Raw genomic sequence first — 54,088 nt, forward strand, 5'->3', positions numbered from 1 at the left:
TCGAAAAATCTTCTCCTGCTTGCCGGCGACGGCATCGGCCCCGAGGCGATGGCCGAGGTGAAGAAATTGATCGCCGCCATGAACGACAGGTTCGGCAGCGATTTCGTCACCGATGAGGGCCTTGTCGGCGGTTGCGCTTACGACGCACATGGCGCGGCGATTTCCGATGCCGACATGGCCAAGGCAATGGCCGCGGACGCGGTGTTGTTCGGCGCCGTCGGCGGACCGAAATGGGATGCCGTGCCTTACGAGGTGCGCCCGGAAGCCGGGTTGCTGCGGCTGCGCAAGGACATGGAACTGTTCGCTAATCTTCGACCCGCCATCTGCTATCCCGCGCTGGCGGCGTCCTCCTCGCTCAAGCAGGAGGTGGTCGAGGGGCTCGATATCCTCATCGTGCGCGAGCTCACCGGCGGCGTCTATTTCGGCGAGCCGAAGCAGATCATCGATCTCGGCAACGGTCAGAAGCGCGGCATCGACACCCAAGTTTACGATACGTTCGAGATCGAGCGCATTTCGGGCGTTGCCTTCGAATTGGCGCGCACGCGCAAGAACCACGTCACCTCGATGGAAAAGCGCAATGTGATGAAATCAGGCGTGTTGTGGAACGAGGTCGTCACCCAGACGCACAAGGCCAGGTATGCCGACGTCAAGCTCGATCACATGTTGGCCGATGCCGGCGGCATGCAGCTGGTGCGCAGGCCGAAGCAGTTCGACGTCATCGTCACCGACAATCTGTTCGGCGACATGCTGTCCGACATCGCCGCCATGCTGACCGGCTCGATCGGCATGCTGCCGTCGGCCTCGCTCGGCGCGCCGGATGCGAAGACAAAAAAGCGCAAGGCGCTCTACGAGCCGGTGCACGGCTCGGCGCCCGACATCGCCGGCAAGGGCATCGCCAATCCGATCGCCATGATCGCCTCCTTCGCCATGTGCATGCGCTATTCCTTCGGCATGGTTGAAGAGGCCGACCGGCTGGAAGGCGCGATCGCCGCCGTTCTCGATCAGGGCTTGCGCACCAGGGATATTCATTCACCGGGGATGACCGAGGTCGGCACCGCTGAGATGGGCGACGCGATCATCGCCAAGTTCCTGGGCTGATCCCATGTCGGTCGACGTCCGCTGGGCGACGACCGGGGATGCCGGGGCACTCGCCACCATGCTTTGCGAAATGGCGGTGCATTACCGGCAGCCGCCACTCGACGCCAGCCAGGCTTTGTCGGCGGCGCAGAAATGGCTTGGCGACGAAAGCCCGGCCTATCCGCATTTTGCGCTCGCCTTCGTCGATGGCGAAGTTTGCGGGTTGGCTTCGGTTGCGATCGCGCATCCCGGCATCGATCTCGAGCGGCTGCTGTTCCTCAAGGACCTGTTCGTGCGCGATGATGCCCGCAATGGCGGTGTCGGTCGAGCGCTGATGGCATTCCTCGCCGGCCATTGCCTGCGCGAGGGCATCGGCCGCATCGACCTGACCACCGAGGACTGGAACGCGGGTGCGCTGCGCTTCTACGACGGACTCGGCGCCGAGCGGCATGGCCAGAAAGTCTTCCTCAGGCTTTCGAGCGAGGCGCTGAAGGCGGTCGCTAAACCGTGACGCCGGCCGGCATCGCGCCCCAGCGATTTTCGCCAACTTGAGACGGAACCAATCCGAGGATGAGAAAGGTCACGCCAGCCGGAGTGAAGCAAAGCAAGGCAAGCCATCCGGTTAGCCCAATGTCGTGCAGACGGCGCACGATAAGCGCGATTAACGGCAGCATCATTGCCAGTACGAAAAACAAAGCAGGAAGGTAGCCGAGCGACGTCCTTGGGCCGTCACCGAAACCGCTTATCGCCAGGTTGAGGAGAATGCCGAACCCGGACAGCGCGACGAGCACGACGATCGAGCAGATATAGAACCCCCAGAACTCCTTGCGGCGGGCGCGGCCGGTGAAATTGCGATAGTCGTCAACTAGCGCGCGCCGGAAATAGGCCCATAAGCCCATGGATTGGGCCGGCTGATTTTCGGCGGCACGGCCAGGCCGTTGCGGTTGTGCCGCGCGTGACGGCGAGGTATCGCTCGCTGCTGCCGTTATGGCGACGATATCGTGCGCCGTCCTGTCATCCGCTCGGAACTCGACAAGCGCGCCCCTAGCAAGCGACACTCCCTGGCTCACATCCTCACGCGCGAAGATATAGCGCTTGCCGTCCGCTCCGTTGATGTAGCCGTAGTCCTGATCCTCGTCGTAGTGAAACACTGCGCCGCGCATTGCCTGCCCCCCTGGATTGCGTCGCAGCTATGCTATTTAAAGTTGCATACAATTGCAAGATGCGCGTTAAAGTTAAACCCCGACACCCGCCGGCACCGAACCCCATTGGTTTTCGCGCGACTGGGTCGGGATCAGCGCAAAGATCAGGATGATCAGGCCGCCGAAGGTCGGGATCAGGAAAAGCAGGAAGAGCCAGCCGGTCAGGCCGATATCGTGCAGGCGACGCACGTTGAGCCCGAACCACGGCAGGGCTGTCGCCAGCAGGAAGAGGCCGCAGAGGCCGACCGTCACTGCCGGCAATTCACTGTTGTCGAGATTGCCCATGGCGTCGTCGATGAAGACGCCGAGCCCTATGACCACGATCAGCGCAATCGTCCAGAACAGGCAATAGCCCCAATATTCCTTGCGGCGGGCACGGCCGGCGAAGTTGAAGTAATTCTCGGTCAGACCCAGCCGGAAATAGTTCCACAGCCCGGCGGATTCGGCCGGACTTTGTTCAGCGGAACGGCCGAAATGTTGCGGCTGACCTGCCGCTGGCGCATTGCCGGCCTGAGACGGCGCGGCGGTTGCAGCGGAGGCGTCGGCGGGCGCACTGGCAGGTTGGGCGCGGATCAAAAAAACATCGCGGGCCCGTCCGCCAGCCGGCTGGAATTCGACAGTCGTGCCTCCGGCAACCGATGCTTCGCGGCGCAAATCTTCGCGCGCCAAAGTGTAGCGGTTGCCGTCGGCTCCGGTGATGAAACCGAAACCCTGGTCTTCGTCGTAATGAAGAACTTCGCCGCGCATGCCTTGCCCCCGATTGCCCCGACCCAGACTGTGCAAAGTTCGGGCAGACCGCAAGGGGCGTGCGGAAATGGAGAGTGCCGGCTATTTACCCCGGCCGTTTCTTCGATTTCTTGTGTTTCGCCGGTCCGCCTTCGAACTTCGCCTTGGCCGGTTTCCCGGCCCAGGGCTTTGCCTCGAATGCCGGGCGCTGGTCGGCCGGTGCGCGCTTCTCGAATTTGGGCGCGTTCTGATCGAAGGTGCGCTTGCCGCGGTGCGGCTTCTTGTCGGGCCGTGGTTCCTGATAGCCGGCCCGCGACAAATCCGGCGTGCCGTCCAGCCGCTTGACCGCAATGTTGCCCTGCAGCTTGTGGTCGGGACCGATCGCAGCAAGGAAGCGCTCGGCCCAGTCCGCCGCGATCTGCACGAAGGTTTCCTCCGGCTGCATCTTGATGGCGCCGATCTCACGCTTGGAAATGCCGCCTGTCCGGCACAGCATCGGGATCAGCCAGCGCGGCTCGGCATTCTGTCGGCGTCCGACAGACAGCGAGAACCAGACGCTGTCGCCGAAATCGTCGCGGCGGCTCGGCGCCTCGTCCCGGCGCGCAAATTTTTCGCCCGACGGCGTGAACGGCGCCACGTCGAGAAGGTCCTCCGGCGCCGAGCGGCTGGAGCGGCACATCCGCACGAAGGCGGCGGCGACCTGGTCGGGTCCGTGCTGATCGAGAAGCGCCTGGACGAAGCCGCGCTCCTCATCCTTCACAGGCTCGCTGAAGACCGGATCAGCGAGAATGCGCTCGTCGTCGCGCCGTATCACGTCGTCTGCCGACGGCGGGCTCGCCCAGGTTGCCGCCAGGCCAGCACTTTGCAGCAGCCGCTCGGTGCGCCTGCGGGCATTATTGGGCACGATCAGCGCGCTGACGCCTTTGCGTCCCGCCCGTCCTGTCCGCCCGCTTCGGTGCAGGAGCGTCTCCGGGTTGGTCGGCAGGTCGGCATGGATCACCAGCTCGAGATTGGGCAGGTCGATGCCGCGCGCCGCGACGTCGGTGGCGATGCAGACCTTGGCGCGTCCGTCGCGCATCGCCTGCAGCGCATGACTGCGCTCGTTCTGGCTAAGCTCGCCGGACAGCGCCACGACGGAAAAGTTGCGGTTGTTGAAGCGCGCCGTCAAATGGTTGACGGCGGCGCGCGTGTTGCAGAACACCAGCGCGTTCTTGGCTTCGTAAAAGCGCAGCACGTTGATGATGGCGTTTTCGCGGTCCGCCTGGGCGACGCTCAGCGCCCGGTATTCGATGTCGAGATGCTGCTTTTCCTCGCCGGAGGCCGAGATGCGCACGGCATCGCGCTGGTAGCCCTTGGCCAGCGTGGCGATGGAGCGCGGCACAGTGGCGGAAAACATCAGCGTGCGGCGATCGGCGGGTGCCGCGTCGAGGATGAATTCCAGGTCCTCGCGAAAGCCGAGATCGAGCATCTCGTCGGCCTCGTCGAGCACCACTGCCTTGAGCGCCGACATGTCGAGCGAATTGCGGGTGATGTGGTCGCGCAGGCGGCCGGGCGTGCCGACGACGATATGAGCGCCGCGCTCCAGCGCGCGCCGCTCGGTGCGCATGTCCATGCCGCCGACGCAGGACGCTATCGCTGCCCCGGTCAGCTCATAGAGCCATTCCAGCTCGCGCGTCACCTGCAAGGCTAGTTCCCGCGTCGGCGCCACAGCCAGCGCCAGGGGTGCCGCGGCATGGGAAAAGCGCTCGGCACCATCGAGAAGCGTCGGCGCCAAAGCCAGACCGAAGGCGACGGTCTTGCCGGAGCCGGTCTGGGCCGAAACCAGCGCATCGGCCTGGCCAAGCTCGAGAACGGCCTGTTGCACCGGCGTCAGCTCGACGTAGCCGCGTTTTTCCAGCGCCTTTGCCAGCGCGGGGACAATAGCTTCGAAATTGGACATCTTACTCTTTCGAAATTCGGATTCTGAATACCCGGCGACGGGTCAAATGTCGGCAAACGCCACGGACGGGCGCCACGAGCCAGACGATGCTCGTTCGTACTTGGTGCCGCCGTCATTGTACAGGGCGGGCGGGTCGGCCTGGTTGCGATTGACTCTGGACGCAAACCGCGTAAAAGCCGGCACCGAACGGGATAGTTTTCGATGCGCGGCCTTTTGATGGCGCTTCTTGCCTTCGACATTCCCGGCCCCAATGCGAACCATTGGGCCGGATGCTTCGGCGCGTCTTTCCGTTCCAGCAAAATCACGTTCAAAAAAACCGGCAAAACGACCACCAAAACGGTCTGATTCCCTTGGCCTAACCACCCTCTCCCGGGTCCGGCCCGGGGGTTGAAACCCGCATCGGCCGGCGGGTTTTCTCCAGAAAACGAGCGGAGAGGGACAGGAGATTTCGATGAGTTTCAAGGTTGCGATCGTCGGCGCCACGGGCAATGTGGGCCGGGAAATGCTCAACATACTGGAAGAGCGCGGCTTTCCGGTGAGCGAGGTGGTGGCGCTGGCCTCGCGGCGCAGCCAGGGCACCGAAGTGTCGTTCGGCGACCGCACGCTGAAGATCAGGGCGCTCGACCAATATGATTTTTCCGACACCGACATCTGCATTATGTCGGCCGGCGGCAACGTCTCCAAGGAATGGTCGCCGAAGATCGGCAAGCAGGGCTGCGTCGTCATCGATAATTCGTCGGCCTTCCGCTACGACCAGGACGTGCCGCTGATCGTTCCGGAAGTGAACCCGGATGCGATTTCGCTGTTCACGCGCAAGAACATCATTGCCAACCCGAACTGCTCGACGGCGCAGCTTGTCGTGGCGCTGAAGCCGCTGCATGACGCCGCCACCATCAAGCGCGTCGTCGTCGCCACCTACCAGTCGGTCTCCGGCGCCGGCAAGGAAGGCATGGACGAATTGTTCACGCAGACGCGCGCGGTGTTCGTCGCCGACCAGGTCGACGTCAAGAAGTTCACCAAGCGTATCGCCTTCAACGTCATCCCGCATATCGACGTCTTCCTCGACGACGGCTTCACCAAGGAAGAGTGGAAGATGGTGGCCGAGACCAAGAAGATGCTCGACCCCAAAATCAAGCTGACGGCGACCTGCGTGCGCGTACCGGTGTTCATCGGCCATTCGGAAGCAGTCAACATCGAGTTCGAAAAGCCGATCACCGCCGATGAGGCGCGCGAGATCCTGCGCGAGGCGCCGGGCTGCCAGGTCATCGACAAGCGCGAGGACGGCGGCTACATCACGCCGCTGGAATCGGCCGGCGAGGACGCCACCTTCATCTCGCGCATCCGCGAGGATTCGACCATCGACAACGGCCTGTCGATGTGGATCGTCTCCGACAATCTGCGCAAGGGCGCGGCACTCAATGCGGTGCAGATCGCCGAGCTGCTGGTCGAGCGCGGGCTGATCCAGCCGAAGAAGAAAGCGGCATAACTTTTTCGCTCACGGCCGTATCGCCGCTACACGGCTGGCCTCCGCAGGGGCGCCGGATAACCGGCGGCCCGCAGTCGCGGGCTCGGCCTTCGGCCGTTGTTTCGCTCACGGGCCGCATCGCCGCTTCGCGGCTGGCCCTCCGCGGGGCGCCGGACGGCCGGCGGCCCGCAGTCGCAGGCTCGGCCTTCGGCCGTTAGCTCCCTTCTCCCCGTTCACGGGGAGAAGGTGCCGGCAGGCGGAAGAGGGGCAGCACAGGCGTCTCAAATAGGCAGCAAGGCGACGGCGTCACAGCCGGTTCTCCTCCGCTAGGTCCATCAGCAACTTCAGCGCCTCCTCCGCCCGGTCGGCGGGCACGAACAGGTGATCGTGGTAGAAGGCCGAGACCGGATTGACGCCGATGCCGGCCGCGGCCAGTCGTGCGGTGATGGCGGCGAGGAAGCCGACCGCTTCCAGCGACGAATGGATGTTCAGCGTCAGCATCCGGCAGCGGAACACGGTTTTCAGTCCAGCGGCCTTGGCATGGTCTTCAAGCACGATTAGCGTCATGCCCTCGCGCTCGCGAAACAGCATCACCAGGTGGAGCCTGTCGGGAACGGGCGCATCGGGTGGCAACGTGGTGAAGACATGAACGCCGGCAAGCAATTCCGGCGTCATTGCCGCCAGCAACTGTTTCAGGTCGGTCTCTCCGGCCATCGGTTGCTTTCGTTGTGCGATGTGGCGGCGGCTGCCGTCGAGCCCTCGGAAGACATCCCTACGGATTTTCAATAACGCCCTCCACCTCACCCCGCAAGGTGGACTTGGCCAGGCTCGTTGCCGGCTGAACTTGCACATCCGAGGTCGCCGTCCCCCGGAGTGAAAAAGAACTGGAGGCATGTCGGATCGCCGTCATGGGCCGCGTCCTTGGTTCGAGCTGGCGAAGGAGCCAGTGCTCACAACGACCGGAGGGAACATCGATGACCATGTCTCAGGCAGTACCCGTCTCACCGCGCGCCCTGTGGGCCGGTCGCATGCTCAGCGCCGTCATCGTGCTGTTCATGATCTTCGACGGCGTCATCAAGCTACCACCGCTCGAAATCGTCACCCAGACCATGGTGGAGCTCGGCTGGCCGGCCGATGCCAATGTCTCGCGCATGCTCGGCATCATTGGATTGGTCTCGACAGCGCTTTACGCGCTGCCGCGCACCTCGGTGCTCGGCGCCATCCTGCTCACCGCCTATCTCGGCGGCGCCGTCGCCACGCATGTGCGTATAGGCAGCCCTTTGTTCTCGCACATACTGTTCGGCGTCTATCTCGCCGCCATCCTCTGGGGCGGCCTGTATCTGCGCGATCCAAGGGTGCGCGCGTTATTCCCGTTCAGCCAATAGCGGCGACTTCGAAAGCCGTTCGATGGTGGCCACGCCGCCAGAGAGGGCGCGGTCTGCCGCAGCCTTTCTACTCTTTGGATCAAATCGAGCGCCGCCGGGTGGCAGACGATCTTCTTCTTTGGATCAAATCGCCTGGTTGCGAGTTAGGGGGTGCAGCGGCGAGGACGGCACCCTGTTGGAGAGGAACGACAATGAAAAAGGTGATGATCTTGATGGCCTTGCTGGTGCCGCTCGGTGCCTGCTCCCGTACCGAGCAAGGCGCGGCAGTTGGTGGCCTGGGCGGTGCGGCGGTCGGCGCTGCGGTGGCCGGCAACCCGACCCAGGGCGCGGTGATCGGCGGTGCGGCCGGCGCCTTGGCCGGTGCGCTGATCGGCCGTGCCAGCGAAAGTGGCCAATGCCGTTATCGCGATCGCAACGGTCGTGTCTACGTTGCGAGCTGCCCGGAAGGCTATTGATCGGGCCGCATCATATGGATGCAATAGCAAAACGGCGGGCAAGGCCCGCCGTTTCGTGGTTGTGGAGATGATTTATTCGGCGCTGGCGGCTTCCGCCTCGGCCGGCGCGGCTGCAGCGGCGGCAACGGCCGCGGCGGCATCTTCCTGCGCCTTCTTCAGCAAGGCTGCGCGCTCCTGCGCCTTCTTGCCGGGCTCGGCCTTCTTCGGGTTGGAGCGGGCTTCGCGCTTGGCGATGCCGGCTTCATCGAGGAAGCGCAGCACGCGGTCGGTCGGCTGGGCGCCATGCGACAGCCAATGCTTGACGCGCTCGGCGTCGACCTTGACGCGTTCGCCGTCCTTGGGCAGCAGCGGATTCCACGAGCCGAGCGACTCGATGAAACGACCGTCGCGCGGCGAACGCGCGTCGGCGACGACGACATGGTAATAGGGACGCTTCTTCGAGCCCGCACGGGCCAATCGGATTTTCAGTGGCATTTCTTTTCTCCTAAAAGCTCTGATTTGGTTGATCGGTTGGCGGCTGGTCCTCAGCCGGTTTTCGTCACGCCGTTGGATGCGGCGATCTGCTCGTGATGGCGGATCACTTCGCGGACGACGAAGTTCAGGAATTTCTCCGCGAAATCCGGGTCGAGATGGGCGTCCTTCGCCAGCTGGCGAAGACGGGCGATCTGCTCCTGCTCGCGCGCCGGGTCGGCAGGCGGCAGGCCATGTTCCGCCTTCAGCACGCCGACTGCCTTGGTGCAGCGGAAGCGCTCGGCCAGCATGTGGATCAGCGCCGCGTCGATGTTGTCGATCGAGGCGCGATAATTGGCCAGCGCCGCACGCGCGTCCGCCATGTCTTTCTCTTCGTTCATGGCGCCCTCACTTCTTCTTGCCGAGGCCAGGCAGCCCGCCACCGCCCGGCAGGCCGGGAAGTTTCATGCCACCGGGCAGCCCAGGCAGGCCACCGCCACCGGGAAGACCACCGGGCAGGCCCTTCATGCCACCGAGCCCGGCCGCCTGCGCCTGCTTCTGCAAGGCTTCGAGCTGCCTGGGGTCCATCTTGGAGAGGTCCGGCATGCCGCCGCCCATCATGCCGCCTGCGCCGCCAGGCATCATGCCGCCGAGCCCCATCTTGGAAGCAAGCCCGCCCATCATGCCGCGCATCAGGCCGCCGCCTTTGCCCTTGCCGCCCATCGCCTTCATCATGTCGGCCATGCCGCGATGCATCTTCAACAGTTTGTTGATTTCGGCGGCGTCGGTACCCGAGCCGGCGGCGATGCGCTTCTTACGCGAGTGCTTCAGAATATCGGGGTTGGCGCGCTCGGCCTTGGTCATCGACGAGATGATGGCAAGCTGGCGGCCGAACATCTTGTCGTCGAGACCGGCGGCGGCCATCTGGTCCTTCATCTTGCCCATGCCGGGCATCATGCTCATGATGCCGCCCATGCCGCCCATTTTCGACATTTGCTGAAGCTGGCCGGCGAGGTCGTTCAGGTCGAACTTGCCCGACTGCATCTTCTTGGCCATCGCCGCCGCCTGCTCGGCGTCGATGTTCTCGGCCGCCTTTTCGACGAGGCTGACGATGTCGCCCATGCCGAGGATGCGGTCGGCGATGCGCTTGGGGTGGAATTCCTCCAGCGCGTCCATTTTTTCGCCGGTGCCGATCAGCTTGATCGGCTTGCCGGTGACCGCGCGCATCGAGAGCGCTGCACCACCGCGACCGTCGCCGTCCATACGGGTCAGCACGAGGCCGGTGATGCCGACGCGCTCGTCGAAGCTTTTTGCCAGATTGACGGCGTCCTGGCCGGTCAGCGAATCGGCGACCAGCAGGATCTCGTGCGGCGACGACATCTTCTTGATGTCGGCCATCTCGACCATCAACGGCTCGTCGATATGGGTGCGGCCGGCAGTGTCGAGGATGACGACGTCATGGCCGCCGAGCTTGGCCGCCTGCACGGCGCGGCGGGCGATATCGACCGGCGTCTGGCCGGCGACGATCGGCAATGTTGCGACCTTGACCTGCTCGCCGAGCTGGCGGAGCTGCTCTTGCGCGGCGGGACGCCGCGTGTCGAGCGAGGCCATCAAGACCTTCTTGTTTTGACGGTCGGTGAGGCGCCTGGCGATCTTGGCTGAGGTCGTCGTCTTGCCGGAACCCTGCAGGCCGACCGTCATGATGACGACCGGAGCCGGTGCGTTGAGGTCGATGGCGACGCCCTCGGCGCCGAGCATCTCGACCAGCTCGTCATGGACGATCTTGACGACCATCTGGCCGGGCTTGATCGACTTGACCACGGCGGCGCCGACGGCCTTCTCGCGGACCTTGTCGGTGAAGGAACGCACCACTTCCAGCGCCACGTCGGCCTCGAGCAACGCACGGCGCACCTCGCGCAGCGCCGCCGAGACATCAGCCTCCGACAAGGCGCCGCGGCCGGTGAGGCCGTTCAGGATCGAACCAAGGCGCTCTTGCAGGGACTCAAACATTGGTCAACCCACCGCGCGACAGCGCCTTGGATTCATTTTGATCCCTGTCGGGCCGATGGCCCTCCACGCCTCTTGTGCGTTCCTGTAGCGATTCAAACATTCTTTTTCCTTTTCCCTGGCACCCGGATGATGCCCGAGAGGTAATGCGTTCGCGCCAACCGTCCAAGCAAAAGCCGGTCCGGGCAAAGCCCAAAGCCAAAAAGCACCCGGGGGCGCACAGCGCTGCCGGGTGTTGGCCTCCGGGATCGATTTACAGCACTTCACCTCAAAGAGGTTTCGGCGTCCCGGTCGGTTTGCTCGGAGGAATACTCGTCGCGGAATTCGCGGCGTGTAGACAGGAAATCGGCCGCAGAGTCAAGCTTTGGTCAAGCTTTGCGCCAAATATGCTCAGGACGACCAGGCAAGGCGCATCAGCGCACGCTGCCGGCGCGCGCCACATCCGGCTCGACCTTCAGCGGCGAGCGCGGATGCAAAAGCAGCAGAACGGTCAACAGGCTGCTGACGATGCCGATCGCAGCGATGAGGGCGGCATCCAAAGTCGTCCAGCCGGCGGCTTCGAGCGGCTTGGCGTTGAACAGGGCGAAAGAATTATAGCTTTGCTGATGCGAAATCAGCAGGAAGCCGGTCAGATTGTTGCCGAGATGGGCGCCAAAGCCGGCACCGAGATTGCCGGTTGCGTAGACCAGAAGCGTCAGCAACAGCGCAAAGGCGGCGATCGAGGCCAGCACGCAGGCATTGATCGCTACGCTCGAGCCTGGGCTCCAGTGCAGCGAGGTGAACAGCAATCCCGGCAGCAGCGCCCAGATGAATGGGTTCTGGAATCGGCTTGCCAGACCTCTGAGCAGGTAACCGCGAAACAGCATCTCCTCCGACGAGGTCTGCAGAAAGGTCAGGGCGGCGATCGGGATCAGGAACAAAAGCCACGAGGACAGGCCGATCGCGCCGCGCGCGATGTCGGGCTGCAGGCCATAGAGCAGGATCTCGGAAAGCAGCGAGGTGATCAGCACCGCGGCCAACCCTTTCAGGAACCCCGACCATGAAATGCGCCGGCTGACGCCGATCAGGACCGTCAGCTTCTCGCGATGGATCCAGCGCATGGCAGCCCAAAGGCCGAGCCAGATTCCGGCAAATGAAGCCAGCGTCGCGAGGATGCCCGCGGGAGAGGCCATGAAATCCTGCACCACCCCTGGCGGGGCGGTGCCTGACGACGCCTGCCACACGGCAAAGGCATAGGTGCCGCCGAACAGCACGGCGGCAGTGGTTCCGAGCCAGAACAGGACGACGACCACAGTTCCAAGCACAAGGCGCGGCAAGGTGGTCTTGTCGTTGGCGGTGTGCCGGTACTGTTGGAAGGCGGTGGGGTCGATGATCACGCGGGGTCGCTGGCTGGTGCTTCGGCTCGCAAGGTCTAGAACATCGGCCCCAATGTGGAAACCGGTATTGCAGCAGCAATACGGGTTTGCGGCAATGTCAGTAGTGCGAGCGGCCGCCGTTACAGGGCGACCGCCCTGTTTTGCGACGTCAGCGCACGACGTACACGATACGCCGGCTGCTCGGATCGACCAGCGCCGGCTGGCCGTTCACATAGACGTAGCGATAATCATAATCGGGTATCTCGCGCAGCTCGACGGTGTCGGGCAAAGTCGCGCCGGTCACCACCTCGCCTTCGAGATAAACCGGATCGAGCCGGTTCGTTTCGACATAGGTGCGGATTTCCGCCGGCGGCCGCCGGATGGGCTCGATCGCCTCGCCGGCAACGATCGCTCCGGTATAGGTGTCGGAATATTCGGCGCTATCGGCCGGCGGTGTCACCACGGCAATGTCGGCGCTGGCCGGACGCTGTGTCAGAACCACACGGCTGCCGCCGAAATCGGCCGTCACATAGTCGGAATAGACCCAGCCCTGGCCGTTGGCCTCGGCGATGGTGCACCATTTGCTATTGGCGATGCAGCCGTCGAGCGTCGCCGACTGGCCGGCGGCGAGCACGCCGATGACCGGATACTGCGGCCCGGGGCCGGCGCGTACATTGAGATCGGTGATGGCCGAGACGGCGGTGTCGGCCAAAGCAGAGCCCGACATCGCTATGAGCGCTCCGGCCACCGCCGGAAACAATATGCGTTTCATGGTTTTCTCTCCGTTTCACAGTCCCTTGGGACGGAAAACGAAGCAAAGCCGCATGCGTTCCGGCTAAAAGGCTGCGGCCGGCTCACGATTTGTTCCAGTAGTTTTCGGCAGGTCGGTCAAAAGCTCGTGAACAAAAGCAAGTTTTTGCGCCGCCACGTCCGAGATGACGAAGGGATAGAGATCGGGCAGGCCCATGCAGCGGTTGATCGAGTTGGACGCCTCCGACAGCACCAGCCAGCGGTCGAGAATCCTTTCGAAAGGCTCCGGCCTGGCGGCGGGTTCCGATGGTGCCGGCTGCAGCTCGCCGCCGGTATCGGCGCGCGGCAACTCGTTGGCTTCAACGGTCTCCAGCCGGCCGAGCGGGAAATTCAGTGCATGCACCATCTCCAGTGTGTCGGTGATGTGCATGTGATGCGCCCATGTCTCGGCCCAGTCCTCCCATGGGTGCGACGTCGCATAGGCCGAAATATGCTGCTGCTGCCAGTCGGGCGGCGCGCCATCGGCATAATAGGTTTTCAGCGCTTGTTCGTAGTCGGCGCGTTCGTCGCCGAACAAGGCGCGAAAACCGGCAAGCTTCTGCGGATCGTCACGGATCAGGCGGTCCCAGTAATAATGGCCGAGCTCATGGCGGAAATGGCCGAGCAGCGTGCGGTAGTTCTCGCCCATCTCGACGCGCCGCCTTTCGCGCTCGGCCGAATCCGCCTCGGCGACGTTGAGCGTGATCCGCCCGTTGTCATGACCGGTCAGGATACGCTCGCCGCCGGGACCGCCACCGATCGGATCGGCAAGAAAATCGAACGCAAGGCCGATCTCGTCGCTAGGGTTCTGCTTGGGTGCGACCGGCAGGCCGAAGGCGAGCAGCGAATAGACGGCACGCTTCTTTGCCGCCTCGACACGGATCCAGCGGCGGCGATTGCCGTCGACCGACAGATCCGGGATCAACTGGTTCAGCGCACAGGCGCGGCAGAAGGCGTGGCCGGGCTCCGCCATCCAGTTGCAGGCGGATTCGTCGGCGTTGGTGCAGTGAAAGGCATCGGCGCCGGACAGCGCGAAGCGCGCATGCTCGGGATCGTAGAGCACGAGGCTGGCGCAGTTCAGGCATTGCGCGTTCTCGAAATAGAGACGGTGGCCACAATGCGGGCAGTCGAAAAGCTTCATTGGCGTCTCAAATCATTCGAAATGCGGAGGACGATGCGAGCAGGAGAACGCCAAACGCCTGTCGGCTGCCCGCGTTCCTGCCGGCCGATGCTATTTTGCCGCAAGCTGGGCGACGACCTCCTTGGCCACTGCCTCGCCCGACAATCTGGCGCCGCCGCAGGTCTGCATCAGCGGACCGGCCAAATGCTCGCCGGCGAAGAAGATCTTTTCCGCCACCGGCTGCATCAGCGTGGCGCGCGCTTGCGAGCGGCCGGGCCGCGCCGCCGCATAGGCGCCGCGCACGAACCGCTCAGCGCCCCAATTGGTCATCATTGCGCGTCCGACATGTGTTCGCACGTCGCCGCCGAAGATGCCGCAGAGCCGGTCGACGACGAAGTCGATGCCGGCCGCCTCGCCCGCCGCAGACATCTCCCAGGCGAAATCGCCGCCGACGAAACCGACCATCAGATCGAGGTCGAAGGGAAAGCAGAGGAAGTAGATGTCGTGCCTGGCCAGCCGCTCGATCAGCAAATCGTCGAACGGCTCCAGGCCGAGCCTTGTACCGGATATTTCGACCGGCAGCTTGGTCAGCATGCCCATCGGCAGGTCGAAGAAGGCGGCGAAATGCGCATCGGGGAGTGCAGGCGAGAACGCAATCTCCTCGAAGGCGAGCACTGCCGGCGAGGCGGTGACGACGATAGCCTTGGCGCGGATGGTACCGCGATCGGTGACGCAGGCTACGCCCGGCCCATCCCAGACGATCTTGCGCACCGGCGTCGACAGTTCCACCGGCACATCGGCACCGAAGCGGGCAACCAGCGTACCGAAGCCTTCCCTGGTGAAATAGTTCGGATCGAGATCGGCGGCGGCCTGAAAGTCGCGGATCGATATCTCGTCCTCGTCGGCGCCGAAATCCATCGGCCCGGCGAAGGTTGCGGCGGCGCGCGGCGCGTGTCCCTTGGCGAGCAATGCCGAAAGGCGGTCGTCGTCGCCTTCCCTCACCTGATGTGCCGCCACCAGTTCGAACAGCCTTGCGTCGGCCACCTTCATCGCCGCCTCCTCGGCTTCGCTTGCCTTTCGCTCGCGGTAATAGAGATGATCGACATTCATGTCGTGGTGATGAAGCGTCCAGGCAGCGGCTTTCGCCTCGGGAAAGTAAGGGTTGCGGTCCGCGGCATGCAGCCAGGCGCAGCCGATGTCGAACGGCACGCCGAAATGCTGGTCGCTGGTCCAGGCGCGGCCGCCGATGCGGTTCATCGCTTCCAACAATTTGAAGGAAAAACCGGCGGCGCGCAGGGTCTTGGCAGCCGAAAGTCCGGCCGAACCGGCGCCGATGATCACGACATCAACGTCTTCCATGCTTATTCTGTCCCCGCCACAATAATTACTTGATCGTAGGCAAATTCCCGGACATCCGCCAGTGTGGTGGATTTGAAGTTCCTGCTGTATTGAGTGCATCGGCGCAGCGCCGGGACAGTGACAAGCAGGTGTTTCGCTGGCAAATTCGCAATTGGGAACGTGATTCAGGCAACCAGGAGAGCAGCATGGCATTTCTTGCCAAGGGGAAGATGTTTGTAGTGGCCACGGTGGTGGCGGTGCTTGCGCTGGCGACGGGCGCGCAGGCGGCGGCCAGTTGTGGCAAAAACGGCGCCGGCTTCGAGGCGTGGAAACCGGAGTTTGCCGCGGAGGCCAAGGCCGACGGTGTCGGCTCGAAGGGTCTGGCCGCTCTGGCTCGCGCAACCTACGCGACAAAGACGATCTCCGTCGACCGCGCCATCCATAAGGCTTTCAGCGGCTCGGTGGAAGCTTTCATGAAGCGCCGTGGCGCGTCCGCGATCATTGCCAGGGGCCGTGCGCTGAAGAAGGCCAATGCTGCGCTGTTCGACAAGATCGAAGGGACCTACGGCGTGTCGCCGGGTGTGTTGCTCGCCATCTGGGGTATGGAGACGGGCTTCGGTTCCGCCATGGGCAACCAGAATACGGTCTCTGCCATTTTAACGCTTGCCTATGATTGCCGCCGTCCGGAGTTCTTCTATCCGCATGCCATTGCAGCCCTGAAGCTGGTTGATCGCGGAGCGCTGAGCGCCTCGTCGGTCGGTGCCGCGCATGGCGAGATTGGCCACACGCAGTTCCTGCCCGGAAATGTGTTGACGTATGGCGTAGGCAACAAAAATCTGCGCGACAAGAGCACTGCGTTGGCTTCCACCGCCAACTTCCTCAAGGGTCATGGTTGGCGGCCGGGCGCCAGCGCGCAGGCGAATATCGGCGCAATTGCTGGCTGGAATTCGGCGAGCGTCTATCAACAGGCCATCGCCCGCATGGCCACGGCGATCGATGCCGACTGACAGAAAACTCTAGAGCTCTGTTTTAACGCAATTCCGGACGGAAAACCGTTTCACACTTTCCCTGGAATTGCTCTATTCGACCGAAAGTCCGGCCACGCGCCGGGCTTTCTATTTCACGTCGAGCGCGTAGGAGCAGCCGGCGAGCACCTTGCCGGGATGTGATTTAACGGTTGAGACATTGAGCGCAATGCGCGTGGAAAATGTCATGCCGTCCGCTTCCTCGCTGCTTTCGACGACGATTTTCTCGCCGAGGAATTTTTCCGGCGTCGAGATTTGCGCTGTGACGCCGAGCTCTCGGGCGAGATCGGGCGCGGAAACATCGTCAACACCGCTATCGGCCCGGTCGCGGTAAGGACGACGGATGCCGTTTCGCGCCCGAACACGGGAAGCGGGGCCGGCAATTTCATATTGCTTGAGGAAAGGATTGCCGGCAGGAACGTCCTTCCAGCCGAGTTTTGCGGGCGCATCGGGGCGGTCGCTCAGCCAAAGGGCAAAACCAGCATACGTCGAAACGTCAGCCCTGCACTTGATCAGCGCGGCGAGGTCGAGCGAGGCGGGGTCATAGTCGGTGGCTTTTGGCGACAGCCAAGTTCGCGAGAACAGCCAACGCGGGCAGGAAACCGGCTCCAAGAGTGGCCAAGCGCCTGGGCATATCACGCTCAATAATGCGCGTAGCCGCTCGAGGGGCATTTCTGTGAAACGGGAGCCTGGAAGGTGCCATCAACACCGTGTTCAGGTGCGAAACTTGAGCGTCATGGCGCCGGGGTGGCCGCTTTTGGCTTGCCCTCGATGACTACCGGGACTCCGGAATCCTGCGCGTAGCCGCTCAACGGGCATTGCTGGGAAACGGGAATCTGGAAGGGGCCGTTAAAACTTTTGCAGGTACGGAATTTGGAGTTCAGCGGGGCCGGGGTAGCCGCCTTTGGCTTGCCCCCGATGACTGTCGGGACTCGGGGACCCTGCGCGTAGCCGCTCAACGGGCATTGCTGGGAAGCGGGAATCTGGAAGGGGCCGTCAAAACTTTTGCAGGTATGGAATTTGGATGTTTGCCCCGACGGGGGTGGCGTGGATTGACACCCGGTAAAGACGGCCACGGCCGCAAGCAGAAGAAAAATTCTATTTTTCACTTGTCAAAACCCTCCGACCCGCAAGACAAGTAAGGTTAAACCATCGAAAGGTCAAACAGGAAACGATCTGAGAGCGCGGCCTCGATATATTAGGGACGCCAAATAAAACCCGGTGTATTCGCCGGTTCCTAATTCGTCTAAGCATATGGCCTGTTAGAATATCAGCCCTTGCGGTTGCGCGCTGCCAGCGTCCGCAGCCTGAGCGCATTGAGGCGGATGAAGCCTTCGGCGTCCTTCTGATCGTAGGCGCCGCGGTCGTCCTCGAAGGTGACCAGCGCATCGGAATAGAGCGTCTTCCTCGACTTGCGGCCGGTGATCATGACGTTGCCCTTGTAGAGTTTTAGCCGCACGGTGCCTTCGACGTCTTCCTGGCTCTTGTCGATCATCGCCTGCAGCATCAGCCGCTCGGGCGCGAACCAGAAGCCGTTGTAAATGAGCTCGGCGTAGCGCGGCATGAACTCGTCCTTGAGATGGGCGGCTCCGCGGTCGAGCGTGATCGATTCGATCGCCCGGTGGGCCGATATCAGGATGGTGCCGCCGGGGGTCTCGTAGACGCCGCGCGATTTCATGCCGACGAAACGGTTCTCGACCAGGTCGAGCCGGCCGATGCCGTTGTCGCGGCCGAGATCGTTCAGCGCCGCCAGCATCGTTGCCGGCGACAGTTTCTTGCCGTTGAGCGCAACCGGGTCGCCCTTGAGGAATTCGATCTCGATCTCGGTGACCTCATCGGGCGCATCCATAGGCGAGATGGTGCGCTGGTGGACGAATTCCGGCGGCTCGCTCCAAGGGTCCTCCAGCACCTTGCCCTCGGAGGAGGAATGCAGCAGGTTAGCGTCGACCGAGAAGGGTGCGTCGCCCTTTTTATCCTTCGGCACCGGGATCTGGTGCTGCTCGGCGAAATTGATGAGGTCCGTGCGCGACTTGAACGACCAGTCGCGCCAGGGCGCGATGACCTTGATGTCGGGGTTGAGCGCATAGGCCGAGAGCTCGAAACGCACCTGGTCGTTGCCCTTGCCGGTGGCGCCATGGGCGATCGCATCGGCGCCGGTCTCCCTGGCGATCTCGACAAGATGTTTCGAGATCAGTGGCCGGGCGATCGAGGTGCCGAGCAGATACGTGCCTTCATAAACAGCGTTGGCGCGGAACATCGGGAAGACGAAATCGGATACGAACTCCTCGCGGACATCGACGATGCGGATATCCTTGATGCCCATCATCTCGGCCTTGCGCCTGGCCGGCTCGAGTTCGCCACCCTGGCCTAGATCGGCCGTGAAGGTCACGACCTCGGCACCGAGCTCGGTCTGCAGCCATTTCAGGATGATCGAGGTGTCAAGGCCGCCGGAATAGGCGAGCACGACTTTCTTGACGGCTTTTGCTTTCGACATGGTGGGCGGTTCCGCGACAGGGGTTCTTTCGCGGGCGAGGTATCACGCCGTTTTAGGCCAGCGCAAGGGACGAACGATGCCTGGACCAGATGCTGTATCGCCCAGAGGCTGGCGAGGACACGGCTCTTGCGCTATGGCTGCGCCGTCTTTGCCGCACCGAGACGAACCATGTCCTTCATCCCCGACAGTACGACGCTTATCCAGTTCTCCATCGCCACCTTCATCCTGGCGATCACGCCTGGGCCTGATATGACGCTGTTCGTGTCGCGCACGCTGAGCCAGGGCCGCGCCACCGGCTTTGCCTCAATGGCCGGCGCCTTGTGCGGCACGCTGATCCACACCACGCTGGTGGTGGTCGGCGTCTCGGCGCTGATCGTCGCTTCGCCGATGGCGTTCTTCGTGCTGAAGATTTTCGGCGCCGGGTACCTGGTCTTCCTGGCATGGCAGGCGATCACAAAAGGGTCGGCGTTTTCACCGGAGAACGCGAAGAGCGGGCCGCAGATCTCGCTGTTCCGCAGCTGGGCGGCGGGGCTCGGGGTCAATCTGCTCAACCCGAAGATCATCCTGTTTTTCATGACCTTCCTGCCGCAATTCGTCTCCGCGCATGATCCCAACGCACCGGGAAAGCTGTTCTTCCTCGGCGCGATGTTCGTCGTGCTGGCGATCCCGGTGACGGCGCCGATGGTGCTGGCGGCGGAAAAGTTCTCGGCCGCGATGAAATCCAGCCCGCGCGTGACGCGCGTCGTCGACTATCTCTTTGCCGGAGTTTTTTCGGCCTTCGCGCTCAAGATCCTGACGGCCCAGGCGAAATAGGTACTTTCATTTTGCGCATGATCCTTTCCGAACCTTTGGTTCGGGGTCATGCGCTGATCTGGCGCCAGCTTCCGGCCGTGCGCCCGGCGCTCAGCCAGTAGAAAATACCGCCGACCATGCCGCAGCCGATCACCGCCAGCATGACGCTGGTATTGGTAACCTCGAAATTGGCATCGGCCGTCTGGTGGACGAAGCCAAGGAAGACCGCCGAGACCACAGCACCCGCCAGCGCATAGAACAGCCAGTCACGCCGGCCAAGGATCTCGGAGACGAGGATGGCGATGGCGGCCGGCATGAAGGCGAAATAGGCGACGAACAGCGCGACGAAGGGGATTGAAAACCACAGCGACGCCTGCGCCGCCGGTTGCGTTTCGTCCGTCATCAGCCCAAGCGATGCCAGGAACATGACGTTAAGGAAGGCGCTTGCCGCCAGCGAAGCAACACCATAGCCGATCAGGATGACGGCGAAGCGGATCAGATAGGCGACCAGGCGATTCACGCCTCGCCGTGCCCCGCGATCATCATCGCTTCCAGCGCCAGCCGGTCGACCTTGCGCATGCGCTCGGAGTCCGACTTGAGCTGGCCGCAGGCGGCGAGGATGTCGCGGCCGCGCGGCGTGCGGATCGGCGAGGCGTAGCCGGCATTGTTGATGTAGTCGGCGAATTTCTCGATCGTCTCCCAGTCCGAGCACTGGTAATTGGTGCCCGGCCACGGATTGAACGGGATCAGATTGATCTTGGCCGGAATGCCCTTGAGCAGCTTGACCAGCGCCTTGGCGTCCTCGATCGAATCGTTGACGTCCTTCAGCATGACATATTCGAAGGTGATCCGCTTGGCGTTGGACAGGCCGGGATAGGCGCGGCAGGCTGCGATCAGCTCGTTGAGCGGATACTTCTTGTTGATCGGCACCAAAAGGTCGCGCAGATCGTCATTGGTGGCGTGCAGCGAGATCGCCAGCATGACGCCGATCTCCTCACCGGTGCGGAAGATCTCGGGCACGACGCCCGATGTCGAGAGCGTGATGCGCCTCTTCGACAGGGAAAGCCCGTCGCCGTCGGATGCGATCAGCAGCGCCTTCTTCACCGCCTCGAAATTGTAGAGCGGCTCGCCCATGCCCATCATGACGACGTTGGACACTTTCCGGCCCTCGGCCGGCACGATGGCGCCGTCGGGCGTGTCGCGGTCGGGGAAATCGCCGAGCCGATCCCGGGCGGTCAAAAGTTGGGCGAGGATTTCCTCCGCCGTCAGGTTGCGCACCAGTTTCTGCGTGCCGGTGTGGCAGAAGGAGCAGGTCAGGGTGCAGCCGACCTGCGAAGAGATGCAGAGCGTGCCGCGGCCTTCTTCGGGAATGTAGACGGTCTCGATCTCGACCGGCCGGCCGGCGCCGCGCGGTGGAAAGCGGAACAGCCATTTGCGCGTGCCGTCGGTGGAAATCTGCTCCTCGACGATCTCGGGCCTGGCAACGGTGAAATGCCTGTCGAGCGCGGCGCGCAGATCCTTGGAGATGTTGAACATGCCGGCAAAATCGGAAACGCCGCGCACATAGATCCAATGCCAGAGCTGCTGGGCGCGCATTTTCGCCTGGCGCTCCGGCACGATGCCGGCAGCGACAAGGGCAGCCCCAAGTTCGGCGCGCGTCAAGCCGATCAGCGAGGGCTTTTCGGGCGTCGTGCGGGTGCGCAACGCGTCACGCGCGCCTTCGGTGGTAAGATCGAATGAAAGGGTCATTGTTGCGCCAATATAAGCGATTTGCGGCCGAATACAGCATCGTGCCCGAAATGAAGCGCGGCGCATAGCACAGGTTAGCGGCGGAGTCATGCCGGGTTCTCCCTTCTCCCGCAAGGGAGAAGGAAAGACCGCACGACCGCTGGGTCCTTTACGCTGCTGTGTTAGGTAGTGAACATCCCGGACGAGGATTCTACTTGCACTTGGCGATCGAGGCCAGCGCCGCCGAGATGCCCTTCAGCGAGAAGACGTAGGTGGTGGTGTTGCCGCGCCCGGACTTGGCCGACACCTTCATGTCGGTGCCGGTCTTCATCGCGGCGATCAGCACCGGCTCCTCGGCGGCGTTCTCGACCCAGGCCGACTTGCCGCGCGTGAACATCGAGAAAGACTTCTTGTCGATGGTGACGGTGGCCTTGGAACCCTCCTGGAAGGTATAGCCGGCGATGAATTGCGGCTCGTAGGACACTTGCTGCCCCGGCCGCTGGCTGACGAAGAAGAACATATCGCCGTGATCGAGCGTCGGCGGCTGCTTGTCGGTTGGCACCGTCAGGACATAGCAGACCTTGCCGCCGCCCGACGCCTGATAACTGTAGGTGCCCCAGGCATTGTGCTGGCCGATCTTGGTTGCCGACTGCGCCAGCGCGGGCACCGTCAAGGCCACCAGGGCCAGGCTGGAAACTATAGCAATCAATCCGCGCATCGCTTTTCCCGTATTCCACTGGTGCGGCGGCAGGCCGGCCCGGCGTCCTGCCCGTCGCTTCATTTTGATTTAATCTGGGTTACCAAACGGTGAATTTCCCCTGAGAAAAGGATGTTCACGCCAGGAAACCGCCGCCGTCTTCGCGCTGCCGCTCGAAAAAGCGGCTGGCGCAATGTCCCTGCCGCGACTTGGAGGCCACGAAAACGGCAAGAGTTTGACTTTTCAAGCAGCTAGGTCTTGCGGCGATTCTTGCTTTTTTGAGGTGCGTGACGAATTTCCCTGCAGGCGGTACCATGTCTGCGTTCGCCGCCACGGCACTCGGCCAGGGTGCCCTCCTTGGCGGCTTACGGGAGATTTGGTCATGGCCATTTCCGAGACAGTTCTGATCCTGGCGGGCGGCACAGTCGTCCTGGCGATCGTGTTCGGCATTCGTGTCGCCGTCCGCGCGGCGGCCAGCGGCGCGGTGCCCCGGTCGGATGGCGGAGAGGTGGCAGGCGGATCGGGCGCGCCCGACGTGCCCGGGGTCATTGCGCTGCCGCCTTTGATCTTCCTCGGCTTCCTGGCGGCGGCAACCGTGCTCGATGTGCTCGCGCCGCTCCCGGTCATGGCCGGGCAGGCCCTCGCCCGCTATCTGGCCGGCGCTGTGCTCGCGGTGTGCGGCTTCGTGCTCATCTTTATGGCGGCGGGCCGCTTTCAGGCCGCTGGAACCAACATACCACCGACCTTGCCAACGACCGCGCTGGTCGTCGACGGGGTCTATCGGCGGACCAGGAACCCGTTCTATCTGGGAGCGGCCCTCATCTATCTCGGCCTCGGCGTCGCGGCCGGAAGTCTTTGGGCTATCGCGCTCGTCATCCCCCTGCTGTGGGTGATCAATACCGGCGTCATTGAGCCGGAAGAGCGCTACCTCGAGCGGAAGTTCGGAGATGTCTATCGCGCCTACAAGGCGCGGGTGCGGCGGTGGGTTTGACGGCCGGAAAGTCGGATCTCGCGCGATTTTTTGCGTCGCACCGGCTCAGCTCTTGTCGGCGATGGCCTGCTTGGCGGCGAGCCGGTGCGCCGGCGTGATGTGGGCGCTGACGGCGGTAATCGCGGCGGTCAGCACTGCGATGTCGTCGGTGAAGCCTAGCCCAAGGACGAAATCGGGGATGACGTCCGTCGGCAGCACAAAATAACCGAGCGCAGCCAGCAATGTGCCCTTGGCGCGCAGCGGCGTCCTCTTGTCCATGGCGCAGTAATAGGCGGCGACCACCTCTTCCATGAACGGGATCTGCCGGGCGGCCTTCTTCGCCGTACGCCAGAACTTTTCGCGCACTTCGCTCTCATTGCCTGGCTTGCTGCCGAGGCCGAAGAAATCAAAACCGGATTTTTGCGCCATCAATCTCTCCTTGCCGCCGTCGCGTGACTTCACGCGTGACTGCGAGGCAAGATGTGGTGAAAGCTGAACCTCGCTGCAAGGTGCAGATAGGCTCAGCCGCCGAAATAGCGGTTCATCTTCCTGGCCAGATCGAAATCCAGCGCCGTCAGGCCGCCGGCGTCGTGCGTGTTGAGGGTCACGTTTACCGTCTTGTAGACGTTCGACCAGTCGGGATGGTGGTCCATCTTCTCCGCCGCCAGGGCGACGCGGGTCATGAAGGCAAAGGCTTCGGAGAAATTCTTGAAGGTGAAGGTGCGCGTGATCGAGCCACCGTCCTTGGCCAGCGACCAGCCGTCGAGGCCGGCAAGTTCGGCGCGGATCGCTTCCTTTGCAAGTTTCTCTCTGGCCATGTCCGTCTACCGCATGATCCGCGAAGCGTCGGCGGCACCGACCAACCGGCTGGCGGCCCGGCTGTCGGCACCCGAAAGCGGCCAAGCTTCCTCGACGACGTAAGGCCCGCCGCCGACCGAGTCGCGCGACGACATCAGCACGAAGCGGCCGACCCGAAACGGCAGCGTCGAAAAATTGCCGCGCGCCGACAGATACTGGGCGACATCGAGCGGGCTCGAATTGCGCAGGCGGGCCAGCGTCACATGCGGCATGAACTTGCGCGGGTCGGCCGGGATGCCGAGCCGCTGGCAGATGCGCTCGATCTCGGCCTGCAATGCGGAAAGATCGGGCGAAGCGGCGACCCCGGCCCACACCGCATGCGGCTTCTTCTGGCCGAAGGCGCCGACGCCGGACAGCGTCAGCGGGAAGGACGGGCGGTGAACGCGGTCGAGCGCGTTGGCGATCTCGTCGGCGACATGGCCCTCGACATCGCCGATGAAGCGCAGCGTCAGATGATAGTTTTCGACGTCGATCCAGCGGGCTCCAGGCAGGCCGCCCCTGAGCAGGGACAACGAAAGAGCGGCATCACGCGGTATTTCGAGGGCGGTAAAAAGACGCGGCATGGGAAGCCTCCTGTCCTCGAATCGAACTCTTGCCCTAGCGAATCATCGATATTCAAACGGGGCAAGGGGTTTGTTGGTCGCAGGCCTGCCTAAAAGCTTCCCCAGCGGAAGGTGTTGCGGCGGCGAACCCTCGCCTTCAGGAATTGCCTCGGACCGCTTCAATGGTCTTCTCCACGCTGGGCAGGATACCCTCGACGATGCGGTCGACGCCTCGGGCGTTTGGATGAAGACCGTCTTCGAGCTGCAGGACGGATTGGCCGGCGATGCCCTCGAGAAAGAAAGGATAGAGCGGCACGCCGTATTTTTCAGCCAGTCTCGGAAAGGTCGCGTCGAAGGCGTTCTGGTAATCGGCGCCGAGATTGGGCGCCGCGCGCATTCCGGCCAGCAACACAGCGATCTTGCGCTGCTTCAGCTTTGCCAGCATGGCATCCAGGTTCTTTTCCGCTATGGCGGGCGAAACGCCGCGCAGCATGTCGTTGGCGCCGAGCTCCAGGATGACCAGTTGCGTGCCGTCCGGCACCGACCAGTCGAGCCGCGACAGGCCGCCGCTCGTCGTATCGCCGGAGACGCCGGCATTGGTGACCGTGACATCGTAGCCCTTGGCGCGCAGCGCGGCCTGCAGCTTTTCGGTAAAGCCTTCCCCTGGCCCGAGCCCAAAGCCTGCCATCAAGCTGTCGCCGAAACCGACAATGGTGAAGGGCTCGGCGCGTGCCGACGGAATGGCGCCGCAAATCGCGAGGAAAAGGGCGAAGGCTGCGGCAAAGGTGTGTTTGAAAGCCATGCGGCAGGCCCCATATGACCAGGAACAGTTTTTGGCGAAGGCGGGTTCCATCTTTGTCGAGCATCTAACCTTCATTTTCCCATATAGGACGATTTGATTTTGGAAGAAGCCGTCATTTCGCTGAAAGACGTATCGCTGACGCTCGGCGAAGGCGCATCCTCGGTCCATGTGCTGAAGGGCGTCAGTCTCGATGTGGCAGGCGGCGAAGCAACAGGCATCGTTGGACCTTCAGGTTCGGGAAAGTCGACATTGCTGATGGTTTTGGCTGGGCTTGAAAGGGTCGATTCGGGAGCGGTACGAATTGCCGGCGAGCTGCTCAACGGCAAAAGCGAAGATCAGATCGCATCGTTTCGGGGACGAAACATCGGTATCGTGTTCCAGTCTTTCCATCTCATCCCCAATATGACGGCGCTGGAAAACGTCGCGGTCCCGCTGGAGCTTGCCGGTCATGTCGATCCATTCGGCGTGGCGGCGCGCGAGCTGGCGGCGGTCGGTCTCAGCGATCGCGTCACCCATTACCCCGGCGAATTGTCTGGCGGCGAGCAGCAGCGTGTGGCGATCGCCCGGGCGCTGGCGCCGTCGCCACGCATCCTGATCGCCGACGAGCCGACCGGCAATCTCGACCAGGCGACGGGGCGGCACGTCGCCGACCTGCTGTTTGCCAAGGCGGCCGAACGCGGCATGACGCTGGTGCTGGTCACGCATGACCCGGTGCTCGCGGCGCGCTGCTCGCGCCAGGTGTCGATGCGGTCGGGGCTGATCGAGGACGCGCCTGAGCCGGCCACCAGGGCCGGCAAGGTGACCGCCTGATGCCGCTGTCGCAAACGCTGAGGCTCGCCTTTCGGTTTTCGCTGCGAGAAATGCGTGGCGGGCTGTCCGGCTTCCTGATCTTCCTTGCCTGCATCGCGCTCGGCGTCGCGGCAATCGGCGGCGTCAATTCGGTGGCGCAGGCGATTTCCGCCGGTGTTGCCGACCAGGGCCAGACGCTGCTTGGCGGCGATCTCCGCTTCCAGCTCAACCAGCGCGATCCTACCAGAGCCGAACGCAGCTTCCTCGACCGGCTAGGCACCGTTTCGCACAGCGCCAACATGCGCTCGATGGCCAGGCTAGAGGACGGCTCCGACCAAGCGCTGGTCGAGGCCAAGGCGGTCGACGGCGCCTATCCGCTCTATGGCGCGCTGGAGACCGAGCCGGTGCTGTCGCGAGAGGATCTGTTCGACCAAAAATCCGGAGTCTTCGGCGCCGCGGCGCCGGACCTTTTGTTCGAGCGGCTGAACCTTGGCATCGGTGACCGGCTGAAGCTCGGCAGCGCGACCTTCGAGCTGCGCGCCAGGCTGGTCAACGAGCCGGATGCGGTGTCGGATGGCTTCGGCTTTGCGCCGCGGCTGATGGTGTCGACCGACGGGCTTGCCGCTTCCGGCCTGATCCAGCCGGGCAGCCTGGTCGAGAACGCCTATAAGGTTCGCCTGCCCGGAGGCACCACTGAGACACAGATCAAGGCGATCCAGGAGCAGGCGGCAAAAGAGTTCCCGCAGGCCGGCTGGTCGATCCGCACGCGCAGCAACGCAGCGCCGGCGCTGTCCTCGAACATCGAGCGGTTTTCGCAATTCCTGACGCTGGTCGGGCTGACGGCGCTGGTGGTCGGGGGCGTCGGCGTGGCCAATGCCGTGCGTGCCTATCTCGACGGCAAGCGCGGCGTCATCGCCACCTTCAAGAGCCTGGGGGCTTCGGGAGGGTTCGTCTTTGCCGTCTACCTGGTGCAGATCCTGATGATCGCCGCCCTCGGCATCACGCTAGGCCTTGTGCTTGGCGCGCTGATGCCGTTCGCGGCCAGCGCGGCACTCCAATCGGTTATTCCGGTACCGGCGGAAGGTGGGTTCTATCCCGGCGCCCTCGGCATGGCAGCGCTGTTCGGGCTGCTGGTGACGCTGGCTTTCGCCCTGCTGCCGCTCGGCCGCGCCCGCGACGTGCCGGCAACGGCGCTGTTTCGCGAAATGGGTTTCGAGGGCCGGGGTTTTCCCCGCCCGCTCTATATCGCCGCGGCATTGGGTATCGCCCTGCTCCTGGCGGTACTGGCGATCCTGTTTTCCGGCGACCGCCATATTGCCTCGATCTTCGTCGGCGCCACGGTCTTGTCGTTCCTGGTGCTGCGTGTCGTCGGCACGCTGGTGCAGTGGGCGGCGAAGAAAAGCCCGCGCGTGCGCTCGACCGCGCTCAGGCTCGCCATCGGCAACATCCATCGGCCAGGCGCCTTGACGCCATCCGTGGTTCTGTCGCTTGGCCTCGGGCTGACGCTGCTGGTGACGTTGGCGCTGATCGACGGCAATCTCAGGCGGCAGATCTCGGGCAGCCTGCCGGAACGGGCGCCGAACTTCTTCTTCGTCGATATCCAGAGCGGCGACGTCGATGCTTTCTCTGCGCTGGTCGGCAAAGAGGCACCACAAGGGAGGCTGATCAAGGTGCCGATGCTGCGCGGCCGGGTGATGGCGCTCAACGGCGTCGCCGTCGACAAGGTCAAGGTTCCGGCCGAAGGCGCCTGGGTACTGCGCGGCGATCGCGGCCTGACCTATGACGCAAAGCTGCCGGAGAATGCGACGCTGACCGAGGGCAGCTGGTGGCCGGAGAACTATGCCGGCGAGCCGCTGGTCTCGTTTTCCGCCGAGGAAGGCAAAGAGATCGGGCTGAAGCTCGGCGACACCATCACCGTCAACGTGCTCGGCCGCAACATCACGGCGAAGATCGCCAATTTCCGCCAGGTCGAATGGGAAACCATGGGCATCAATTTCGTCATGGTGTTCTCGCCCAACACATTTGCCGGGGCGCCGCATGGCTGGTTGGCGACGCTGACCGAGACGAATGCGTCGGCGGCCGACGATGCGCGTCTTCTCAACGCCGTCACCCGGGCTTTTCCAGCAGTGACGACGGTCAGGGTCAAGGACGCGCTCGAAATCGTCAACCGGCTGGTGGCGCAGCTCGGCACGGCAATCAGGGCAGCGGCCGGCGTGGCGCTGATCGCCTCGGTGCTGGTGCTGGCCGGGGCGCTCGCCGCCGGCAACCGGGCCCGCATCCACGACGCGGTGGTGCTGAAGACGCTGGGAGCGACCAGGAGAACACTGATCGCCGCCTTTTCACTTGAATACATGCTGATCGGCCTTGCCACTGCGATGTTCGCGCTGGCGGCGGGCGGTGTGGCGGCATGGTTCGTCGTCGCGCGCATCATGACGCTGCCATCGCACTTCATGCCCGAGGTGGCGGTGGCGACCATCGGCTTTTCACTGGTGGTCACGGTCGGTATCGGCCTCGCCGGCACGTGGCGGGTGCTGGGCCACAAGGCGGCGCCGGTGCTGCGGAATCTTTGAGCCAGAGCCGGTTTCGATTAAATCTCGTTAATGTTTCGGCCGGGAAGGCCAATAAAACCGGATCTCCCGCACTTCACGGAGCATTACGTCCGGTTACGGTCTTGTCCTTTACGCCAAGAACCATCATATTTCGGCGCAGGCATGCTGGAGCCCCGCCAGCGGCGCCTGGGTTCAAAGGACCTGACACCGGACGGGGCAGAAGCAATATGAGGATTTCCATGGCTGATCCCGTTCGCAATTATCAGACGCGCGCCGTGCCCGGCGCCGGCGTCGATGCTGCCATCGACCAGGGCCTGCGCGCCTATATGATCAAAGTCTACAATCTGATGGGGCTTGGCCTCCTCATCACCGGCCTTGCCGCGGTCGGCACAATCATGCTGGCCACCACCAGCGATCCCGCCTCGGCCGTCGCGACGTTGCCAAGCGGCGAAATGCTGACCTCGTTCGGCTACGCGATCTTTGGTTCGCCGCTGAAATGGCTGGTGATCTTTGCCCCGCTGGCAGCGGTGATGTTCCTGTCGTTCCGCGTCCAGTCGATGAGCGTTTCGGCCGCGCAGACGACGTTCTGGGTCTATGCCGGCCTCGTCGGCCTGTCGCTGTCGTCGATCTTCCTAGTCTACACCACCGCCAGTATCTCGCAGACCTTCTTCGCCACCGCCGCCGCCTTTGGCGGGCTGTCGCTCTACGGCTACACGACCAAGCGCGATCTCTCGGCGTTCGGGTCGTTCCTGGTCATGGGCGTGGTCGGCCTGATCATCGCGATGGTGATCAACATCTTTCTGCAGTCGTCGGCGCTTTCTTTCGCCGTTTCGGCGATCGGCGTGCTGATCTTCGCAGGCCTCACCGCCTACGACACGCAGAACATCAAGGAGATGTATTTCGAGGGTGACGAGACTGATGTCGCCGGCCGCAAGGCGATTATGGGCGCATTGAGGCTCTATCTCGACTTCATCAACCTGTTCATGTTCCTGCTGCAGTTCATGGGCGACCGTCGCTAGTACGGCGTTCTTTGTTGACTATGATCTTTTCCGAAAACCGGTTTCCACTTTTCGGGATCATGGTCTGACTGGACCAGCGAGTTTGGAAAGGGCGGCCCAACAGCCGCCCTTTGTTTTGTGCTGGCTTTTGCTTTGATATAAGGCAGATGAACGACTTGCATAAATTATGAGCAGCATCACGTTACGGGCCGCAATGTCGGCCGATCTCGACCGGATCACGGAAATCTATGCCGACGCGGTGACGAATGGCACAGCGAGCTATGAACTCGAGCCACCAAGCCGAACCGAGATGGGCGCGCGCTTCGACAACCTGATGGCGGGCGGCTTTCCCTATCTCGTTGCGGAAAAGGCCGGCGGCGTGCTCGGCTATGCCTATGCCGGGGCGTTCCGGCCGCGCCCGGCGTACCGCTTCGTCGTCGAGGATTCCGTCTATGTCGCGCCCGAGGCCAAAGGGCAAGGCGTCGGGCTGCTCTTGATGCAAGGGCTGATCGAAGCGGCCAAGGCGGCGGGTTTTCGCCAGATCATCGCGGTGATCGGCGACGGCCGGCCCGACAGCGCCTCGGTACGGTTGCACGAGAAGCTCGGCTTTCGTCATTCCGGCCGCCTGGAAGGCTCAGGCTATAAGCACGGACGCTGGCTGGACACGGTGTTCATGCAGTTGCCGATCAATGGCGGGGCGTCCATCCCGCCCGATCCGCAATCGCTGCCCGAGCGGAAGTTCCGCGAACAAAAATAAGAGGTTACGCCTCGACCAACTTCAGCGTTCGGTCGAACACACCAAGCACCCGGCCGAGCTCCTGGCCGCGCTTGAGGATGCGCCCGCCGGCGGCGATGACGGCGAACGCGCCTTGCCGGCGCGCCAGCTTCGGATCCTTGACGATCTGGAAAAGCGGCACTTCGCTGGTGCGGCGGAAGACGGAAAAAACGGCGCGGTCGGCGAGATGGTCGATGGCATAGTCGCGCCATTCATTGGCGGCGACCATACGGCCGTAGAGCCTGAGTATCTGGTCCAGTTCGCGCCGGTCGAACCGCACCGGCTGGTCGAGGCGCTCGCGTCTTGCCTCGTGCAGCGGGATCAATATTGCGGATGCGTCCCCATCCTCCGTCCCGCTGCTGCGATCAGTCATGCCTGGTCCTCGCAATGAATCGTACGCCGACCAAAGTTGGCGCTTTCGTTGCCGAATTGCAAGGCCCGGTCGGGCAAGGGCAGCGCCGCGCCGTTTCTCCAGCGTCCAGTCACGTTTGCGAAACGCCTGTTGGAATTGGTGATGCTTCGCCACAATCCTGCCTTTTTTTATCCGTGCTCATGCCCCAATGTCCGACGAATTTACCGGCGTTGCCTGAGACGGTTCGGTCCGGCACCGGCTCGTAAACCCCAAGCCCCCCGCCCACGGGTCTGCGTCGGATCGAACCAACCTCGGTTTTTCCTTGGAAAGATCGGGTGCGACGATCCCAAAACCTAAATGACCGGCGTCAGAAGCAAGCTGACGCCGGTTTTTTATTGGCCGGCCGCTGGGATCGCCTCCGAAAGCGGGGCACGTTAAGACGGCCATACGAGGGCCCCTAATTGCGTTATGACCGTCTCTCTGCGCAGCCCCTCATTGCCCTGCCGGCATTTCTCCCCGTATAGCGACGGGGAGAAAGACGCAGTCGGCCACGGTTTTGCCAATCACCAGCGTTGCACAAAGAACGCCGATGCCGCGGCCAGTTCCCTTCTCCCCGTCACTATACGGGAGAAGGTGCCGGCAGGCGGATGAGGGGCAGCGCGACGTTTCAGTTCAAGGCTTGCGGATAAAGGCTGCACCCAGGATCGGACCGGGCATGCCGTCCTTGCCGACTGACTGCAGCAGCACGGCGCAGCCGCCCTTCTTGGCGATCTCGCTCATCGGCAGTTCGTAGCGCTGCGCCTTGCCGTGCCACATGCCGGCGGTCTGGATGCTGGAGACGGCGTTCCAGTAGGTCATGCTGCGGCCGCTGTTTTCACCCTTGCCGATCTTGATCGTCTGCGGCGGGTTGAAATAGACGATGACGACATGCGCGTCGGCGGGGCCGGTCACGGCGGCGCCGGCATCGATCATGACGCGATCGCTGGTCCGGCTGACCTTGATGCCGACGCGCATGCCTTCGCCGACCCTCTCCATGCGTGCCAGCGTGCCGTCGACTTCCTTGCGGCTGGCGCCGTTGACATGGCTGCGGCCGTTTATGACGGCTTGCGGGGTGTAGACGGAACGGCTGCCGAAGGCGCGCATATACTCATATTGCCGCTCGGTATTTTCCTTGCGGCTCAGCGTGTCCTGCCAGCCGAGGTAATCCCAATAATCGACATGATAGGCGAGCGCGACGATGTCCTCCTTAGCGGCAAGCTCGGCGAAGAATTCGTCGGCCGGCGGACAGGAATTACATCCCTGGCTGGTGAAGAGCTCGACGACGCCTAATGGCTTATCGGCTTGCTCGGCAAGCGCCCTGCCGGCAAACGCCGAGAGGGCCAGCGCAAGGGCCGCAAGCCGCATTGGTCTTCGAGATGACATGGCCGTTCCGATCCCGCCGGTGACGCCGGCTTTGTTCTGATTGTCGAAATATGTGGCAGAAGCGGCAGTCAACGGGAAGTCACGTTGCGGTGAAATTTTGCCGTTGCAACCGCTGGCAAGGGCGCAATAGGTGGACTTGCACTTCACGATGGAAGCGATTCGGGCGGCAATCAGCATGTGGCAATCTCTCCTGGCGCCGGTCGACCTCTATTGCGAACGGACGGGGCCGGAATTCTGGGCCGAACCGCTCAATGCGCTGAGCAATCTGGCTTTTTTTGCCGCCGGGCTATGGGGTGTCTGGCAGGTGCGCAAGCGCGGCACCGGCGCCTTCGCCGAAGTGTTGGCCTGGTGGGTGGTGGCGATCGGCGTCGGCTCGTCGCTGTTCCACACCTTTGCCACAAGGGCAATGATCCTGGCCGACGTGGTGCCCATTGCAGGGTTCACGCTGGCCTACACGCTGTTCAACCTGCGACGTTTTCTCGGCATGAAATGGGGCAAGGCGATCGCCATCTTCGTCGCCTTTTACGCGGTTGCCGGGCTGGTGACCTTTGCCGTGCCGGACTGGCTGCGCCAGGCGTCGAACGGGACGACCGGCTATCTGCCGCCCTTCCTGGCGCTTGCCTTCTTCGGCGCCTGGGTGGCGGCCAGCGGCAATCGCGCCGGCTGGTACAATCTGGCGGGTTCGGCGATCTTCGTCGTATCGGTCATCTGCAGGATGATCGATCCGCTGGTCTGCGGCGGCTTTCCGCTCGGCACGCATTTCCTGTGGCACATATTCAACGGGCTGATGCTCGGCGTGCTGCTGGCGGCGACAGCGCGGTTTGGAAAGCCGGGAATAGGGGAATAGGGGAATAGGGAAGCGTTCCCTACTCCCTTACAGCCCTACTCCCCTCTATGCTGCCAGATCGCGCAGCACGTATTGCAGGATGCCGCCATTCTTGAAGTAGTCGAGCTCGTCCAGCGTATCGATGCGGCAGATGATCGGAACCTCTTTGACGCTGCCGTCGCCATAGGTGATCCCGGCAATCATCTTCTGCCGCGGCTTGATGTTGCTCAGTCCGTCGATCTCGACCAGCTCGTCGCCCTTGAGGTTGAGCGAGGCCCATGAGGTGCCTTCCTCGAAGACGAAGGGGATGACGCCCATGCCGACCAAGTTGGAGCGGTGGATGCGCTCGAAGGACTGGGCGATGACCGCGCGGACGCCCAGCAAATTGGTGCCCTTGGCCGCCCAGTCACGCGACGAGCCGTTGCCATATTCGACGCCGGCAAAGATGACCAGCGGCACGCCCTCCTTCTTGTAGTGCATGGCGGCGTCGTAGATCGATTCCTCTTCCTTCGACGGGTAGTGGATGGTGTAGCCGCCCTCGCGGCCGTTCTCGCCCAGCATATGGTTGCGGATGCGGATATTGGCGAAGGTGCCGCGCATCATCACCTCGTGGTTGCCCCGGCGCGTGCCGTATTGGTTGAAATCGGCGACGCCGACGCCGTGGTCGGTGAGGTACTTGCCGGCCGGCGATGCCGCCTTGATCGAACCGGCCGGCGAAATGTGGTCGGTTGTGATCTTGTCGCCGAACAGGCCGAGCACACGCGCGCCCTTGATATCGCCGATCTTGCCGAAGCCTGACGTCATGCCGGCGAAATAGGGCGGGTTCTGCACATAGGTCGAATTGTCGTCCCAGGCATAGGTCTGGCCTTCCGGCGCCTTGACGTTCTGCCAGTACTCGTCGCCCTTGAAGACGTCGGCATATTTGCGGGCGAACAATTCGCGCGTGACGTTCTTCTCGATGAATTCCTGGATCTCGACCGAACTCGGCCAGATGTCCTTGAGATAGACCGGATTGCCGTTGCGATCGTCGCCGAGCGGCTCGGTGGTCAAATCCTTGGTCACGGTCCCGGCCAGCGCGTGGGCGACGACTAGCGGCGGCGAGGCGAGATAGTTCGCCTGCACGTCGGGCGAGACGCGGCCTTCGAAATTGCGGTTGCCGGACAAGACTGCCGCAGCAATCAAGCCCTTATCGTTGATGGTCTTTGAGATCGGCGCCGGCAGCGGGCCGGAATTGCCGATGCAGGTGGTGCAGCCGAAGCCGACCAGGTTGAAGCCGATCTGGTCGAGCTCCTTCTGCAGGCCGGATTTCTCGAGATATTCGGCGACGACCTGGCTGCCCGGCGCCAAGGAGGTCTTGACCCACGGCTTCTGCTTGAGGCCGAGCCGGTTGGCGTTGCGCGCCAACAGCCCGGCGCCGATCAGCACGCTCGGGTTCGAGGTGTTGGTGCAGGAGGTGATGGCGGCGATGACGACATCGCCATGGCCAAGATCGTAGTCCGTGCCTTCGACGGCATAGCGCTTGTCGATTTCGGCGGCCTTCTTGTATTCGGTCTCCATGGCCTTGGCGAAGCCGGCCGGAATGTCTTCAAGTGCGACCCGGCCTTCCGGCCGCTTCGGACCGGCCATCGACGGGACGACACTGCCGAGATCAAGCTCGAGCAGGTCGGTGAAGACCGGATCGGCCGAGCCGGCATCGCGCCACAACCCTTGCGCCTTCGAATAAGCCTCGACCAGGGCGATGCGGCCTTCGTCGCGACCGGACATTGTGAGATAGCGGATGGTTTCGCTGTCGACGGGGAAAAAGCCGCAGGTGGCGCCATACTCGGGCGCCATGTTGCCGATGGTGGCGCGGTCGGCCAGCGTCATATTGGACAGGCCCGGACCGAAGAATTCGACGAACTTGCCGACGACGCCCTTCTTGCGCAGCATCTGGGTGACTGTTAGCACCAGGTCGGTGGCGGTGACGCCTTCCCTCAGCCTGCCGGTGAGCCGGAAGCCGATGACTTCTGGCAGCAGCATGGAAACCGGCTGGCCGAGCATCGCGGCCTCCGCCTCGATACCGCCGACGCCCCAGCCGAGCACGCCGAGGCCGTTGATCATCGTGGTATGCGAATCGGTGCCGACGCAGGTGTCGGGATAGGCGGTGGTCTCGCCGTCTTCGCTGTTGGTCCACACGACCTGGCCGAGATATTCGAGATTGACCTGATGGCAGATGCCAGTGCCGGGCGGCACGACGCGGAAATTGCGGAAGGCCTGCTGGCCCCATTTCAGGAATTTGTAGCGTTCCTCATTGCGCTCATACTCAAGCTCGACATTGCGGGCGAAAGCCATCGGCGTGCCGAACTCATCGACGATGACCGAGTGGTCGATGACCAGATCGACCGGCACCAGCGGATTGATCTTTTGCGGGTCGCCGCCGAGCGAGGCCATGGCGTCGCGCATGGCGGCAAGGTCGACCACGGCCGGAACGCCGGTGAAATCCTGCATCAGCACGCGAGCCGGGCGATAGGCGATCTCAACGCCGGCGGTGCCCCGGTCGGTCAGCCAGCCGGCGACCGCCTGGATGCTCCCCTTGGTGACGGAACGGCCGTCCTCGTTGCGCAGCAGGTTCTCCAGCAGCACCTTCATCGAATAGGGCAATTGGGCAATGCCGGCGAGGCCGTTCTTTTCGGCCTCGACAAGGTCATAGTAGATGTACTCGGTGCCGCCGGCGGTCAGCGTGCGGCGGCAATTGAAGCTGTCGAGTGATTTGGACACGTGCGATCCCTAACTGTCGGTTGCCGGGAGGGAACGGACGCCAGTGGGCATGCAAATCACGCGCAAAGGTGCGGGTACGGCCATTTCCGCTATCCGTTCCCAAGCGTCCGGGCCGTTCAAGGCGGCACGCGCGCTGGTTCGGCGCAAATTCGGTTCCCGTGCCGACCGCTGGCACGGATGATGCGGATATAGAGAATTTTCTGGAATAGTTCTAGACACGGAATTGCCATTTTTGCTGCGGCGCACCGAAGCCGCACCTGAACTTTCGGCGAAGGGGAACGGATGCGGCTGATCGCCGAAAATCTGGGCGGCGAACGCGGCGGCGAGACGGTATTTTCCGGCATCGAATTCGCGCTGGGGGAAAGCCAGGCGCTGGTCGTCACCGGGCCCAACGGCGCCGGCAAATCGACGCTGCTCAGGATCATCGCCGGACTGTTGCCGGTGGCGGCAGGCCGTGTGCGGTTCGAAGGTGGTGGCGAAGACTTTCCGTCGGCCGCCTCGGCCTGTCACTATCTTGGCCACCTCGACGCGATGAAGACGGCACTGAGCGTTAAGGAGAACCTGTGCTTCTGGCGCGATTTTTCGGGCGCAGGTTCCAGGGGTGTTGAAGAGGCGCTGGAGACCGTCGGGCTGGGCGGCATCGGCCATCTGCCGTTCGGCTATCTCTCGACCGGGCAGCGCCGGCGCGCGGCGATTGCAAAACTGCTGGTCAGCCACCGGCCATTGTGGCTGCTGGACGAGCCGACTGCAGGGCTGGACAAGGCTTCGGCGGAGAGATTCGGCGGGCTAATGCGGAAGCATCTCGATGGTGGGGGGATCGTGGTTGCGGCCACGCACTTGCCGCTGGGGATCGAGCGGGCACAAGGGCTGGTGATGGGCGAGGCCGCTTGATGTTGGTGCTCTACGGCGCCCCCCTCTGTCCTGCCGGACATCTCCCCCACGAGGGGGGAGATTGGCAGCTTCGGCGTCGCCGCCCAATTTGCAATGTTGAAAATTCGCGAAAGCGGAGGCGACAGCCCATCTCCCCCCAAGTGGGGGAGATGTCCGGCAGGACAGAGGGGGGCGCGACGGAACTCCATCCTTTGCTTGGCTTTCACTCATACATAGGGACTGCATCGTAATGTGGTCCCTCTTCCTCCGAGACATCCGCCTGAGTATCCGCGCGGGCGGCGGGGCGTTGACCGGCGTGATTTTCTTTCTCGCCGTCATCGCGACCATCCCTTTCGGCGTCGGTCCCGACCTGAGGCTGCTGGCCCGCATCGGCCCGGCGATCCTGTGGATTGCCGCCTTGCTGGCCTGCCTGCTCGGCCTCGACCGGCTGTTCCAGGCCGACCGCGAGGACGGCTCGCTCGATCTTCTGGTGCTTGGCAACGATCGGCACATGCTGGCCTTGACCGTCCTGACGAAATGCCTGGCGCATTGGACGGGAAGCGTGCTGCCGCTGGTCATCGCCGCTCCCCTGCTCGGCCTGTTCATGAACATGGAGCCGGCCGGCATCGGCGCCACGGCGCTGACGCTTCTGGTCGGCACGCCGGCGATCACCTTCATCGGTGCTGCCGGTGCAGCGGTGGCAGTGGCGTTGCCGCGCGGCGGACTGCTGATCTCGGTGCTGGTGCTGCCGCTGACCATTCCCGTGCTGATCTTCGGCGTATCGGCCAGCTATGGCGCGGTGGCGGACCCCGATCCCTTCCTGCAGCCCTTCCTCATTCTTGCCGCGCTGACCCTGTTCCTTGCCGTGCTCGGGCCGGTGGCGGCGGCGCTGGCGCTGCGGCACGGAACGGATTGATGTGTTGGCTTCGGCTCATGCCTGCGGCGCGGCGAACAATTGCGGAGCCGATGGCGCGGCGTTAAGAGAAGACATGTCGGAACAAGGCGAGACGGACCGGTTGGAAAGCGCCGCGGAGCGAAAAGCATGAGCGTACACGCGCTTTATGTCACCGCCGCCTATGCGATCACGGCCGTGGTGCTGGGCGGGCTGATCGGCTGGATCCTGCTCGACCAGCGCGGCCGCAGGCGAGAGCTCGCCGAGCTGGAGGCGTCCGGCTTGCGCAGGCGCTCCGATAAGGCAGCAAAATCATGAGCACGGAAACGGAAACACCGGTGCGCCGCCGCCTGATCGTGCTGGTGCCGCTGCTGGTCTTTCTCGGGCTGGCGGGATTGTTCCTGGCGCAGCTCTTGTCCGGGCGCGACGTGTCGGAAGTGCCGTCGGCGCTGATCGGCCTGCCGGCGCCGCAGACCAACCTGCCGGCGCTCGAGGGCACCAATTTACCGGGCCTCGATTCAAGACAGTTCGCCGGCAAGGTGACGCTGGTCAACGTCTTTGCGTCCTGGTGCGCGCCGTGCCGCGAAGAGCATCCGGTGCTGCTGGCGCTGTCGCAGGACAGACGCTTCGTCATGGCCGCGCTGAACTACAAGGACCAGCCGGAAAACGCCCGTCGGTTCCTTGGCGATCTCGGCAATCCGTTCCAGGCGATCGGCGTCGACCAAGCCGGGCGCACGGCGATCGACTGGGGTGTCTACGGCGTGCCGGAGACCTTCGTCATCGGCAAGGACGGCAAGATCGCCTACAAGCATGTAGGGCCGCTGACGCCGGACTCGGCGCGGACGCTGCTGTTGCCGGAGATCGAGAAGGCGCTGGCCGCGCCGGGCTGATGGCCCCCGTTTCGTGATAGGTCGACCGAAGACTCAGCCGTAGATCTGCTTGTGGACCTGGTAGAGCATTTCTGAGCGGTCGGCGCGCATGTCGGCGAGGTCGCGGCTGCTGAAGCTGTCGATTTCGGCGACGAGGCGGTTGTAATGCCGGCGCTTGGCGATGCTGGCGCGAGCGCGGCTCATGAGGCTGTCGATGATCATAGCGAGTTTCCTTTTGCGCCGCATTTCGCGGCCAGTTGTTCCTCCCTTGATCGATACGGAGCATGACATAGTTATGGTGCGTTGCAAAAATAAGATGTTGCAATGCACCATTGCGCTGGGCGCATAGCCGGTTGTGACCTGCCGCCCGGGCCAGCATTCGCATTCCATAATGCTTCCGACGCATCATCGATCTTGCCATATCGATCGCAGGCTGGCTTGATCGCGCCTCGCCAAGCGACTGCTACCGGGAGGAACCATGGCCAGCGAATTCTACGAAGTCCTCGATCCGCGCTTTTCGCGGCTGTTCAACGGCAATGCACAGGTCGACAGGCTGTTTACCGGCTGCCGATGGGCGGAAGGACCGGCCTGGTTTGCGGCCGGGCGCTATGTGGTCTGGTCCGACATCCCGAACAATCGCATGCTGCGTTACGACGAGACCGACGGCAGCGTCAGCGTGTTCCGTCAGCCGTCCGGCAATTCCAACGGCAACACCGTCGACCGGCAAGGCCGGCTGGTCACTTGCGAACATTCCGGCCGCCGCGTCAGCCGGACCGAACATGACGGCTCGGTCATCACCATCACCGACAAATGGCGCGGCAAGCGGCTGAACTCGCCCAATGACGCGGTGGTCAAGTCCGATGGCTCGATCTGGTTCACCGATCCGAGCTACGGCATCGATACCGATTACGAGGGCGACAAGGCCGAAAGCGAGATCGGCGCCTGCCATGTCTACCGGGTCGATCCCGCCACCGGCGAGACCGAGGCGGTGATCACCGACATGGTCAGGCCCAACGGGCTCGCCTTCTCGCTCGACGAGAGCAAGCTCTATGTCGCAGATACCGGCCGCACGCATGGTGCGCAAAACCCGGCGCACATCCGGGTGTTCAATATCGGCCAGGGCGGCAAGACGGTCTCAGGCGAAAAGGTCTTTGCCGACTGCACCGCCGGCCTGTTCGACGGTTTCAGGCTGGATGCGGACGGCCGCATCTGGACCAGTGCCGCCGACGGGGTCCATTGCTACGATCCAGACGGGACGCTGATCGGCAAGGTCAAGGTACCGGAAGTCGTCGCCAATTGCGTGTTCGGCGGCAACAAGCTGAACTGCCTCTACATCGCCGGCACCACATCGCTCTATATGGTCCGGCTCATGGTCAACGGCGCCAAGACTTATTGAGCAGACGAGACCCAGGGGAGGGACGCCATGCCATTCGTGAATATCCGCCTAGTCAAGGAGGTGATTGCCGATGACCCGGCCGGCAAAAAGGCCGCGATCGCCGCCCAGGTGACGGCAGCCATCACCGGCGTCACCGGCCTGACCAACAACGATGTCTGGGTGGTCTTCGAGGAGGTCGCCGCACGCGACTGGTTCGTCGGTGAGACCGACGTCGAGACGCGGAGGGGCAAGGGATAGTTCCCGGCACAGATTGGCCGCAGCCCCTAGCGTCGTCATCCCAGGGCGGAGCAGGAGCGAAGCTCCGTCGCGGAGACCCTGGGATCCATGCCGTGACCTACCAGTAGAACAGCGGTGCGATTCTGTTGTGCAGCGCGCCGGTGTAATGTCCAACGTCAGGCCTCTGGCGGCCTTCCCGAACCGCTGCATCTCCGACGAATGTCACGGCATGGATCCTAGGGTCTGCGCCGCGTCGCTTCGCTCCTTGCTCCGCCCTAGGATGACGAAAGCACGGTCCGGCGTTCACCGCGAGCGGATGAACTCCGCGAAGGCGGATAGGGTATCGCGCATTGTCTGCCTACTTGCCGGTTCCGCCAGAATTTTCTCTACCTCCGGCGGTCTCTTGCCGAGCAGCGCGATTTCGAGCGCTGCTTCCTCATAGAGCGCGAAAGACATTGTCCGCATGATCTCGACCAATGCGGCGCGGGCAAACAGCGAGCGCGGCGAGGCGTGGACCAGCATGGCCGGCTTGCCGACGGCTGCATCGCGCGACACCAGCCAGTCGAGCACGTTCTTCAGGCCGCCTGGCACACCGTGGGCATATTCCGGGCAGGAGACGATGACGCCGTCAGCGGCGGTGACCGCATCGATCAGCGCCGCTGCTTGCGGCGGCGTCCGCTCGCCTTCATCGTCGGGGTTGAAAATCGGCAGTCGGCCAAGCCCATCGTAGACGGAGACGTGACAGTCCGGCGGCGCGTTTTGCGCGAGTGCCGCGAGCAGGGCGGAATTGGTCGAGGCGGCGCGCAGGCTGCCCGAGATGGCGAGGATGTTGAGCAAAGGAATGGAGACCGGCCTGGGCGATTCGTTGCCGGGCACGCTACCACATGGTTTCCCTGTATTCCTCGTCCAGCCAGCGGTCGGTCGCCTCGGCCGAATCGGCGAGCGCCAACTGGTCGCGCAGGATCTGGCCGAGCGTTGGCAGCGTCGCGCGGTCGTACCAGCTCTCCGGCTTCCACAGTTCGGAGCGCATGAAGGCCTTGGCGCAATGCATGTAGGCAGCCTTGACCGTCACCACGACGACGCTTTGCGGTGCCTTGCCGTCGACCGCCAGCCGCTCACGCAATGCCGCATCGACGGTGATGCGGGCATCGCCATTGACACGTAGCGTTTCGTTCATGCCGGGAATGAGGAAGAGCAGCCCGACCGAGGGATTGAGAAGGATGTTCTCCAGCGTGTCGAGCCGGTTGTTGCCAGGCCGGTCGGGGATGGCGATGGTCTTCTCGTCGAGCACTGTTACGAAGCCCGGTCTGTCGCCCTTCGGCGTCACATCGGCATTGCCGGCGCCGTCGGACGAGCCGATCAGCACGAAAGGGCTCTTGCCGATGAAGGAACGGCAGTGGCCATCCAGGGCCTTCAGCTCCTTGCGGATCGAGCCGTCAGTCGGCCGAGGCGTCTTGTAGATCGTCCTCAACTCGTCGCGCGTGGCGATGAATTCCATGCCCCTCTCCTCTTATTCTGACGCAATTCCCTAGGGAAAGCGCTACGCGCTTTTCCCGGGAAAACCGCTACACACTTTCCTGGAATTGCTCTATTTGCCGGCCTTCTCTTCCTTGCCGGCCTTGTCATCGAGTGAATGCCGCAGGATCAACGGCATTTGGCTTAACGTGAAGACAAGTGTAATGGGAATCGTGCCCCAGACCTTGAAATAAAGCCAGGCTTCCTCAGAAAAGTTGCGCCACACAACCTCGTTCAGCGCAGCCAGAAAAAGGAAGAAGAGCCCCCATCGGAAAGTGAGCTTGCGCCAGCCTTCGGCGTCGAGGTTGAAGGCGGAATCAAAGACATAGCCCAACAGCGATCTGCCAAACGCCAACCCGCCAAGCAGCGTGATGCCGAACAGGCTGTTGATGATTGTCGGCTTCATGAAAGCGAAGGTCTTGTCCTGCAGCCACAGCGCCAGCGCGCCAAACACAAACACCACGATGGCCGAGACCAACGGCATGATCGGCCAGCTGCGCGTCAAAATCCACGAAACGCTGAGCGATAGCGCCGTCGCCACCATAAAGAACGCTGTGGCAATCAGGATAGGCTCGCCGATATGGCTGAGGATCGGAAACTTCCCGACAAGCCACGCGCCGCGGATGGTGGTGAAAAAGAACACCAGGCCAGGCCCGAGTTCGAGCAGGAATTTCAGGCCCGGGTTCAACGCCTTGCGTCGCGGATCGGACGGGTCGCCTTCGAGGATGGGTGGGTTCATAGGGTCCTTCTTACGCATGATCCAATCCAAAAAGCCTGCAACTTTTTGGGATCATGCTCGTCAAGCCACGCCAGCGATCGCCCTGGCGAATTCGCTTGCGGAAAAGGGTTCGAGGTCGTCGACCTGTTCGCCGACGCCGATGAAATAGACCGGCAATTTGTGCTTTGCCGCGATCGCCACCAGAATACCGCCGCGCGCCGTGCCGTCCAGCTTGGTCATCACCAGGCCGTTGACGCCGGCGACATTGCGGAAGATCTCGACCTGGTTGAGCGCATTCTGGCCGGTGGTGGCATCGACCGTCTGCAGCACGGTGTGCGGCGCTTCCGGATCGAGCTTGCCCAGCACCCGGACGATCTTTTCCAGTTCCGCCATCAGCTCGGTCTTGTTCTGCAGCCGCCCGGCGGTGTCGATGATCAGCACGTCGGAGCCGGCCTCCTTCGCGCGCTCGAATGCGTCGTAGGCGAGGCCGGCGGCGTCGGCGCCGAGCTTCGAGGCAATGACCGGCGAGTTGGTGCGCTCGCCCCAGATCTTCAACTGCTCGATCGCGGCTGCGCGGAAAGTGTCGCCGGCGGCGAGCATCACCGAGAGGCCGCCGTCGGTCAGCTTTGCCGCCAGCTTGCCGATGGTCGTGGTCTTGCCGGTGCCGTTGACGCCGACGACCAGGATGACATGCGGCTTGTGGCTGAGGTCCAGCTCCAGCGGCATGGCGACGTGGGTCAGCACCTTTTCCACTTCGGCCGCCATGATGGCGCGGACTTCGGTGTCGGAGACGTCCTTGCCGTAGCGGCTGGCGGAGAGCGCGTCGGTGACGCGCAAAGCCGTCTCCATGCCGAGATCGGCGCGGATCAGCACATCCTCCAGGTCCTGCAGCGTGTCCTCGTCAAGCTTGCGCTTGGTGAAGACGCCGGCGATGTTGCCGGACAACTCCCTGGAAGAGCGGGCAAGCCCGTCTCGCATGCGCTGGAACCAGGAGCGCCTCGGCGCCGGTTCGGGCGCCTTCTGCGGCTCGGCTTTCTGCTCGACCTTCTTGGTTACGGTGACTTTGCCGGGGGCGGGCGTTGGCTCGGGTGCGGGTTGTGGGACGGGCTCGCGCTTTACCTCCCCCTCGATGGGAGGGTGGGGCGCTGGTATGGCTTCAGTTTCGGGCGCGATTTCGGCACGGACCGGCTGTGTCTCGACCGGCGCCGGCTGGCGAATGGGGGGCTGGATTTCGGCCGGCGGAGCAGACTCTGCCGCCAAACCTTCCGAAGGTTTGCGCTGCCCCTCACCCTTACCCTCTCCCCGTGAAGGACGGGGAGAGGGGGGCGTTAGCGTTGCAGCTTCTTCTTCGCCGGCTTCAAAAGGAGGCTCGGCCTGCCGATCAGCCCCCTTCTCCCCGTCACTATACGGGGAGAAGGTGCCGGCAGGCGGATGAGGGGCAGCGCCACGTTCGGTGGACGGGGGCTCGGGCTGAGCGATCTCCGGCTGCTCGGGCTCAAGAACTGGCTCGGGAGCGACGGGTCCGGCCCGAATTTCCTCCGGCTCTTCAGCACGCGTTTCCGGCTTCGGCTGGATGTCTGGCTTGGGTGGAATGGTCGGCGGCGGTTCAGGCTTCGGCTCTTCCGCGGGCGCCGGTTGCGATGCCGGAGGCAACTCTGGTTCGACTGGCGGCGGAGCTGCGGCCTCGGCCTCGGGCCGCGGCTCTTCGCGTTTCAAAAACTCCGGGACGGCCTGCTCGGCGGCCGGCTTCAGCGCTTCCAGTTCATCCCATTTGATCGGCGGCAGCGGTGCGGCCTCGTCGGGCCGCTCCTCGACGACTTCCTTCTTGCCGAACGAAAATATCTTCTTGAAAAACCCAGCCATGTCTTGCGCTCTCAGGCGGCGCGGGCGGCAAGCGGCGCGGCGATCAGTCTGATACCGTCATGACCGGCGATATCAGCCTCGACGATGTCGCCCGGCGCGCCGGCTGACAACACGGCCAAGGTAAACCCTTCGGTGCGGCCGAGCCCGTCGCGCTCGACCAGGATCGACTGACGCGTTCCAGCGAGCGAGGCAAGATGGCGGCGATAGGCGGCCTCGCCGGCGGCGCGCAGGCGTGCCGCGCGTTGCTTGACGACGTCGCGGCGGAGCTGAGGCATGCGCGCGGCGGGCGTGCCCTGGCGCGGCGAAAACGGGAAGACATGGAGATGCGTCAGGCCGCATTCCTCGACGATTTCCAGCGAGTTTTCGAACATGGCATCCGTCTCGGTCGGAAAGCCGGCGATGATGTCGGCGCCGAAAACGATGCCGGGGCGCAGTTTGCGCACATCCTCGCAAAAGCGGATCGACTGGTCGCGGCTGTGCCGGCGCTTCATCCGCTTCAGTATCATGTCGTCACCCGATTGCAGCGACAGATGCAGATGCGGCATCAGCCTCGGCTCGGTGGCGATGGCGTCCAGCAGATCGTCGTCGGCCTCGATCGAATCGATGGAGGAAAGCCGCAGGCGTTTCACGTCTGGCACCTGCTTCAGGATGGTCTTGACCAATTTGCCGAGCTTCGGTGCGCCCGGCAGATCGGCGCCAAAACTGGTCATGTCGACGCCGGTCAGCACGATCTCGGCATAACCATTGCCGACGAGTCGCTTGACCTGCTCGACCACGGCGCCCATCGGCACAGAGCGCGAATTGCCGCGACCGTAAGGAATGATGCAGAAGGTGCAGCGGTGGTCGCAGCCGTTCTGCACCTGGACGAAAGCGCGCGCCCGGCCCTCGATGGCGTCGACCATGTGGGCGGCCGTCTCGCGCACCGAAAAGATATCGTTGACGCGCGCCTTCTCAGTGTCGTTGACGCCGAAATCCGGCAGCGCGCGATAGGAATGCGCCCTGAGCTTCTCCTCATTGCCGAGGACCAGATCGACCTCGTCCATGGCGACGAAATCCTGCGGGCCGGTCTGCGCAGCGCAGCCGGTAACGATGATGCGGGCGGCCGGGTTCTCACGGCGGGCTTTTCTGATCGACTGCTTGGCCTGGCGCACCGCCTCGCCGGTGACGGCGCAGGTGTTGAAGATGATGGCGCCGCCTTCGAGCCCGCCGAGACCCGCGCTTTCGGCTTCGCGCCGCATCACCTCCGATTCATAGGTGTTCAGCCGGCAGCCGAAGGTGACGACATCGATACCCTTGTTGCCACGAGGAGCCATCAGGCGGCGCTTTCGGTGTCGCGCGCCCACGCCCCGGTCGACGGATCGAAGTTGCCGGAAAATTCCCATTCGGCGGCACCGGTCAGGATGACGTGGTCGTCGTCGCGCCACAAAACATGCAGCGAGCCGCCGCCGGGCGTCGTCAGCGTGACGCTGCGGCCGGTGCGTCGGGTGCGGGCCGCAGCGACCACGGCGGCGCAAGCGGCCGAGCCGCAGGCCTTGGTCAGGCCGGCGCCGCGCTCCCAGGTACGGATGACCATGGTCTCAGGCGAAGTCACCTGTGCGATGGTGATGTTGGCGCGCTCGGGGAAGATCGGGTGGTTTTCGAGCAGCGGGCCGAAGCGCTCGAGCTCGTACGACCAGACGTCGCGGTCGACCCAGAAGATGGCGTGCGGATTTCCCATCGAGACGACCGACGGCGAATGCAGCACCGGGGCATCGATCGGGCCGATCTGCAGCTCGATCATGCGGGTGTCGCGAAATTCCTCGGCCAGCGGGATGTCCTGCCAGCCAAAGCGCGGCCTGCCCATGTCGACCGAGATCATTCCGTCGGCATGTTCCTCGGCATTGAGGATGCCGGCGACTGTTTCAAACGCAAATGTCTTCTGGCCGGTCTCGGCGGCGAGCGCCTGGACGACACAGCGCATACCGTTGCCGCAGGCTTGCGCGCTGGTTCCGTCCGAATTCAAGATGTCGATGAAAAAGGCGGTGCCCGGCGTCCTGGCGTCATGGATCGCCATGACCTGGTCGAACCTGGTCGCGGCATCGGCATTAAGCGCGACGGCTGCCGCAGGCGTCACCCGATCGGCGCGACCGCGCATATCTGCAACGATAATCTCGTTGCCGATGCCGTTCATCTTGGCGAAAGGGGCCGCGCTTGCCATCGATCGAAAGGTCTCTTGCCGGTTTGGCGCCTATATGGCGGATAGCGGCAGAAATTACCAGCGCGGCGTGATTTTCAAGTCACCGCGAAGACGCCAAGCACGATCAGCAGGAAGATGATCAGCACGATGCCGATGAGGATGCGCGCGCCGGTGGCGGCGGCTCCGGCCAGTGCCGGCATGCCGAGCAGGCTCGCCGCGGCCGCGATAATCAAAAGAATGATGATCCACCTGATCATGAGAGAACCTCGCAGCCGACAGGTTTGAACACCTACAAACGCTTCTGCGATGCGTTGGGTTCCGTGGCCGCGAGGCCGATACAACCAGCGCACGCCTAGCCGGCGACTTCGAAATCCGTGGTGAAGGGCGCCTTCTTGCCGGAATTCTCATCATGCATGATGAAGTCGGCGCGGTATTTTCCGGGAGGCAGCCCATCAGCGTTGAGCGAAAGGTTCAGTTTGAAGAACAGCTCACGGTTGCGTGAGCGCGATGCGACCTGGACCCGGCTGACCTTATCGATCGTGCCGAGTTTCTCGCCCGATTCGGAAAAAATGGTGAAATCGACGGAAAGCTCGATAACCTTGTTGCCGAGCCCGTCCGAACCATAACCATAACCGACCGGTTCCATGTAGAGGATGATCTCGTCACCCGGTTTGTAGGCGTGGCTGGCGCGTTCGGTGTAGATACCGAAGCCCTCAGCCGTTTCCACCTGGTGGACGTTCAGGATGGCGAGCGGCATCGCTTGCCACAGCGCGTCCTCGGCGCCGCGGAACTTCTCCAATGCGCCAGCCGTGTCGCCTGACTGTAGCAGCTTTTCGGCCTCCGCTGCCCGGTCGCCGATTTCCCCGGCGAAGGCTGCCGGTACCGAGATTGCCAACGCCAGCAGACCTGCCAGGATCGATTTCATCGAGACCACCCCTTTTTTGCCTTGGGGAGACCATCTGCGAAAATCCTGACGACGTAAACGGGCAATGCAGGCGGTCAGACCGCCGGCACGTCCCAGACTTCGCCCGGCCGCAAGGCGCGAAAACGTTGCCGCGGCAGGCCGGCAGCGTCGAGCGCTTCGCCGAGCTTTCTGGGCGGCTCGTCGATCGGCTCGTTGGTGAGCCGGAACGTGCCCCAGTGACAGCCGGCGGCATAGGCGGCGTTGCACAAAAGCATACCTTGCACGGCCTCTTCCGGATCCTGGTGATGAGGCGCCATGAACCAGCGCGGCTCGTAGGCGCCGATCGGCAGGATGGCGAGGCGGAAGCCGCCGTGCTTTTGCGCCATCAGCCGGTAATTGATGCCGCCGTGGAAGCCGGTGTCGCCGGCGAAATAGATCTTTGCGTCGGGCGTCTCGACGACGAAACCCGCCCACAGCGCCATGCGCCGGTCGCGAGTGCCACGGGCCGACCAGTGGTGCACCGGCTCGACATAGACGGCGGCGCCATCGCCGATATCGACCCGGTCGCCCCAGTCATGCGCCGAAAGCCGCATACGGGGCACGGCAGCGCCGATGATTGTGTCGTTGCCAAGCGGCGTCAGCAGCAGCGGGTCGTGTCTTGTCTTCAGGCGCTTCAGCGTGGCGAGGTCGAGATGGTCGTAATGGTTGTGGCTGACCAGCACGAGGTCGATCGGCGGCAAATGCGAAAAGGCGATGCCCGGCGGATTGACGCGTTTCGGACCGGCGAAGGAGAGCGGCGAGACGCGTCGCGACCAGACCGGGTCGGTCAGGATGTTCAGGCCGGCTGTCTGGACGAGCAGCGAGGAATGACCGACCATGGTGAGGCGCAGCGCAGAACCATCGATGCGCTCGACCGGTCTTGCCGGTGGAAACGGGCTCGGATCCGCCGCAGGCCATTTCGAGCGCTCGCGGCTCAATTGCCATTTCAACAGATCGGCAAAGCGACCCGGCGGCCGGCCGTCGGGATTGAAGAACAAGGTGCCGTCGAAATGATCGCTGGGCGGCCCGCTGTAGTAGCGGTTGGCGGCTCTCTTTCTCGCGGCCAAGAAATCGGCTCCCTGCAGTTTGCTGATCGCCAAGAGATAATGCCGGAGCCGGCCCGCACAAGCATTTGGCGCCAGCCCGCCGTATCGCATCAACCGGAGGTGCCGGCCAAGGCGTAACGCAATTCAGGCAATGTGCATTTTGCGACAAATTTGCAACATTAGCGGCGCAAACCGTATTTTAACCATATCGGGTTGAAATTTCGCCACCTTCTCCATCTTGGTGAGGGGGGACATTGCGCGGACGGCATCCCCGGCCCGATCCGACGGAGGTTGAAGAATGAAATTTTCGAAAACCGGCCTGCTGGCCGTATCGCTGGCCGCGCTCGTTGCGAGCGGCTGTTCAACTTCACGGTTCTCATCGATGGACGAGCAGCAACCAGCACCGCTGGAAGCCGCGCCCGCCGGCAAGGTGACCGCAAACCAGCTGCCGCCGCCGGCGACACCCGGCCCGGCCGATCCATCGAAATTCCCGACCGCGCCGCAGAACACGCAGGTCGCCTCGCTGCCGCCGGACGGGACGGCGCCGGCTGGCGCGGCCGACCTTACCGCCTCCGGGGTCGCCGGCGTATGGAAGGCAAGCGTATCCGGCCAGAGCTGTCAGGTGGCGACGCCGCAGACCAAATTCGGCTCGGGCTATCGCGCCGGACCGCTGCATTGCCCGGCGCCGCTCGACGGCATCAAATCCTGGAACGTCGCCGGCAAACAGCTGACGCTCTATGACGAGAATGGCGGCACACTGGCACGGCTCTATTCCTCGGGTGGCGAGAAATTCGACGGCCAGACTTCCAACGGCCTGCCGATCTCGCTTACAAGGTAAGCGAACCGCCCCCATTGTTACGCAATTCCGGACGGAAAACCGCTACACACTTTTCCTGGAATTGCTCCGGAGCGACGTGACCGATGCATCTGCGTGACGGCCTTCAGACCCATGCGACCGTCAAGCAGCGCTACGACCATCTGGTCGAGACGGGCGCCATCGGACGCGACCCGGCGCAGGAGCGGATCGCCGCTGCGCTCGACCGGCTGATCGACGAAATATCGGCAAAGCGGCTGGCGCATAAATCAAGCGCGCTTGGGTGGCTGTTCGCCCGCAAGCGCGAAGTGCACGAGTGGGTCAAGGGCCTCTACATCCATGGCGGCGTCGGCCGCGGCAAGACCATGCTGATGGACATGTTCTTCGAGCTGCTGCCGGCGCGGCGCAAGCGCCGGGTGCATTTCAACGACTTCATGGCCGACGTGCAGGACCGCATCCAGAAGCACCGGCAGGCTCGCAAGAACGGCACGGCCAAGGAGGACGACCCGGTCCCGCCGGTGGCGCGCGCGCTGGCCGAGCAAGCCTGGGTGCTGTGCTTCGACGAGTTCTCTGTCACCGACATCGCCGATGCGATGATCCTGTCCAGGTTGTTTTCGGCGTTGTTTGCCAATGGCGTGGTGCTGGTTGCCACTTCCAATGTCGCGCCGCAGGATCTCTACCGCGACGGCCTGAACCGCCAGTTGTTCTTGCCGTTTGTCGCTATCCTGGAGCGCCACGCGCAGGTGCTGGCGCTTGACGCCGACAAGGATTACCGCCTCGACAAGCTTAGCCGCATGCCGGTCTACGTCACCCCGGCCGATGCCGCCGCCGACCATGCGCTCGACGAGGCGTGGGCGGTGATGACGCATGGCAGGCCGACGGCCGAGGCGATGCTGACGGTGAAGGGCCGGCACGTCGTGGTGCCGCGTGCTGCCGGCGAGGCGGCGCGGTTTTCCTTCGCCGATCTCTGCGAGAGGCCGCTCGGCGCCCGCGACTATCTTGCCATTGCCAGCCGTTTCTCGACCATCTTCATCGACCGTGTGCCGGTGCTCGGCGATGGCAAGCGCAACGAAGCCAAGCGCTTCATCCTGCTGGTCGATACGCTCTACGATCATCATGTACGGCTGGTGATGAGCGCCGCGGCACCGCCGGCGCAGCTCTATACGGCCAAACGCGGCAACGAAGTCTTCGAGTTCGAGCGCACCGCATCGCGGCTGATCGAGATGCAGAGCCACGACTGGCTGGAGGACTGGGCGGAGAGACAGACGCAGGGACCATCGACCGAGGCACGGCAGGCTCAGGCGTGAGGGATAGTACAGAAGGGGGCGCCGCTGCCGGCGCCTATAATCGATAAACATACATGACGAACCCCTCCGCCGGCCCATGCGGCTCTTCTCGCGACTCGTAAAGTGCGCGAGCAGCGACATTGTCCGGCTCGGTGCCGACCCACACCTCCTCACAGCCATGCTCGCGACCGAGTGCGAACATGGCGCCGAGCATCCTCGTCGCAATGCCCTGGCGTTGAAAGGCCGGCGCCACGCCGACCTCGTCTATGTAGAGTTCGCTCACCTTGTCCGGGTGGCGGTGGATGACGGCTGCGCATTGGCCAACGACAATGCCGTCGGCGAGGGCCACGACCATGAAATGACCGGGCTCCGCGAGATAGGCGGAGAGCCGATCCGGCCTGACCGGCTCGTCGAAGACTTCGTCGGCAACCCGCATCACAAGGTCGTCATGGCCAGGAAACAGCCTTCTGATTTCCAGTGCCATTGTGTAGAATTCCTCTAGTCGGCTTCAGAACTTTTACGTTTACGTAAGTCCCATTGTTTCTAACCGATTGAAATTACTCACTCCAAAATAATCGTTTGAATTTTTGTGCGGCCGGGGCTATTGCGTGCGGCGAATTTCGCGGTTCCGCAGCATTCCGGCCTCTTCCTCCGACGCCGTCATCAAATCGTCAAGGATTTGGGCGCCGTCTAGTCAAAGGGAAAACATCCTGACATGGCACGCAACAAGATAGCGCTCATCGGCTCGGGCATGATCGGCGGCACCCTCGCCCACATGGTCGGCCTCAAGGATCTCGGCGACGTCGTGCTGTTCGATATCGCCGAAGGCATCCCGCAAGGCAAGGGGCTGGACATCGCGCAGTCGTCGCCGGTCGATGGGTTCGACTCCAGGCTGACCGGCGTCAACGACTATGCCGGCATCGAGGGCGCCGACGTCTGCATCGTCACCGCCGGCGTGCCGCGCAAGCCCGGCATGAGCCGCGACGATCTTCTGGGCATCAATCTGAAGGTGATGGAGCAGGTCGGCGCCGGCCTCAAGAAATACGCGCCGAAAGCCTTCGTCATCTGCATCACCAATCCGCTCGATGCCATGGTCTGGGCGCTGCAGAAGTTTTCCGGCCTGCCGAAGAGCCATGTCGTCGGCATGGCCGGCGTGCTCGACAGTTCGCGCTTTCGCTATTTCCTGGCCGAGGAATTCAAGGTCTCGGTCGAGGACGTCACCGCCTTCGTGCTCGGCGGCCACGGCGATTCCATGGTGCCGATGATCCGCTATTCGACGGTTGCCGGCATCCCGTTGCCCGACCTCATCAAGATGGGCTGGACCTCGAAGGAGCGGCTCGACCAGATCGTGCAGCGCACCCGCGACGGCGGCGCCGAGATCGTCGGCCTGCTCAAGACCGGCTCTGCCTTTTATGCGCCGGCCGCCTCGGCCATCGCCATGGCCGAAGCCTATCTCAAGGACAAGAAGCGGGTGCTGCCCTGTGCGGCGTACCTCTCCGGCCAATATGGCGTCAAGAACACCTATGTCGGCGTTCCCGTGGTGATCGGCGCCGGCGGCGTCGAGCGTATCATCGAGATCGAGCTCGCGAAGGGCGAGCAGAAGATGTTCGACAGTTCGGTCGCGGCGGTGCAGGGCCTGTGCGACGCCTGCGTCAAGATCGCTCCGCATCTCGCGGCCAAATAAGCCGGCAACCAAGCCCGCCAAGCAAGCTGGAGACATAGCGCATGAACATCCATGAGTATCAGGGCAAGGCGCTGCTGAAAGGTTTTGGCGCACCGGTGGCCGAGGGCGTGCCGGTGTTCAAGGCGAGTGAGGCGGAAGCCGCCGCCAAGGCGCTGCCCGGCCCGCTCTATGTGGTCAAGAGCCAGATCCATGCCGGCGGCCGCGGCAAGGGCAAGTTCAGGGAGCTCGGCCCGGATGCCAAGGGCGGCGTCAGGCTGGCGAAGTCGGTGGCCGAGGTCGTCGCCAATGCCAAGGAGATGCTCGGCCATACGCTGGTCACCAAGCAGACCGGCCCGGCCGGCAAGCAGGTCAACTGGCTCTATATCGAGGACGGCGCCGACATCGAGCGCGAGCTCTATCTGTCGATCCTGGTCGACCGCTCGGTCGGACGCGTCGCCTTCGTCGTCTCGACCGAAGGCGGCATGGACATCGAGGCGGTCGCGCACGACACGCCGGAAAAGATCATTACCGTCGCCATCGACCCGGAAAAGGGCGTGACGGCCGACGATGTGAAGAAGCTCAACGCCGCGCTGAAGCTCGACGGCGACGCCGCCAAGGATGGTGGCACGCTGTTTCCGATCCTCTACAAGGCGTTTGTCGAGAAGGACATGAGCCTGCTCGAGGTCAATCCGCTGATCGTCATGAAGAGCGGCCGGCTGCGCGTGCTCGACGCAAAAGTGTCGTTCGACAACAACGCGCTGTTCCGTCACCCGGACGTGCTCGAATTGCGCGACACCACCGAAGAGGACGAGAAGGAGATCGAGGCGTCGAAATACGACCTCGCCTATGTCGCGCTCGACGGCAATATCGGCTGCATGGTCAACGGCGCTGGCCTCGCCATGGCAACGATGGACATCATCAAGCTTTATGGCGCCGAGCCCGCCAACTTCCTCGATGTCGGCGGCGGCGCGTCGAAAGAGAAGGTGACGGCAGCGTTCAAGATCATCACCAAGGATCCGGCGGTCAAAGGCATCCTGATCAACATCTTCGGCGGCATCATGAAGTGCGACATCATCGCCGAGGGCGTCATAGCCGCCGTCAAGGAAGTCGGCCTGCAAGTGCCGCTGGTGGTGCGGCTGGAAGGCACCAATGCCGAGCTCGGCAAGAAAATCATCAACGACAGCGGGCTGAACGTGGTGTCGGCCGATGACCTCGATGACGCAGCCAAGAAGATCGTGGCGGCGGTGAAGGGCGGCTGATGCAGCGGTTGCTGGCCATAGCGCTCTGCGGCATGGCTTTTTGGGCCAGCGCGGCTGAGGCCGCGGATGGTTCGACGTCGCCCGCCTGGGTCGGCAAGAGGGTCAATCTCTTCATGAATTTATGTCCGGCGACAGCACCCAGCTTCGGCAGGTTCGACGCCGTTGCCCGTGAGAGCGGGTTCAAGGCCGGATCCGACGGACTCCAAATCTACAAGGCTACAGAGATCGTTGCCTCGATCAAAAATTGGAGCGGTCGCTGCGACTGCCTTGTCTCCTTCGGCACCAACGATCCAAAGCGGGCTGCCAACATGATCCTGAGAAGGCTTCTGACCAAATACGGCAGCAAGTTCCAGGCCGATGATGATCCCAAGTCCCTTGGGAAATTGAGAACGTCTGGCGGCAATCTATCGGTGCAGGTCGTAACGACGCGGCGCGCCGGTGGCCAATGGATCGGTGCTGTCGTTCACGGAAACCAAAAATGCCCAGCTTGAAAACTGAACTTCATGGTCGGGGTCGCTAGGCGATGCCTCCGCACAAGATAAATCTGGTCGAGGCGGCGGATGCGAAGATCAAGAAGGTTTTCGATCCCCATATTGCCGGCGACGTGAATGACAGCCAGGTCAAGATCGCCAAGTTCGGCGACGCCTTCGACTGGCACGCGCATGGCAATGAAGACGAGGCCTTCCTGGTGCTGCGCGGCCGCATTGCCATCGATTTCCGCGACGGCACGGTGGAGCTTGGCAGCGGCGATTTCATCGTCGTGCCGCGCGCCGTGGAACACCGGCCGCGTTCGCTGAGCGAAGAACCTGTCGTACTGATGTTCGAACCGGCGACGACGCTCAATACAGGCAACGCCAAGAGCGACCTCACCGTCACCG

General features: G+C 63.3%; 60 protein-coding genes (2 of these 60 cut by a window edge). 26 read left to right on the forward strand and 34 right to left on the reverse strand.

The features are described 5' to 3' along the window. Positions 1-1,098: the 3' portion of a 3-isopropylmalate dehydrogenase gene (gene leuB, locus RQ479_RS22305; RefSeq protein ID WP_376702654.1), read on the forward strand. The gene continues 6 nt to the left of window position 1, outside the view; 1,098 of the gene's 1,104 nt are visible here — the last part of the coding sequence; its start codon lies off the left edge, out of view; the stop codon is at positions 1,096-1,098. Positions 1,099-1,102: 4 nt separating this feature from the next. After that, on the forward strand, positions 1,103-1,588 hold the full coding sequence (locus RQ479_RS22310) for a GNAT family N-acetyltransferase (protein WP_376702655.1): 486 nt from the start codon (positions 1,103-1,105) through the stop codon (positions 1,586-1,588). Here the strand turns inward: RQ479_RS22310 and RQ479_RS22315 are convergent. The 3 genes from RQ479_RS22315 to RQ479_RS22325 form a co-directional block, all read right to left on the reverse strand. Beyond that, positions 1,578-2,240, reverse strand: a complete 663-nt coding sequence (locus RQ479_RS22315; protein WP_376702656.1) for a DUF805 domain-containing protein — start codon at positions 2,238-2,240, stop codon at positions 1,578-1,580. The genes RQ479_RS22310 and RQ479_RS22315 overlap by 11 nt on opposite strands. Before the next feature lie 72 nt (positions 2,241-2,312). Further along, a complete protein-coding gene (locus RQ479_RS22320) occupies positions 2,313-3,026 on the reverse strand; it encodes a DUF805 domain-containing protein (protein ID WP_376702657.1) in 714 nt (237 codons plus the stop codon). A gap of 85 nt (positions 3,027-3,111) precedes the next feature. Continuing rightward, positions 3,112-4,944 (reverse strand): DEAD/DEAH box helicase, encoded by a 1,833-nt coding sequence (locus tag RQ479_RS22325; protein ID WP_376702658.1) that lies wholly within the window; start codon positions 4,942-4,944, stop codon positions 3,112-3,114. A 201-nt stretch (positions 4,945-5,145) separates the two neighbouring features. Here RQ479_RS22325 and RQ479_RS22330 point away from each other — a divergent pair, with 201 nt between their 5' ends. Beyond that, positions 5,146-5,289: a hypothetical protein gene (locus RQ479_RS22330; RefSeq protein WP_376702659.1), complete on the forward strand. Its 144-nt coding sequence runs from the start codon at positions 5,146-5,148 to the stop codon at positions 5,287-5,289. 106 nt (positions 5,290-5,395) lie between these two features. Then, positions 5,396-6,430, forward strand: coding sequence for an aspartate-semialdehyde dehydrogenase (locus tag RQ479_RS22335; protein WP_376702660.1), 1,035 nt, complete (start codon positions 5,396-5,398; stop codon positions 6,428-6,430). A gap of 285 nt (positions 6,431-6,715) precedes the next feature. On the opposite strand, the gene RQ479_RS22340 is transcribed toward RQ479_RS22335, so the two are convergent. Beyond that, complete coding sequence (locus RQ479_RS22340) at positions 6,716-7,123, reverse strand: ACT domain-containing protein (RefSeq protein WP_376702661.1); 408 nt, start codon at positions 7,121-7,123, stop codon at positions 6,716-6,718. Positions 7,124-7,383: 260 nt separating this feature from the next. Between RQ479_RS22340 and RQ479_RS22345 the strand changes: the two genes are divergently transcribed. Further along, the gene (locus tag RQ479_RS22345; protein WP_376702662.1) at positions 7,384-7,794 is read left to right on the forward strand and encodes a DoxX family protein; all 411 of its coding nucleotides are present in this window, start codon (positions 7,384-7,386) and stop codon (positions 7,792-7,794) included. A 191-nt stretch (positions 7,795-7,985) separates the two neighbouring features. Next, complete coding sequence (locus tag RQ479_RS22350; protein ID WP_352466510.1) at positions 7,986-8,249, forward strand: YMGG-like glycine zipper-containing protein; 264 nt, start codon at positions 7,986-7,988, stop codon at positions 8,247-8,249. Positions 8,250-8,321: 72 nt separating this feature from the next. Here the strand turns inward: RQ479_RS22350 and rpsP are convergent, their stop codons facing one another. From rpsP to RQ479_RS22385, 7 genes are all read right to left on the reverse strand, one after another. Beyond that, positions 8,322-8,723, reverse strand: coding sequence for a 30S ribosomal protein S16 (rpsP, locus tag RQ479_RS22355; protein WP_254817891.1), 402 nt, complete (start codon positions 8,721-8,723; stop codon positions 8,322-8,324). 50 nt (positions 8,724-8,773) lie between these two features. Next, entirely contained in the window at positions 8,774-9,100 is a 327-nt protein-coding gene (locus tag RQ479_RS22360; protein WP_254817890.1) for a chorismate mutase, read from the reverse strand. Between the two features lie 7 nt (positions 9,101-9,107). After that, positions 9,108-10,709, reverse strand: a complete 1,602-nt coding sequence (gene ffh, locus RQ479_RS22365; protein ID WP_376702663.1) for a signal recognition particle protein — start codon at positions 10,707-10,709, stop codon at positions 9,108-9,110. Positions 10,710-11,119: 410 nt separating this feature from the next. Beyond that, the gene (locus tag RQ479_RS22370; protein WP_376702664.1) at positions 11,120-12,082 is read right to left on the reverse strand and encodes a lysostaphin resistance A-like protein; all 963 of its coding nucleotides are present in this window, start codon (positions 12,080-12,082) and stop codon (positions 11,120-11,122) included. Positions 12,083-12,230: 148 nt separating this feature from the next. Further along, the gene (locus RQ479_RS22375) at positions 12,231-12,833 is read right to left on the reverse strand and encodes a DUF1236 domain-containing protein (protein ID WP_352466507.1); all 603 of its coding nucleotides are present in this window, start codon (positions 12,831-12,833) and stop codon (positions 12,231-12,233) included. Positions 12,834-12,896: 63 nt separating this feature from the next. Continuing rightward, complete coding sequence (locus tag RQ479_RS22380) at positions 12,897-13,991, reverse strand: putative zinc-binding metallopeptidase (RefSeq protein WP_352466506.1); 1,095 nt, start codon at positions 13,989-13,991, stop codon at positions 12,897-12,899. Between the two features lie 90 nt (positions 13,992-14,081). Further along, positions 14,082-15,329 carry a flavin monoamine oxidase family protein gene (locus RQ479_RS22385; RefSeq protein ID WP_376702665.1) on the reverse strand — a complete coding sequence of 416 codons (1,248 nt, stop codon included), beginning with the start codon at positions 15,327-15,329 and terminating at the stop codon, positions 14,082-14,084. A gap of 185 nt (positions 15,330-15,514) precedes the next feature. Between RQ479_RS22385 and RQ479_RS22390 the strand changes: the two genes are divergently transcribed. Further along, positions 15,515-16,315: a lytic murein transglycosylase gene (locus RQ479_RS22390; protein WP_352466610.1), complete on the forward strand. Its 801-nt coding sequence runs from the start codon at positions 15,515-15,517 to the stop codon at positions 16,313-16,315. A gap of 108 nt (positions 16,316-16,423) precedes the next feature. On the opposite strand, the gene RQ479_RS22395 is transcribed toward RQ479_RS22390, so the two are convergent. After that, positions 16,424-16,945: a hypothetical protein gene (locus RQ479_RS22395; RefSeq protein ID WP_376702666.1), complete on the reverse strand. Its 522-nt coding sequence runs from the start codon at positions 16,943-16,945 to the stop codon at positions 16,424-16,426. Between the two features lie 658 nt (positions 16,946-17,603). After that, positions 17,604-18,827 carry an argininosuccinate synthase gene (locus RQ479_RS22400; RefSeq protein ID WP_352719385.1) on the reverse strand — a complete coding sequence of 408 codons (1,224 nt, stop codon included), beginning with the start codon at positions 18,825-18,827 and terminating at the stop codon, positions 17,604-17,606. A 168-nt stretch (positions 18,828-18,995) separates the two neighbouring features. Here RQ479_RS22400 and RQ479_RS22405 point away from each other — a divergent pair, with 168 nt between their 5' ends. Further along, positions 18,996-19,640: a LysE family translocator gene (locus tag RQ479_RS22405; RefSeq protein WP_376702667.1), complete on the forward strand. Its 645-nt coding sequence runs from the start codon at positions 18,996-18,998 to the stop codon at positions 19,638-19,640. 46 nt (positions 19,641-19,686) lie between these two features. Here the strand turns inward: RQ479_RS22405 and RQ479_RS22410 are convergent, their stop codons facing one another. The 3 genes from RQ479_RS22410 to RQ479_RS22420 form a co-directional block, all read right to left on the reverse strand. Further along, entirely contained in the window at positions 19,687-20,139 is a 453-nt protein-coding gene (locus RQ479_RS22410; RefSeq protein WP_376702668.1) for a hypothetical protein, read from the reverse strand. After that, on the reverse strand, positions 20,136-21,368 hold the full coding sequence (rlmN, locus tag RQ479_RS22415) for a 23S rRNA (adenine(2503)-C(2))-methyltransferase RlmN (protein ID WP_376702669.1): 1,233 nt from the start codon (positions 21,366-21,368) through the stop codon (positions 20,136-20,138). Before rlmN ends, RQ479_RS22410 begins: the two co-directional genes overlap by 4 nt. Before the next feature lie 190 nt (positions 21,369-21,558). Then, positions 21,559-22,065, reverse strand: a complete 507-nt coding sequence (locus RQ479_RS22420; protein WP_352719382.1) for an invasion associated locus B family protein — start codon at positions 22,063-22,065, stop codon at positions 21,559-21,561. A 361-nt stretch (positions 22,066-22,426) separates the two neighbouring features. Between RQ479_RS22420 and RQ479_RS22425 the strand changes: the two genes are divergently transcribed. Then, positions 22,427-23,035: a methyltransferase family protein gene (locus RQ479_RS22425; protein WP_376702670.1), complete on the forward strand. Its 609-nt coding sequence runs from the start codon at positions 22,427-22,429 to the stop codon at positions 23,033-23,035. A 45-nt stretch (positions 23,036-23,080) separates the two neighbouring features. Here RQ479_RS22425 and RQ479_RS22430 read toward each other — a convergent pair whose 3' ends face one another. The 4 genes from RQ479_RS22430 to RQ479_RS22445 all read right to left on the reverse strand — a co-directional run bounded on the left by RQ479_RS22430 (position 23,081) and on the right by RQ479_RS22445 (position 25,216). Further along, positions 23,081-23,443, reverse strand: a complete 363-nt coding sequence (locus RQ479_RS22430; RefSeq protein WP_376702671.1) for a YkvA family protein — start codon at positions 23,441-23,443, stop codon at positions 23,081-23,083. Between the two features lie 92 nt (positions 23,444-23,535). Continuing rightward, entirely contained in the window at positions 23,536-23,832 is a 297-nt protein-coding gene (locus RQ479_RS22435; protein ID WP_376702672.1) for a 4a-hydroxytetrahydrobiopterin dehydratase, read from the reverse strand. A 6-nt stretch (positions 23,833-23,838) separates the two neighbouring features. Beyond that, a complete protein-coding gene (thpR, locus tag RQ479_RS22440; RefSeq protein WP_352466496.1) occupies positions 23,839-24,435 on the reverse strand; it encodes an RNA 2',3'-cyclic phosphodiesterase in 597 nt (198 codons plus the stop codon). Positions 24,436-24,571: 136 nt separating this feature from the next. Continuing rightward, positions 24,572-25,216: an arylesterase gene (locus RQ479_RS22445; RefSeq protein ID WP_376702673.1), complete on the reverse strand. Its 645-nt coding sequence runs from the start codon at positions 25,214-25,216 to the stop codon at positions 24,572-24,574. Between the two features lie 99 nt (positions 25,217-25,315). Between RQ479_RS22445 and RQ479_RS22450 the strand changes: the two genes are divergently transcribed. From RQ479_RS22450 to RQ479_RS22465, 4 genes are all read left to right on the forward strand, one after another. Next, positions 25,316-26,026: an ABC transporter ATP-binding protein gene (locus RQ479_RS22450; protein WP_376702674.1), complete on the forward strand. Its 711-nt coding sequence runs from the start codon at positions 25,316-25,318 to the stop codon at positions 26,024-26,026. Beyond that, the gene (locus RQ479_RS22455) at positions 26,026-28,575 is read left to right on the forward strand and encodes an ABC transporter permease (RefSeq protein WP_376702675.1); all 2,550 of its coding nucleotides are present in this window, start codon (positions 26,026-26,028) and stop codon (positions 28,573-28,575) included. The genes RQ479_RS22450 and RQ479_RS22455 overlap by 1 nt, the downstream gene beginning before the upstream one ends. Before the next feature lie 218 nt (positions 28,576-28,793). Continuing rightward, positions 28,794-29,573 carry a Bax inhibitor-1/YccA family protein gene (locus tag RQ479_RS22460; RefSeq protein ID WP_352466492.1) on the forward strand — a complete coding sequence of 260 codons (780 nt, stop codon included), beginning with the start codon at positions 28,794-28,796 and terminating at the stop codon, positions 29,571-29,573. A gap of 166 nt (positions 29,574-29,739) precedes the next feature. Next, positions 29,740-30,309 carry a GNAT family N-acetyltransferase gene (locus RQ479_RS22465; RefSeq protein WP_376702676.1) on the forward strand — a complete coding sequence of 190 codons (570 nt, stop codon included), beginning with the start codon at positions 29,740-29,742 and terminating at the stop codon, positions 30,307-30,309. Between the two features lie 4 nt (positions 30,310-30,313). Here RQ479_RS22465 and RQ479_RS22470 read toward each other — a convergent pair whose 3' ends face one another. After that, positions 30,314-30,700, reverse strand: a complete 387-nt coding sequence (locus tag RQ479_RS22470) for a DUF2794 domain-containing protein (protein WP_031212724.1) — start codon at positions 30,698-30,700, stop codon at positions 30,314-30,316. Positions 30,701-31,351: 651 nt separating this feature from the next. After that, complete coding sequence (locus RQ479_RS22475; protein WP_376702677.1) at positions 31,352-32,083, reverse strand: DUF1223 domain-containing protein; 732 nt, start codon at positions 32,081-32,083, stop codon at positions 31,352-31,354. A 193-nt stretch (positions 32,084-32,276) separates the two neighbouring features. Here RQ479_RS22475 and RQ479_RS22480 point away from each other — a divergent pair, with 193 nt between their 5' ends. Continuing rightward, a complete protein-coding gene (locus RQ479_RS22480) occupies positions 32,277-32,948 on the forward strand; it encodes a ceramidase domain-containing protein (protein ID WP_376702678.1) in 672 nt (223 codons plus the stop codon). Positions 32,949-32,993: 45 nt separating this feature from the next. Here RQ479_RS22480 and acnA read toward each other — a convergent pair whose 3' ends face one another. Continuing rightward, the gene (gene acnA / locus RQ479_RS22485) at positions 32,994-35,684 is read right to left on the reverse strand and encodes an aconitate hydratase AcnA (RefSeq protein WP_376702679.1); all 2,691 of its coding nucleotides are present in this window, start codon (positions 35,682-35,684) and stop codon (positions 32,994-32,996) included. 282 nt (positions 35,685-35,966) lie between these two features. Between acnA and ccmA the strand changes: the two genes are divergently transcribed. The 4 genes from ccmA to RQ479_RS22505 all read left to right on the forward strand — a co-directional run bounded on the left by ccmA (position 35,967) and on the right by RQ479_RS22505 (position 38,336). Beyond that, complete coding sequence (ccmA, locus tag RQ479_RS22490) at positions 35,967-36,575, forward strand: heme ABC exporter ATP-binding protein CcmA (RefSeq protein ID WP_376702680.1); 609 nt, start codon at positions 35,967-35,969, stop codon at positions 36,573-36,575. 229 nt (positions 36,576-36,804) lie between these two features. After that, a complete protein-coding gene (gene ccmB / locus RQ479_RS22495) occupies positions 36,805-37,470 on the forward strand; it encodes a heme exporter protein CcmB (protein WP_376702681.1) in 666 nt (221 codons plus the stop codon). A 126-nt stretch (positions 37,471-37,596) separates the two neighbouring features. Further along, entirely contained in the window at positions 37,597-37,764 is a 168-nt protein-coding gene (gene ccmD / locus RQ479_RS22500; RefSeq protein WP_352913011.1) for a heme exporter protein CcmD, read from the forward strand. Next, complete coding sequence (locus tag RQ479_RS22505; RefSeq protein ID WP_376702682.1) at positions 37,761-38,336, forward strand: DsbE family thiol:disulfide interchange protein; 576 nt, start codon at positions 37,761-37,763, stop codon at positions 38,334-38,336. Before ccmD ends, RQ479_RS22505 begins: the two co-directional genes overlap by 4 nt. 33 nt (positions 38,337-38,369) lie before the next feature. Here the strand turns inward: RQ479_RS22505 and RQ479_RS22510 are convergent, their stop codons facing one another. Then, a complete protein-coding gene (locus RQ479_RS22510) occupies positions 38,370-38,537 on the reverse strand; it encodes a hypothetical protein (protein ID WP_023721879.1) in 168 nt (55 codons plus the stop codon). 256 nt (positions 38,538-38,793) lie between these two features. Here RQ479_RS22510 and RQ479_RS22515 point away from each other — a divergent pair, with 256 nt between their 5' ends. Together RQ479_RS22515 and RQ479_RS22520 are read left to right on the forward strand one after the other, a co-directional pair. After that, positions 38,794-39,711: an SMP-30/gluconolactonase/LRE family protein gene (locus RQ479_RS22515; RefSeq protein WP_376702683.1), complete on the forward strand. Its 918-nt coding sequence runs from the start codon at positions 38,794-38,796 to the stop codon at positions 39,709-39,711. A 27-nt stretch (positions 39,712-39,738) separates the two neighbouring features. After that, the gene (locus tag RQ479_RS22520; protein ID WP_254817859.1) at positions 39,739-39,948 is read left to right on the forward strand and encodes a tautomerase family protein; all 210 of its coding nucleotides are present in this window, start codon (positions 39,739-39,741) and stop codon (positions 39,946-39,948) included. 282 nt (positions 39,949-40,230) lie between these two features. Here the strand turns inward: RQ479_RS22520 and RQ479_RS22525 are convergent, their stop codons facing one another. The 9 genes from RQ479_RS22525 to RQ479_RS22565 form a co-directional block, all read right to left on the reverse strand. Further along, positions 40,231-40,764, reverse strand: coding sequence for an NADPH-dependent FMN reductase (locus RQ479_RS22525; protein ID WP_376705995.1), 534 nt, complete (start codon positions 40,762-40,764; stop codon positions 40,231-40,233). Between the two features lie 40 nt (positions 40,765-40,804). Next, positions 40,805-41,425, reverse strand: coding sequence for a pyridoxamine 5'-phosphate oxidase family protein (locus RQ479_RS22530; RefSeq protein ID WP_352468102.1), 621 nt, complete (start codon positions 41,423-41,425; stop codon positions 40,805-40,807). Positions 41,426-41,515: 90 nt separating this feature from the next. Continuing rightward, positions 41,516-42,181, reverse strand: a complete 666-nt coding sequence (locus tag RQ479_RS22535; protein WP_376702684.1) for a septation protein A — start codon at positions 42,179-42,181, stop codon at positions 41,516-41,518. Positions 42,182-42,241: 60 nt separating this feature from the next. After that, complete coding sequence (ftsY, locus tag RQ479_RS22540; RefSeq protein ID WP_376702685.1) at positions 42,242-44,023, reverse strand: signal recognition particle-docking protein FtsY; 1,782 nt, start codon at positions 44,021-44,023, stop codon at positions 42,242-42,244. 11 nt (positions 44,024-44,034) lie between these two features. Further along, complete coding sequence (gene mtaB / locus RQ479_RS22545; RefSeq protein ID WP_376702686.1) at positions 44,035-45,336, reverse strand: tRNA (N(6)-L-threonylcarbamoyladenosine(37)-C(2))-methylthiotransferase MtaB; 1,302 nt, start codon at positions 45,334-45,336, stop codon at positions 44,035-44,037. Continuing rightward, positions 45,336-46,220, reverse strand: coding sequence for a diaminopimelate epimerase (gene dapF / locus RQ479_RS22550; protein WP_376702687.1), 885 nt, complete (start codon positions 46,218-46,220; stop codon positions 45,336-45,338). The genes mtaB and dapF overlap by 1 nt, the downstream gene beginning before the upstream one ends. Positions 46,221-46,294: 74 nt before the next feature. Continuing rightward, positions 46,295-46,456, reverse strand: a complete 162-nt coding sequence (locus tag RQ479_RS22555; protein ID WP_031195454.1) for a DUF1328 family protein — start codon at positions 46,454-46,456, stop codon at positions 46,295-46,297. A 95-nt stretch (positions 46,457-46,551) separates the two neighbouring features. Next, positions 46,552-47,124, reverse strand: coding sequence for a hypothetical protein (locus RQ479_RS22560; RefSeq protein WP_376702688.1), 573 nt, complete (start codon positions 47,122-47,124; stop codon positions 46,552-46,554). 74 nt (positions 47,125-47,198) lie between these two features. Then, positions 47,199-48,209, reverse strand: coding sequence for an MBL fold metallo-hydrolase (locus tag RQ479_RS22565; RefSeq protein WP_376702689.1), 1,011 nt, complete (start codon positions 48,207-48,209; stop codon positions 47,199-47,201). A 277-nt stretch (positions 48,210-48,486) separates the two neighbouring features. Here RQ479_RS22565 and RQ479_RS22570 point away from each other — a divergent pair, with 277 nt between their 5' ends. Then, entirely contained in the window at positions 48,487-49,026 is a 540-nt protein-coding gene (locus tag RQ479_RS22570) for an AprI/Inh family metalloprotease inhibitor (protein ID WP_376702690.1), read from the forward strand. A gap of 83 nt (positions 49,027-49,109) precedes the next feature. Beyond that, complete coding sequence (gene zapE / locus RQ479_RS22575; RefSeq protein WP_376702691.1) at positions 49,110-50,309, forward strand: cell division protein ZapE; 1,200 nt, start codon at positions 49,110-49,112, stop codon at positions 50,307-50,309. A gap of 34 nt (positions 50,310-50,343) precedes the next feature. Here zapE and RQ479_RS22580 read toward each other — a convergent pair whose 3' ends face one another. Continuing rightward, positions 50,344-50,772: a GNAT family N-acetyltransferase gene (locus RQ479_RS22580; protein WP_376702692.1), complete on the reverse strand. Its 429-nt coding sequence runs from the start codon at positions 50,770-50,772 to the stop codon at positions 50,344-50,346. Between the two features lie 231 nt (positions 50,773-51,003). Here RQ479_RS22580 and mdh point away from each other — a divergent pair, with 231 nt between their 5' ends. The 4 genes in view from mdh to RQ479_RS22600 are tightly spaced (at most 41 nt apart) and all read left to right on the forward strand, a layout consistent with a single transcriptional unit that may run on beyond the window. Continuing rightward, positions 51,004-51,972: a malate dehydrogenase gene (gene mdh, locus RQ479_RS22585; protein WP_376702693.1), complete on the forward strand. Its 969-nt coding sequence runs from the start codon at positions 51,004-51,006 to the stop codon at positions 51,970-51,972. A 41-nt stretch (positions 51,973-52,013) separates the two neighbouring features. Beyond that, positions 52,014-53,210: an ADP-forming succinate--CoA ligase subunit beta gene (gene sucC / locus RQ479_RS22590; protein ID WP_376702694.1), complete on the forward strand. Its 1,197-nt coding sequence runs from the start codon at positions 52,014-52,016 to the stop codon at positions 53,208-53,210. Next, positions 53,210-53,701, forward strand: coding sequence for a hypothetical protein (locus tag RQ479_RS22595; RefSeq protein WP_376702695.1), 492 nt, complete (start codon positions 53,210-53,212; stop codon positions 53,699-53,701). The genes sucC and RQ479_RS22595 overlap by 1 nt, the downstream gene beginning before the upstream one ends. 32 nt (positions 53,702-53,733) lie before the next feature. Then, positions 53,734-54,088 carry the 5' portion of a cupin domain-containing protein gene (locus RQ479_RS22600; protein ID WP_376702696.1) on the forward strand. 17 nt of this gene lie beyond the right edge of the window, so the window shows 355 of its 372 coding nt (coding positions 1-355); the start codon lies at positions 53,734-53,736; the stop codon falls past the right edge of the window.

The organism is Mesorhizobium sp. ISC25 (genome assembly GCF_042295465.1).
GTDB lineage: Bacteria > Pseudomonadota > Alphaproteobacteria > Rhizobiales > Rhizobiaceae > Mesorhizobium.

Bases quoted from the DNA above. Each gene is read 5' to 3' on its own strand.
- RQ479_RS22310 (WP_376702655.1), top strand. From the start codon at position 1,103: ATGTCGGTCGACGTCCGCTGGGCGACGACCGGGGATGCCGGGGCACTC.
- RQ479_RS22315 (WP_376702656.1), bottom strand. From the start codon at position 2,240: ATGCGCGGCGCAGTGTTTCACTACGACGAGGATCAGGACTACGGCTAC.
- RQ479_RS22320 (WP_376702657.1), bottom strand. From the start codon at position 3,026: ATGCGCGGCGAAGTTCTTCATTACGACGAAGACCAGGGTTTCGGTTTC.
- RQ479_RS22325 (WP_376702658.1), bottom strand. From the start codon at position 4,944: ATGTCCAATTTCGAAGCTATTGTCCCCGCGCTGGCAAAGGCGCTGGAA.
- RQ479_RS22330 (WP_376702659.1), top strand. From the start codon at position 5,146: ATGCGCGGCCTTTTGATGGCGCTTCTTGCCTTCGACATTCCCGGCCCC.
- RQ479_RS22335 (WP_376702660.1), top strand. From the start codon at position 5,396: ATGAGTTTCAAGGTTGCGATCGTCGGCGCCACGGGCAATGTGGGCCGG.
- RQ479_RS22340 (WP_376702661.1), bottom strand. From the start codon at position 7,123: ATGGCCGGAGAGACCGACCTGAAACAGTTGCTGGCGGCAATGACGCCG.
- RQ479_RS22345 (WP_376702662.1), top strand. From the start codon at position 7,384: ATGACCATGTCTCAGGCAGTACCCGTCTCACCGCGCGCCCTGTGGGCC.
- RQ479_RS22350 (WP_352466510.1), top strand. From the start codon at position 7,986: ATGAAAAAGGTGATGATCTTGATGGCCTTGCTGGTGCCGCTCGGTGCC.
- rpsP (WP_254817891.1), bottom strand. From the start codon at position 8,723: ATGCCACTGAAAATCCGATTGGCCCGTGCGGGCTCGAAGAAGCGTCCC.
- RQ479_RS22360 (WP_254817890.1), bottom strand. From the start codon at position 9,100: ATGAACGAAGAGAAAGACATGGCGGACGCGCGTGCGGCGCTGGCCAAT.
- ffh (WP_376702663.1), bottom strand. From the start codon at position 10,709: ATGTTTGAGTCCCTGCAAGAGCGCCTTGGTTCGATCCTGAACGGCCTC.
- RQ479_RS22375 (WP_352466507.1), bottom strand. From the start codon at position 12,833: ATGAAACGCATATTGTTTCCGGCGGTGGCCGGAGCGCTCATAGCGATG.
- RQ479_RS22380 (WP_352466506.1), bottom strand. From the start codon at position 13,991: ATGAAGCTTTTCGACTGCCCGCATTGTGGCCACCGTCTCTATTTCGAG.
- RQ479_RS22385 (WP_376702665.1), bottom strand. From the start codon at position 15,329: ATGGAAGACGTTGATGTCGTGATCATCGGCGCCGGTTCGGCCGGACTT.
- RQ479_RS22390 (WP_352466610.1), top strand. From the start codon at position 15,515: ATGGCATTTCTTGCCAAGGGGAAGATGTTTGTAGTGGCCACGGTGGTG.
- RQ479_RS22400 (WP_352719385.1), bottom strand. From the start codon at position 18,827: ATGTCGAAAGCAAAAGCCGTCAAGAAAGTCGTGCTCGCCTATTCCGGC.
- RQ479_RS22405 (WP_376702667.1), top strand. From the start codon at position 18,996: ATGTCCTTCATCCCCGACAGTACGACGCTTATCCAGTTCTCCATCGCC.
- rlmN (WP_376702669.1), bottom strand. From the start codon at position 21,368: ATGACCCTTTCATTCGATCTTACCACCGAAGGCGCGCGTGACGCGTTG.
- RQ479_RS22420 (WP_352719382.1), bottom strand. From the start codon at position 22,065: ATGCGCGGATTGATTGCTATAGTTTCCAGCCTGGCCCTGGTGGCCTTG.
- RQ479_RS22425 (WP_376702670.1), top strand. From the start codon at position 22,427: ATGGCCATTTCCGAGACAGTTCTGATCCTGGCGGGCGGCACAGTCGTC.
- RQ479_RS22430 (WP_376702671.1), bottom strand. From the start codon at position 23,443: ATGGCGCAAAAATCCGGTTTTGATTTCTTCGGCCTCGGCAGCAAGCCA.
- RQ479_RS22435 (WP_376702672.1), bottom strand. From the start codon at position 23,832: ATGGCCAGAGAGAAACTTGCAAAGGAAGCGATCCGCGCCGAACTTGCC.
- thpR (WP_352466496.1), bottom strand. From the start codon at position 24,435: ATGCCGCGTCTTTTTACCGCCCTCGAAATACCGCGTGATGCCGCTCTT.
- RQ479_RS22445 (WP_376702673.1), bottom strand. From the start codon at position 25,216: ATGGCTTTCAAACACACCTTTGCCGCAGCCTTCGCCCTTTTCCTCGCG.
- RQ479_RS22455 (WP_376702675.1), top strand. From the start codon at position 26,026: ATGCCGCTGTCGCAAACGCTGAGGCTCGCCTTTCGGTTTTCGCTGCGA.
- RQ479_RS22460 (WP_352466492.1), top strand. From the start codon at position 28,794: ATGGCTGATCCCGTTCGCAATTATCAGACGCGCGCCGTGCCCGGCGCC.
- RQ479_RS22465 (WP_376702676.1), top strand. From the start codon at position 29,740: ATGAGCAGCATCACGTTACGGGCCGCAATGTCGGCCGATCTCGACCGG.
- RQ479_RS22470 (WP_031212724.1), bottom strand. From the start codon at position 30,700: ATGACTGATCGCAGCAGCGGGACGGAGGATGGGGACGCATCCGCAATA.
- RQ479_RS22475 (WP_376702677.1), bottom strand. From the start codon at position 32,083: ATGCGGCTTGCGGCCCTTGCGCTGGCCCTCTCGGCGTTTGCCGGCAGG.
- RQ479_RS22480 (WP_376702678.1), top strand. From the start codon at position 32,277: ATGTGGCAATCTCTCCTGGCGCCGGTCGACCTCTATTGCGAACGGACG.
- ccmA (WP_376702680.1), top strand. From the start codon at position 35,967: ATGCGGCTGATCGCCGAAAATCTGGGCGGCGAACGCGGCGGCGAGACG.
- ccmB (WP_376702681.1), top strand. From the start codon at position 36,805: ATGTGGTCCCTCTTCCTCCGAGACATCCGCCTGAGTATCCGCGCGGGC.
- ccmD (WP_352913011.1), top strand. From the start codon at position 37,597: ATGAGCGTACACGCGCTTTATGTCACCGCCGCCTATGCGATCACGGCC.
- RQ479_RS22505 (WP_376702682.1), top strand. From the start codon at position 37,761: ATGAGCACGGAAACGGAAACACCGGTGCGCCGCCGCCTGATCGTGCTG.
- RQ479_RS22510 (WP_023721879.1), bottom strand. From the start codon at position 38,537: ATGATCATCGACAGCCTCATGAGCCGCGCTCGCGCCAGCATCGCCAAG.
- RQ479_RS22515 (WP_376702683.1), top strand. From the start codon at position 38,794: ATGGCCAGCGAATTCTACGAAGTCCTCGATCCGCGCTTTTCGCGGCTG.
- RQ479_RS22520 (WP_254817859.1), top strand. From the start codon at position 39,739: ATGCCATTCGTGAATATCCGCCTAGTCAAGGAGGTGATTGCCGATGAC.
- RQ479_RS22530 (WP_352468102.1), bottom strand. From the start codon at position 41,425: ATGGAATTCATCGCCACGCGCGACGAGTTGAGGACGATCTACAAGACG.
- RQ479_RS22535 (WP_376702684.1), bottom strand. From the start codon at position 42,181: ATGAACCCACCCATCCTCGAAGGCGACCCGTCCGATCCGCGACGCAAG.
- ftsY (WP_376702685.1), bottom strand. From the start codon at position 44,023: ATGGCTGGGTTTTTCAAGAAGATATTTTCGTTCGGCAAGAAGGAAGTC.
- mtaB (WP_376702686.1), bottom strand. From the start codon at position 45,336: ATGGCTCCTCGTGGCAACAAGGGTATCGATGTCGTCACCTTCGGCTGC.
- dapF (WP_376702687.1), bottom strand. From the start codon at position 46,220: ATGGCAAGCGCGGCCCCTTTCGCCAAGATGAACGGCATCGGCAACGAG.
- RQ479_RS22555 (WP_031195454.1), bottom strand. From the start codon at position 46,456: ATGATCAGGTGGATCATCATTCTTTTGATTATCGCGGCCGCGGCGAGC.
- RQ479_RS22560 (WP_376702688.1), bottom strand. From the start codon at position 47,124: ATGAAATCGATCCTGGCAGGTCTGCTGGCGTTGGCAATCTCGGTACCG.
- RQ479_RS22570 (WP_376702690.1), top strand. From the start codon at position 48,487: ATGAAATTTTCGAAAACCGGCCTGCTGGCCGTATCGCTGGCCGCGCTC.
- zapE (WP_376702691.1), top strand. From the start codon at position 49,110: ATGCATCTGCGTGACGGCCTTCAGACCCATGCGACCGTCAAGCAGCGC.
- RQ479_RS22580 (WP_376702692.1), bottom strand. From the start codon at position 50,772: ATGGCACTGGAAATCAGAAGGCTGTTTCCTGGCCATGACGACCTTGTG.
- mdh (WP_376702693.1), top strand. From the start codon at position 51,004: ATGGCACGCAACAAGATAGCGCTCATCGGCTCGGGCATGATCGGCGGC.
- sucC (WP_376702694.1), top strand. From the start codon at position 52,014: ATGAACATCCATGAGTATCAGGGCAAGGCGCTGCTGAAAGGTTTTGGC.
- RQ479_RS22595 (WP_376702695.1), top strand. From the start codon at position 53,210: ATGCAGCGGTTGCTGGCCATAGCGCTCTGCGGCATGGCTTTTTGGGCC.